The sequence below is a fragment of the Blastococcus sp. DSM 46786 genome (genome assembly GCF_900109665.1).
In the GTDB taxonomy this organism is placed as follows: Bacteria; Actinomycetota; Actinomycetes; order Mycobacteriales; family Geodermatophilaceae; genus Blastococcus; species Blastococcus carthaginiensis.
Map to the genome: position 1 here is coordinate 1 of NZ_FOAO01000017.1, position 56,129 is coordinate 56,129.

At 74.3% G+C, this 56,129-nt stretch carries 58 protein-coding genes (1 of these 58 running past the window's edge); 34 read left to right on the forward strand and 24 right to left on the reverse strand.

Translation table 11 applies throughout. The features are described 5' to 3' along the window. Positions 1-454 precede the first annotated feature (454 nt). Positions 455-1,060 carry a LysM peptidoglycan-binding domain-containing protein gene (locus BMW62_RS15550; protein ID WP_091932412.1) on the reverse strand — a complete coding sequence of 202 codons (606 nt, stop codon included), beginning with the start codon at positions 1,058-1,060 and terminating at the stop codon, positions 455-457. Positions 1,061-1,419: 359 nt separating this feature from the next. Between BMW62_RS15550 and dop the strand changes: the two genes are divergently transcribed. The 6 genes from dop (at position 1,420) to pafA (ending at position 7,674) form a co-directional block, all read left to right on the forward strand. Continuing rightward, entirely contained in the window at positions 1,420-2,925 is a 1,506-nt protein-coding gene (dop, locus tag BMW62_RS15555; protein WP_091932413.1) for a depupylase/deamidase Dop, read from the forward strand. Between the two features lie 116 nt (positions 2,926-3,041). Next, positions 3,042-3,251 (forward strand): ubiquitin-like protein Pup, encoded by a 210-nt coding sequence (locus BMW62_RS15560; RefSeq protein WP_091932414.1) that lies wholly within the window; start codon positions 3,042-3,044, stop codon positions 3,249-3,251. A gap of 908 nt (positions 3,252-4,159) precedes the next feature. After that, the gene (prcB, locus tag BMW62_RS15570; protein ID WP_170852421.1) at positions 4,160-5,017 is read left to right on the forward strand and encodes a proteasome subunit beta; all 858 of its coding nucleotides are present in this window, start codon (positions 4,160-4,162) and stop codon (positions 5,015-5,017) included. A gap of 3 nt (positions 5,018-5,020) precedes the next feature. Then, positions 5,021-5,884: a proteasome subunit alpha gene (gene prcA, locus BMW62_RS15575; RefSeq protein ID WP_091932448.1), complete on the forward strand. Its 864-nt coding sequence runs from the start codon at positions 5,021-5,023 to the stop codon at positions 5,882-5,884. A gap of 28 nt (positions 5,885-5,912) precedes the next feature. Continuing rightward, positions 5,913-6,260 carry a hypothetical protein gene (locus BMW62_RS15580; protein ID WP_091932466.1) on the forward strand — a complete coding sequence of 116 codons (348 nt, stop codon included), beginning with the start codon at positions 5,913-5,915 and terminating at the stop codon, positions 6,258-6,260. A gap of 55 nt (positions 6,261-6,315) precedes the next feature. Continuing rightward, positions 6,316-7,674: a Pup--protein ligase gene (pafA, locus tag BMW62_RS15585; RefSeq protein ID WP_091932467.1), complete on the forward strand. Its 1,359-nt coding sequence runs from the start codon at positions 6,316-6,318 to the stop codon at positions 7,672-7,674. Between the two features lie 104 nt (positions 7,675-7,778). On the opposite strand, the gene BMW62_RS15590 is transcribed toward pafA, so the two are convergent. Then, positions 7,779-8,936 (reverse strand): DUF3866 family protein, encoded by a 1,158-nt coding sequence (locus BMW62_RS15590; protein WP_091932473.1) that lies wholly within the window; start codon positions 8,934-8,936, stop codon positions 7,779-7,781. A 76-nt stretch (positions 8,937-9,012) separates the two neighbouring features. Here BMW62_RS15590 and BMW62_RS15595 point away from each other — a divergent pair, with 76 nt between their 5' ends. The 8 genes from BMW62_RS15595 to BMW62_RS15630 all read left to right on the forward strand — a co-directional run bounded on the left by BMW62_RS15595 (position 9,013) and on the right by BMW62_RS15630 (position 17,254). Next, a complete protein-coding gene (locus BMW62_RS15595) occupies positions 9,013-10,005 on the forward strand; it encodes a helix-turn-helix transcriptional regulator (RefSeq protein WP_091932483.1) in 993 nt (330 codons plus the stop codon). Beyond that, on the forward strand, positions 10,002-10,985 hold the full coding sequence (locus BMW62_RS15600) for a helix-turn-helix transcriptional regulator (RefSeq protein ID WP_170852422.1): 984 nt from the start codon (positions 10,002-10,004) through the stop codon (positions 10,983-10,985). Before BMW62_RS15595 ends, BMW62_RS15600 begins: the two co-directional genes overlap by 4 nt. A 9-nt stretch (positions 10,986-10,994) precedes the next feature. After that, positions 10,995-11,201: a hypothetical protein gene (locus BMW62_RS15605; RefSeq protein WP_091932485.1), complete on the forward strand. Its 207-nt coding sequence runs from the start codon at positions 10,995-10,997 to the stop codon at positions 11,199-11,201. Positions 11,202-11,313: 112 nt separating this feature from the next. Beyond that, positions 11,314-11,643, forward strand: a complete 330-nt coding sequence (tatA, locus tag BMW62_RS15610; RefSeq protein WP_091932486.1) for a Sec-independent protein translocase subunit TatA — start codon at positions 11,314-11,316, stop codon at positions 11,641-11,643. Positions 11,644-11,731: 88 nt separating this feature from the next. Then, positions 11,732-12,583 carry a twin-arginine translocase subunit TatC gene (gene tatC, locus BMW62_RS15615; protein ID WP_091932487.1) on the forward strand — a complete coding sequence of 284 codons (852 nt, stop codon included), beginning with the start codon at positions 11,732-11,734 and terminating at the stop codon, positions 12,581-12,583. A 5-nt stretch (positions 12,584-12,588) separates the two neighbouring features. Beyond that, complete coding sequence (locus tag BMW62_RS15620) at positions 12,589-13,491, forward strand: diacylglycerol/lipid kinase family protein (protein ID WP_091932488.1); 903 nt, start codon at positions 12,589-12,591, stop codon at positions 13,489-13,491. 109 nt (positions 13,492-13,600) lie between these two features. Further along, on the forward strand, positions 13,601-16,438 hold the full coding sequence (locus tag BMW62_RS15625) for a DEAD/DEAH box helicase (RefSeq protein WP_091932489.1): 2,838 nt from the start codon (positions 13,601-13,603) through the stop codon (positions 16,436-16,438). A gap of 273 nt (positions 16,439-16,711) precedes the next feature. Then, positions 16,712-17,254 (forward strand): DUF4333 domain-containing protein, encoded by a 543-nt coding sequence (locus BMW62_RS15630; RefSeq protein ID WP_091932490.1) that lies wholly within the window; start codon positions 16,712-16,714, stop codon positions 17,252-17,254. Between the two features lie 18 nt (positions 17,255-17,272). On the opposite strand, the gene BMW62_RS15635 is transcribed toward BMW62_RS15630, so the two are convergent. Beyond that, positions 17,273-18,190: a 5'-3' exonuclease gene (locus BMW62_RS15635; protein ID WP_091932815.1), complete on the reverse strand. Its 918-nt coding sequence runs from the start codon at positions 18,188-18,190 to the stop codon at positions 17,273-17,275. 172 nt (positions 18,191-18,362) lie between these two features. On the opposite strand from BMW62_RS15635, the gene BMW62_RS15640 reads away from it, so the two are divergent. From BMW62_RS15640 to BMW62_RS15650, 3 genes are read left to right on the forward strand one after another with little or no spacing between them, the layout of a single operon-like run. Further along, on the forward strand, positions 18,363-19,478 hold the full coding sequence (locus BMW62_RS15640; RefSeq protein WP_091932491.1) for a M24 family metallopeptidase: 1,116 nt from the start codon (positions 18,363-18,365) through the stop codon (positions 19,476-19,478). After that, entirely contained in the window at positions 19,453-19,920 is a 468-nt protein-coding gene (locus tag BMW62_RS15645) for an Lrp/AsnC family transcriptional regulator (RefSeq protein WP_091932492.1), read from the forward strand. Before BMW62_RS15640 ends, BMW62_RS15645 begins: the two co-directional genes overlap by 26 nt. Positions 19,921-19,960: 40 nt before the next feature. After that, a complete protein-coding gene (locus BMW62_RS15650) occupies positions 19,961-22,096 on the forward strand; it encodes an intein-containing Rv2578c family radical SAM protein (RefSeq protein ID WP_139206287.1) in 2,136 nt (711 codons plus the stop codon). A 10-nt stretch (positions 22,097-22,106) separates the two neighbouring features. Here the strand turns inward: BMW62_RS15650 and BMW62_RS15655 are convergent, their stop codons facing one another. Further along, positions 22,107-22,952, reverse strand: a complete 846-nt coding sequence (locus BMW62_RS15655; protein WP_091932499.1) for a hypothetical protein — start codon at positions 22,950-22,952, stop codon at positions 22,107-22,109. Positions 22,953-23,123: 171 nt separating this feature from the next. Here BMW62_RS15655 and BMW62_RS15660 point away from each other — a divergent pair, with 171 nt between their 5' ends. Beyond that, the gene (locus BMW62_RS15660; protein ID WP_244524088.1) at positions 23,124-24,293 is read left to right on the forward strand and encodes a carboxylate-amine ligase; all 1,170 of its coding nucleotides are present in this window, start codon (positions 23,124-23,126) and stop codon (positions 24,291-24,293) included. 9 nt (positions 24,294-24,302) lie between these two features. Then, positions 24,303-25,160, forward strand: coding sequence for a lysophospholipid acyltransferase family protein (locus tag BMW62_RS15665; protein ID WP_091932511.1), 858 nt, complete (start codon positions 24,303-24,305; stop codon positions 25,158-25,160). A 9-nt stretch (positions 25,161-25,169) separates the two neighbouring features. Here BMW62_RS15665 and BMW62_RS15670 read toward each other — a convergent pair whose 3' ends face one another. After that, complete coding sequence (locus BMW62_RS15670) at positions 25,170-25,697, reverse strand: GNAT family N-acetyltransferase (protein ID WP_091932519.1); 528 nt, start codon at positions 25,695-25,697, stop codon at positions 25,170-25,172. A gap of 119 nt (positions 25,698-25,816) precedes the next feature. Here BMW62_RS15670 and BMW62_RS15675 point away from each other — a divergent pair, with 119 nt between their 5' ends. The 4 genes from BMW62_RS15675 to BMW62_RS15685 all read left to right on the forward strand — a co-directional run bounded on the left by BMW62_RS15675 (position 25,817) and on the right by BMW62_RS15685 (position 30,816). Then, positions 25,817-27,328 (forward strand): amidohydrolase, encoded by a 1,512-nt coding sequence (locus tag BMW62_RS15675; RefSeq protein WP_170852423.1) that lies wholly within the window; start codon positions 25,817-25,819, stop codon positions 27,326-27,328. A 510-nt stretch (positions 27,329-27,838) separates the two neighbouring features. Further along, positions 27,839-29,476: an apolipoprotein N-acyltransferase gene (gene lnt, locus BMW62_RS22985; protein WP_244524075.1), complete on the forward strand. Its 1,638-nt coding sequence runs from the start codon at positions 27,839-27,841 to the stop codon at positions 29,474-29,476. Beyond that, positions 29,473-30,246, forward strand: coding sequence for a polyprenol monophosphomannose synthase (locus BMW62_RS22990; RefSeq protein WP_211435151.1), 774 nt, complete (start codon positions 29,473-29,475; stop codon positions 30,244-30,246). The genes lnt and BMW62_RS22990 overlap by 4 nt, the downstream gene beginning before the upstream one ends. Before the next feature lie 63 nt (positions 30,247-30,309). Further along, positions 30,310-30,816, forward strand: coding sequence for an FxsA family protein (locus tag BMW62_RS15685; protein WP_091932536.1), 507 nt, complete (start codon positions 30,310-30,312; stop codon positions 30,814-30,816). 137 nt (positions 30,817-30,953) lie between these two features. Here the strand turns inward: BMW62_RS15685 and BMW62_RS15690 are convergent, their stop codons facing one another. The 4 genes from BMW62_RS15690 to BMW62_RS15705 all read right to left on the reverse strand — a co-directional run bounded on the left by BMW62_RS15690 (position 30,954) and on the right by BMW62_RS15705 (position 34,630). Next, entirely contained in the window at positions 30,954-31,298 is a 345-nt protein-coding gene (locus BMW62_RS15690; RefSeq protein ID WP_091932539.1) for an RNA polymerase-binding protein RbpA, read from the reverse strand. Positions 31,299-31,489: 191 nt separating this feature from the next. After that, positions 31,490-32,227, reverse strand: coding sequence for a thymidine kinase (locus tag BMW62_RS15695; RefSeq protein WP_091932542.1), 738 nt, complete (start codon positions 32,225-32,227; stop codon positions 31,490-31,492). Further along, entirely contained in the window at positions 32,224-33,579 is a 1,356-nt protein-coding gene (locus BMW62_RS15700; protein ID WP_091932544.1) for an MFS transporter, read from the reverse strand. The genes BMW62_RS15695 and BMW62_RS15700 overlap by 4 nt, the downstream gene beginning before the upstream one ends. A 271-nt stretch (positions 33,580-33,850) precedes the next feature. After that, positions 33,851-34,630, reverse strand: coding sequence for a glycerophosphodiester phosphodiesterase (locus tag BMW62_RS15705; RefSeq protein ID WP_170852424.1), 780 nt, complete (start codon positions 34,628-34,630; stop codon positions 33,851-33,853). A 246-nt stretch (positions 34,631-34,876) separates the two neighbouring features. On the opposite strand from BMW62_RS15705, the gene BMW62_RS15710 reads away from it, so the two are divergent. After that, positions 34,877-35,284 (forward strand): hypothetical protein, encoded by a 408-nt coding sequence (locus BMW62_RS15710; protein ID WP_236829469.1) that lies wholly within the window; start codon positions 34,877-34,879, stop codon positions 35,282-35,284. A 9-nt stretch (positions 35,285-35,293) separates the two neighbouring features. Here the strand turns inward: BMW62_RS15710 and BMW62_RS22255 are convergent, their stop codons facing one another. Next, on the reverse strand, positions 35,294-35,521 hold the full coding sequence (locus BMW62_RS22255; RefSeq protein WP_139206288.1) for a hypothetical protein: 228 nt from the start codon (positions 35,519-35,521) through the stop codon (positions 35,294-35,296). A 563-nt stretch (positions 35,522-36,084) separates the two neighbouring features. On the opposite strand from BMW62_RS22255, the gene BMW62_RS15715 reads away from it, so the two are divergent. Both BMW62_RS15715 and BMW62_RS15720 read left to right on the forward strand, forming a co-directional pair. Beyond that, the gene (locus BMW62_RS15715) at positions 36,085-36,528 is read left to right on the forward strand and encodes a hypothetical protein (RefSeq protein WP_139206289.1); all 444 of its coding nucleotides are present in this window, start codon (positions 36,085-36,087) and stop codon (positions 36,526-36,528) included. Next, the gene (locus tag BMW62_RS15720) at positions 36,518-36,820 is read left to right on the forward strand and encodes a transcriptional regulator (protein WP_091932563.1); all 303 of its coding nucleotides are present in this window, start codon (positions 36,518-36,520) and stop codon (positions 36,818-36,820) included. The genes BMW62_RS15715 and BMW62_RS15720 overlap by 11 nt, the downstream gene beginning before the upstream one ends. Positions 36,821-36,822: 2 nt before the next feature. On the opposite strand, the gene BMW62_RS15725 is transcribed toward BMW62_RS15720, so the two are convergent. Next, complete coding sequence (locus tag BMW62_RS15725) at positions 36,823-37,911, reverse strand: DNA glycosylase AlkZ-like family protein (RefSeq protein WP_091932566.1); 1,089 nt, start codon at positions 37,909-37,911, stop codon at positions 36,823-36,825. Between the two features lie 50 nt (positions 37,912-37,961). On the opposite strand from BMW62_RS15725, the gene BMW62_RS15730 reads away from it, so the two are divergent. The 3 genes from BMW62_RS15730 (at position 37,962) to BMW62_RS15740 (ending at position 39,030) form a co-directional block, all read left to right on the forward strand. Further along, a complete protein-coding gene (locus tag BMW62_RS15730; protein WP_091932579.1) occupies positions 37,962-38,552 on the forward strand; it encodes a hypothetical protein in 591 nt (196 codons plus the stop codon). Positions 38,553-38,597: 45 nt separating this feature from the next. Further along, complete coding sequence (locus tag BMW62_RS15735; RefSeq protein WP_211435152.1) at positions 38,598-38,762, forward strand: VOC family protein; 165 nt, start codon at positions 38,598-38,600, stop codon at positions 38,760-38,762. A 73-nt stretch (positions 38,763-38,835) separates the two neighbouring features. Next, positions 38,836-39,030 carry a hypothetical protein gene (locus tag BMW62_RS15740; RefSeq protein ID WP_091932581.1) on the forward strand — a complete coding sequence of 65 codons (195 nt, stop codon included), beginning with the start codon at positions 38,836-38,838 and terminating at the stop codon, positions 39,028-39,030. A gap of 4 nt (positions 39,031-39,034) precedes the next feature. On the opposite strand, the gene BMW62_RS15745 is transcribed toward BMW62_RS15740, so the two are convergent. Next, positions 39,035-39,676, reverse strand: a complete 642-nt coding sequence (locus BMW62_RS15745) for a LysE family translocator (RefSeq protein ID WP_091932585.1) — start codon at positions 39,674-39,676, stop codon at positions 39,035-39,037. Between the two features lie 198 nt (positions 39,677-39,874). Here BMW62_RS15745 and BMW62_RS15750 point away from each other — a divergent pair, with 198 nt between their 5' ends. Continuing rightward, positions 39,875-40,591, forward strand: a complete 717-nt coding sequence (locus BMW62_RS15750; protein WP_091932587.1) for a M50 family metallopeptidase — start codon at positions 39,875-39,877, stop codon at positions 40,589-40,591. 146 nt (positions 40,592-40,737) lie between these two features. Here BMW62_RS15750 and BMW62_RS15755 read toward each other — a convergent pair whose 3' ends face one another. Both BMW62_RS15755 and BMW62_RS15760 read right to left on the reverse strand, forming a co-directional pair. Then, entirely contained in the window at positions 40,738-43,098 is a 2,361-nt protein-coding gene (locus tag BMW62_RS15755; RefSeq protein ID WP_091932590.1) for a glycoside hydrolase family 65 protein, read from the reverse strand. Beyond that, a complete protein-coding gene (locus BMW62_RS15760; protein WP_091932592.1) occupies positions 43,095-43,838 on the reverse strand; it encodes an HAD family hydrolase in 744 nt (247 codons plus the stop codon). The genes BMW62_RS15755 and BMW62_RS15760 overlap by 4 nt, the downstream gene beginning before the upstream one ends. 156 nt (positions 43,839-43,994) lie before the next feature. On the opposite strand from BMW62_RS15760, the gene BMW62_RS15765 reads away from it, so the two are divergent. Then, positions 43,995-44,540 carry a YbhB/YbcL family Raf kinase inhibitor-like protein gene (locus BMW62_RS15765; protein WP_091932595.1) on the forward strand — a complete coding sequence of 182 codons (546 nt, stop codon included), beginning with the start codon at positions 43,995-43,997 and terminating at the stop codon, positions 44,538-44,540. 156 nt (positions 44,541-44,696) lie between these two features. Further along, complete coding sequence (locus tag BMW62_RS15770) at positions 44,697-45,572, forward strand: class A beta-lactamase-related serine hydrolase (RefSeq protein ID WP_244524076.1); 876 nt, start codon at positions 44,697-44,699, stop codon at positions 45,570-45,572. Positions 45,573-45,586: 14 nt separating this feature from the next. Here the strand turns inward: BMW62_RS15770 and BMW62_RS15775 are convergent, their stop codons facing one another. Next, the gene (locus BMW62_RS15775; RefSeq protein WP_091932610.1) at positions 45,587-46,399 is read right to left on the reverse strand and encodes a GNAT family N-acetyltransferase; all 813 of its coding nucleotides are present in this window, start codon (positions 46,397-46,399) and stop codon (positions 45,587-45,589) included. A gap of 113 nt (positions 46,400-46,512) precedes the next feature. On the opposite strand from BMW62_RS15775, the gene coaA reads away from it, so the two are divergent. Beyond that, positions 46,513-47,475, forward strand: a complete 963-nt coding sequence (gene coaA, locus BMW62_RS15780; RefSeq protein ID WP_091932821.1) for a type I pantothenate kinase — start codon at positions 46,513-46,515, stop codon at positions 47,473-47,475. A 210-nt stretch (positions 47,476-47,685) separates the two neighbouring features. After that, a complete protein-coding gene (locus BMW62_RS15785; RefSeq protein ID WP_091932640.1) occupies positions 47,686-47,889 on the forward strand; it encodes a DUF5999 family protein in 204 nt (67 codons plus the stop codon). 4 nt (positions 47,890-47,893) lie between these two features. On the opposite strand, the gene BMW62_RS15790 is transcribed toward BMW62_RS15785, so the two are convergent. The 9 genes from BMW62_RS15790 to BMW62_RS15830 form a co-directional block, all read right to left on the reverse strand. Next, positions 47,894-48,475, reverse strand: coding sequence for a DinB family protein (locus BMW62_RS15790; RefSeq protein WP_211435153.1), 582 nt, complete (start codon positions 48,473-48,475; stop codon positions 47,894-47,896). Positions 48,476-48,504: 29 nt separating this feature from the next. Beyond that, a complete protein-coding gene (gene gcvP / locus BMW62_RS15795) occupies positions 48,505-51,537 on the reverse strand; it encodes an aminomethyl-transferring glycine dehydrogenase (RefSeq protein ID WP_170852425.1) in 3,033 nt (1,010 codons plus the stop codon). A gap of 120 nt (positions 51,538-51,657) precedes the next feature. Next, the gene (locus BMW62_RS15800; protein WP_244524089.1) at positions 51,658-52,200 is read right to left on the reverse strand and encodes a MerR family transcriptional regulator; all 543 of its coding nucleotides are present in this window, start codon (positions 52,198-52,200) and stop codon (positions 51,658-51,660) included. Positions 52,201-52,434: 234 nt separating this feature from the next. Beyond that, the gene (locus BMW62_RS15805) at positions 52,435-52,926 is read right to left on the reverse strand and encodes a bifunctional nuclease family protein (RefSeq protein ID WP_091932655.1); all 492 of its coding nucleotides are present in this window, start codon (positions 52,924-52,926) and stop codon (positions 52,435-52,437) included. A 117-nt stretch (positions 52,927-53,043) separates the two neighbouring features. Then, positions 53,044-53,778 (reverse strand): transcriptional regulator FtsR, encoded by a 735-nt coding sequence (locus BMW62_RS15810; RefSeq protein WP_211435154.1) that lies wholly within the window; start codon positions 53,776-53,778, stop codon positions 53,044-53,046. Positions 53,779-53,854: 76 nt separating this feature from the next. After that, positions 53,855-54,370, reverse strand: coding sequence for an oxoglutarate dehydrogenase inhibitor Odhl (locus BMW62_RS15815; protein ID WP_091932657.1), 516 nt, complete (start codon positions 54,368-54,370; stop codon positions 53,855-53,857). 262 nt (positions 54,371-54,632) lie between these two features. Continuing rightward, positions 54,633-55,037 (reverse strand): glycine cleavage system protein GcvH, encoded by a 405-nt coding sequence (gene gcvH, locus BMW62_RS15820; protein ID WP_091932658.1) that lies wholly within the window; start codon positions 55,035-55,037, stop codon positions 54,633-54,635. Positions 55,038-55,125: 88 nt separating this feature from the next. After that, positions 55,126-55,902 (reverse strand): DUF881 domain-containing protein, encoded by a 777-nt coding sequence (locus tag BMW62_RS15825; RefSeq protein WP_091932659.1) that lies wholly within the window; start codon positions 55,900-55,902, stop codon positions 55,126-55,128. Then, positions 55,899-56,129: the 3' portion of a small basic family protein gene (locus BMW62_RS15830; protein WP_091932660.1), read on the reverse strand. It continues 102 nt past the right edge of the window; the window shows 231 of its 333 coding nt (coding positions 103-333); its start codon lies beyond the right edge, outside the window; the stop codon is at positions 55,899-55,901. Before BMW62_RS15830 ends, BMW62_RS15825 begins: the two co-directional genes overlap by 4 nt.

Genomic DNA, 56,129 nt, shown 5'->3' on the forward strand with positions numbered 1-56,129 from the left:
GCCCAGCAGCCGCCCGGTGGTGTCGACCGCGGCCGCGGTGTGGGTGTCGCAATGGGTGTCCACGCCACCGGCCACCTGGACCTGGTCCGGGGCAGTCTCTGGTGCGATGGTGGTCATCGCCGTCCTCCTCGCTCGCAACCGACAGGGCGGCACGCACCGCCGGGCGAGCGGACAAGACAGTGATGGGTGCCTGCTGGCACAGGCTCCTATGAGGTCACACCGCCAGGCTTGGTGAGTGCAGCGGGCCCCGCAGCGACCGAACCGACAGATCCGGATAAAGACCCGAGGTCAGTCACCTGAAGGGTCAGGAACGGTTGCTGCGGGGCCCGCCTACATCCTCACTGTCACCTGGTCATCAAGGGTCCTGGCTCACGACCGGCGGTGAGCCAGGACCCCGTGCGCTGAGCCAGGACGGCGGTGGCGGGCCGAAACCCGGCCGCCGCTCGGCCGGCGGTCAGCCCAGGCGGATCACCTGGCCGGGGTAGATCAGGCCCGGGTCGGCGCCGATGACCTCACGGTTGGCGTCGTACACGGCGCGCCAGTCCAGCCCGGCGGACGCCGCGATCCGCGACAGCGTGTCGCCCGCCTGCACGGTGTACTGCTGCCCGGCGTCGGCCGGGGCGGGCGCGGGAGCAGGTGCCGGGGCCGCAGCAGGCGCCGGAGCCGCGGCGCTGCCCGCCTTGTCGGCCTCGGTGAGCCCCAGCTTCGCCGAGCACGCCGGCCAGGCGCCCCAGCCCTGCGTCGCGAGGGTCTTCTCGGCGATCGCGATCTGCTGCTCGCGCGTCGCGAGGTCGGCGCGCGGGGCGTACTCCAGGCCGCCGAAACCCTCCCAGGTGGGCTGGTAGAACTGCAGGCCGCCGTAGTAGCCGTTGCCGGTGTTGATCGCCCAGTTGCCGCTGCTCTCGCACTGCGCGAGGCGGTCCCAGGTCGCGCCGTCGGCGGCCGCGGCGGTGCCGGTGCCGAGGAACGGGGCGACCAGCGCGGCGCCGGCCACGGCGATGCCTGCGGCGCCGCGGCGGAAGGAGCGGGTGGACGGGCGGGGAGTGCTGCGGTTCGTCATGGTCCTCTCAGAACGGCGGGCGCCCGGACGGCCGGACCCGCGGAGGGACGGCGCGCTCCACCCACGGAGCCGGATCGACGGAGGAGGCGCGGCCGCTGGGCGGAGGAGGGCGCGCGGCGCGTCCTGGATCTGCGGCGGACCGGCTCGACGGCCGGGATCCGCGCACGTCCCCGATGACCACTCGGTGCGGCCGGGGCACGACCGAGGCTACGGAACGGTTCCGGCATGTGCCAGGGCGCCGGCTCGCTGCCGGCGCCGGTCGGGTGCCGACGGCGGCTCGATGCCGGCGCCGCTCGGGTGCCGACGGCGGCTCGATGCCTGCGCCGGTCCCGGCGACGGCCGCCGCCTAGGGTTGGGCCATGAGCGTGCGGCGGGTCATGGGCACCGAGGTCGAGTACGGCATCTCGGTGCCGCGGCAGCCGGGGGCCAACCCGACGACGCTGTCCAGCCTGGTGGTGAATGCCTGGGCGGTGGCCGAGGCGCCGACGCCCCGCCGTCCCCGGTGGGACTTCGAGGAGGAGTCCCCGCTGCGCGACGCCCGCGGGTTCGACCTGACGCCGGCGCAGGCCCTGGACCACAACGACCTGGACGAGGACTCCGGGATGGCCAACGTCATCCTGACCAACGGCGCCCGGCTCTACGTCGACCACGCGCACCCGGAATACTCGACGCCGGAGGTCACCACCCCGCGCGACATCGTCCTGTGGGACAAGGCGGGGGAGCGGGTCATGGCCGAGGCCGCCCGGCGGGCCGCGCAGATCCCGGGCACGCACCCGATCCAGCTGTACAAGAACAACACCGACGGCAAGGGCGCGTCCTACGGCGCCCACGAGAACTACCTGATGGACCGGCGGACCCCGTTCATCGACATCATCCGCGGGCTGGTGCCCTTCTTCGTCACTCGTCAGGTCTTCGCGGGGTCGGGCAAGGTCGGCCTCGGGGTGGAGAGCCGGACGCCGGGCTTCCAGCTCTCGCAGCGCGCCGACTTCTTCGAGGTCGAGGTGGGCCTGGAGACGACGCTGAAGCGCCCGATCATCAACACCCGCGACGAGCCGCACGCCAACCCGGACGAGTACCGCCGGCTGCACGTGATCATCGGGGACGCGAACCTCGCCGAGCTGTCGACCTACCTGAAGGTGGGGACGGCGTCGCTCGTGCTGGCCATGATCGAGGCGCGGGCACTCCCACCAGACCTCGCCATCGAGGAGCCGGTCGGCGAGCTGCAGGCGGTGAGCCACGATCCCTCGCTCACCCACAAGGTGCGGCTGCGCGACGGCCGGCGGCTGACCGCGATCGAGGTGCAGCGGCTCTACCTGGAGCGAGCCGAGCGCTTCGTGGAGGCCCGCGGCGAGCGCGACGAGCAGACCGCCGACGTGCTGCGCCAGTGGGCCGCGGTGCTCGACGACCTCGAGGCGGATCCGATGCGGCTGGCCGACCGGCTGGACTGGCCGGCGAAGCTGCGGTTGCTGGAGGGCTACCGGTCGCGCGACGGCCTGGAGTGGAACGACTCGCGGCTGCAGATGGTGGACCTGCAGTACTCCGACGTCCGGCCGGACAAGGGCCTGTACAACCGGCTGGTGGCGCGAGGGGCGATGAAGCGCCTGCTCACCGACGAGGAGGTGGCCCGCGCGATGCTGGCCCCGCCGTCGGACACCCGGGCGTTCTTCCGCGGCGAGTGCCTGCGCCGATTCCCCGCGCAGATCGCTGCCGCCTCGTGGGACTCGGTGGTCTTCGACCTGGGCCGGGAGAACCTGGTGCGCATCCCGACGATGGAGCCGCTGCGCGGCACGCGGGAGCACGTGGGTGCGTTGTTCGAGGCCTCGGCGACGGCGCAGGAGCTCGTGGACACGATCACCGGTCCCTGAGCCGCCGTCCACAGGGGCCGGCACCGTCCACCGCACCCGGTCGGTGGGCGCCGGATGTCGGTCGCTGCGGGTAGCTTCCTGATCAGCACCAGCCACGAGAAGGACCGGAGGGCAGCATGGCCACCAGGGACACCGGCGGGCAGCAGAAGGCGACGCGGTCGCGCGAGGAGAACGAGGAGATCGAGGCCTCGGTCGACTCCGACGTCGCCGAGCGCCACGAGAAGATGTCCGAGGACGTCGACTCGCTCCTGGACGAGATCGACGACGTTCTCGAGGAGAACAGTGAAGAGTTCGTGAGGGCCTACGTACAAAAAGGCGGTCAGTGAATAATTGCGCAGAAAACGACCTCCATGGGTCGTCGGTGTACGGACTGCCGCAGATATCTTGCAGAGGACCGCTATTACTTTGTGTCTAAGGCGAGCGGAAAGCTACGCGGTCAATGCAAAGACTGCATGCGGCAACGCAAACTCGAGCAGCGAGATCCTGCGTGGGCTCCGTCGTGCTCACGATGCGGGACGCGGCTATCTGAGCGTGCCGGCTCAGGGCGGCGCCTGCGCATTCAGTGCTTCGCGGAGACTTACGACGTCTCCGATCCTCGAACTAATGGCGCTCATCGCATCAAGCTCAAGCCTTGCAGCTTATGTGGCGGCCGGAAGGAACGGTTCGAACGCGGGAAGGTCTGTCGGCCATGCCGCCCTTGGCTTCGATACGCCGCATCCCTTCGTCAATACGGCCTGACTCCGGCGGAGTACGTAGCGATCTTCAATGCCCAAGGAGGCCGGTGCTACGTGTGCGGTGTGCCGCCGCAGACGGTTCGGTTGTGCATCGACCACGACCACTCAATCTCGGACATGCGGCAGTCCATCCGCGGCCTGTTGTGTTCGGAATGCAACTACTCTCGGCTACCACGGTTTCAGGACAACGCCGAGATGCTGGAACGAGCAGCCTCCTACCTGATCGACCCGCCGGCGCAGTCGGTCTTCGCGACCATGCCCGTCGGCATGCCGACACCACCGCCTCCGGAGGGCGTCGTGTTCTTTCCCCAAGCGTCGGTGGGCGACGATCACAGACCTGAGGACGGGGCGCCGTGGCCGGCGGGCTGGAGGGATCAGCCGACTCGTCGGGCCGCCGGTAGGGTCGCTGACGACGTCCGGGACCACGTCCGAGCAGCACGGCGGACGTCCCGGCAGAGGAGCGGTGCACGCCGGCGGGAGCAGGCGGGAGAGGCGGATGGGTGAACGAGTCGTCAGCTGGCCGGAGCGGGTTCCCGCCCGCGTACCTGGACCGGGTGGGTTCCTCGTTCACCGACTTCCTGGCCGCATCCGCGCCCGACCTGCTGCCGGGGCGCCGGCCGGTCCCGCAGCTGCCCGTGGGTGACATCGCCCCGCACGGCACCACGATCGTCGCCGCGACCTACGACGGCGGCGTCCTCATGGGCGGCGACCGCCGGGCCACGATGGGCAACCTGATCTCCAGCCGCGACATCGAGAAGGTCTACCCGGCCGACTCCTACAGCGTCATCGGCATCGCCGGCGCCGCGGGCATCGCCATCGAGATGGTGAAGCTCTACCAGGTCGAGCTCGAGCACTACGAGAAGATCGAGGGGCTCACGATGAGCCTCGACGGCAAGGCCAACCGGCTGGCCCAGATGATCCGCGGCAACCTCGGCGCGGCGCTGCAGGGCCTGGCCGTCGTCCCGCTCTTCGCCGGCTTCGACCTCGACGCGGCGCCCGGCGAGCTCCCGGGCCGCATCTTCAGCTACGACGTCACCGGCGGGAACTACGAGGAGCGCGGCTACTCGGCCGTCGGCTCCGGCTCGCTGTTCGCCCGCAACAGCCTCAAGAAGACGTGGCGCCAGGGCCTGGACGCCGCAGCGGCCACCCGCACCGTGGTCGAGGCGCTCTACGACGCCGCCGACGACGATTCGGCCACCGGCGGCCCCGACCCGGTGCGGCGGCTGTACCCGATCGTCTACCGGGTGGACGCCGAGGGCGCGATCCGGCTGACCGACGCCGAGATCGCCGCCGTCGCCGACGCCATCGTCGCCGAGCGCGCGGCCGCCGAACGCCAGAACACGACGCGGGAGGCCTGAGCCATGACGATGCCGTACTACGCCTCCGCCGAGCAGGTCATGCGCGACCGGTCGGAGTACGCCCGCAAAGGCATCTCCCGCGGTCGCAGCGTCGCCGTCGTCACCTACGCCGACGGCGTCCTCTTCATCGCCGAGAACCCCAGCTCCACGCTGCACAAGGTCGGCGAGATCTACGACCGGATCGGCTTCGCCGCCGTGGGCCGCTACAGCGAGTTCGAGAGCCTGCGGGTCGCCGGTGTCCGCCTCGCCGACGTGCGCGGCTACTCCTACAACCGGCGCGACGTCACCGGCCGGGTCATCGCCAACGCCTACGCCCAGACCCTCGGCGCGATCTTCACCGAGCAGATGAAGCCCTACGAGGTCGAGCTCTGCGTCGCCGAGGTGGGGGAGACCCCCGAGCGCGACCAGCTGTACCGGCTCACCTTCGACGGCTCCGTCGTCGATGAGCCCGACTTCGTCGTCATGGGCGGGCAGGCCGACGCCGTCACCGCCCACCTGCGCGAGAACTTCCACCCGGGCATGGGCCTGGCCGACGCGCTCCGGGTCGGTGTCGACGCGCTCTCGGCCGTCAGCCCGGCCACCACCGGGGCCGCTGACGGCGGCCCCACGCGGCTGACCGCCCAGCAGATGGAGGTCGCCGTCCTCGACCGCCGGCGGCCCAAGCGGGCCTTCCGCCGGGTCGTGGGAGCCGCGCTGCACACCCTGCTCGGCGACGGTCAGACCGGGGAGACGGAGACGCCTCCCTCGGGCCACGTGCCCAGCCACCCCGCGCCGGGCACGCCCGCCGGGCTCGGCGACCCGGCCGCGCCCGACACCGCCGGCGGCACCACCGACACCGGCGAGGGGCACCCGCAGAGCGACGGGTGAACGCCGTCGGCGGGGTAGGGGAGCGGGCATGCCGGACTACGACCTCAACGACGATGCCCTCGCCCGGGCGAAGAAGCTGATCGACGACGGCGACTTCGACGACCGGACCGAGTGGTCCGACGCCGCGCCGTCGGCCGACGAGGGCAACGCCGAGATCGACGCTCACGGCTGGGAGGGGTACGCCGCCTGGCACCTCGCCGTCGACCCGGAGGCGGGTGAGCAGACCAAGAAGCGCTACCACTTCCCGTACGGCGACTTCTCGAAGGTCAACCGGGCAGCGCTGATCCACGGCAAGCAGCGGGCGTCGCAGAACGGGCACGACCAGATCGAGCGGGCATTCGACGACCTGCTGCGACGGCTCGACGCGAAGCGGTAACGGCCCCGCGGTCCGGCGGCGGGCCGCTGTCGCCCCCGGCGCCTAGTCTCGAAGCGTGGAACGACGGATCTTCGGGATCGAGACCGAGTACGGCGTCACGTGCACCTTCAAGGGGCAGCGGCGGCTCTCGCCGGACGAGGTCGCCCGGTACCTGTTCCGGCGCGTCGTGTCGTGGGGCCGCAGCTCCAACGTGTTCCTGCGCAACGGCTCCCGGCTCTACCTCGACGTCGGCAGCCACCCCGAGTACGCCACCGCCGAGTGCGACGACCTCGGCGAGCTCGTCGTCCACGACAAGGCGGGGGAGCGGATCCTCGAAGGGCTGCTGGTCGACGCCGAGCAGCGCCTGGCCGAGGAGGGCGTCACCGGCGACATCTACCTGTTCAAGAACAACACCGACTCCGCGGGCAACAGCTACGGCTGCCACGAGAACTACCTCGTCGGCCGGCACGGTGAGTTCGGCCGCCTCGCCGACGTCCTGATCCCGTTCCTGGTGAGCCGGCAGATCGTCGTCGGCGCCGGCAAGGTGCTGCAGACCCCGCGCGGCGCCCTCTACTGCGTCAGCCAGCGCGCCGAGCACATCTGGGAGGGCGTCTCCAGCGCCACCACCCGATCCCGGCCGATCATCAACACCCGCGACGAGCCGCACGCCGACGCCGAGCGGTACCGCCGGCTGCACGTCATCGTCGGCGACTCGAACATGAGCGAGACGACGACGCTGCTCAAGGTCACCATGACCGACCTCGTGCTCCGCATGATCGAGGCCGGCACCCCGATCCGTGACATGACCCTGGAGAACCCGATCCGGGCGATCCGCGAGATCAGCCACGACATGACCGGCCGGCGCAAGGTGCGGCTGGCCGGCGGCCGCGAGATGTCGGCGCTGGAGATCCAGGCGGAGTACCACAGCCGGGCCATGGAGTTCGTCGACCGCGAGGGGTGCACGCCGGTGCACCGGCAGATGCTGGAGCTGTGGGGGCGGGTGCTCAAGGCCGTCGACAGCGAGGACCTGAGCCTGATCGACCGCGAGATCGACTGGGCGATCAAGTACAGCCTGCTCGAGCGCTACCGCGCCAAGCGCGACCTGCCGCTGTCCTCCTCGCGCATCGCCCAGATGGACCTCGCGTACCACGACATCAGCCGCACCCGCGGGCTGTACTACCTGCTCGAGCGCAACGGGCAGGTCGACCGGGTGGCCCACGAGCCGCGGATCTTCGAGGCCAAGAACGTGCCCCCGCAGACCACCCGGGCCCGGCTCCGCGGCGAGTTCATCCGCAAGGCCCAGGAGAAGCGGCGCGACTTCACCGTCGACTGGGTGCACCTCAAGCTCAACGACCAGGCCCAGCGCACCGTGCTCTGCAAGGACCCGTTCAAGGCCGTCGACGAGCGGGTCGAGAAGCTCATCGCGTCTATGTGATCTGCGGTCCTCCGGACCGCACCGCGGCCAGGTGCCGTCCCGACCTGCGTGGAGCCGCTGCTTCGCGCCTGCGCGGGACCCCCCGGGCCCCACTCGGCGCGACCTCACTCGCCGGGGGCGGTCCCTTCCGTCTCCGCGGCCGCCAGCACGGTCTCGGGGTCCACGGGGACTTGCAGAGCGGCGTAGCGGCCGGCTGCGGCGGCCGCGAGGAAGTAGGCGCGCTCCTCCGGGTAGCCGCGGCCCATCGTGCTCAGCGGCACGGGGGAGAGCCCCAGCGCCGTGTCCAGCCCGTCGGTGTCCAGCCAGACGACGGTGTTGCGCTCGGGCTGGCTCGCGAGGTCCTCGTCGACCTGCCCGCCGAGCTCGGAGGAGAGTCCCCGCGGCGCCACCAGCGTCACCCCGCCCAGCGCCACCCGCCCGAACGCGGTGAGCGAGTGGTGGGAGACACCGCGGTGCCGCGGGCGGGGATCGGCGTCGGAGATGCGCAGCGCACCGACGGGCACGCCGCCCAGCACGCTCACGGCGTTGCACGCCTCACCCGCGGCCACCCCGGAGAAGCCCCACGGCGTCCCCGTGCCGAGGTTGCCGGGCCCCTGGGTGACGATCGCCAGGTCCGCGCCCAGCACGTGCCGCGCCGCCAGCAGGCCGGTGTGCAGGGTGACCGCCTCCAGGTCGCCCCCGTAGGCCTGGCCCACGGTCACCACGCCGGCCAGCGAGCTCTTGAGCGCGCCCACTGTGCGGGAGAACGCCGCGGGCAGCGCGCCGCCGTCGGTCATCACGTAGGCGACCTTCAGGTCGGGATCGGTGGCGAGCATCCCGATCAGGACCGCCGGCAGCGCCGAGTGCAGGTCGGCCACGACGACCGGCATCCCGCCGAGGTCCTCGGCGTCGGCGATCGTCGCGTGGTGCTCGGTCTCCTGCTCGTCGACGCCCTGCACCATCACCTGCAGCGGCGTGTACCGGGCCTTCACCAGGTGCCCGGGGCCCTCCGGGTCCGGCGGCAGCCGGTCGGGGACGGCGACCACGAGCGCGTACCCGCCGGTGCCCAGCCCCTGCGCCAGCGCCGTCGTGTTGAGCAGCACGTCGTCGCCCACCTCGGGCACGCCCACCAGCGAGGGGTAGGCCAGTGCGCGCAGCTCGCCCTCGCCGGCCACCTCGGCGGTCAGCTCCAGCGCGTCGCGCCAGGAACGGCCGGTCGCGGTGACCCGCCCGCGCCGCCAGCGGATCCGGGACGCGGGCGCGGGGGGAGCAGCACTGGTCATACCCGCAGGCTATCCAGCGGGCCGGTCCGCGGCCGGGCGACGACGGGCCGGCCGCGGGCTGACTAGCCTGAGGGCCATGGCGGCCAAGCGGGCGGAACGACTGGTCAACCTGGTCATCGCGCTGCTGAGCACCCGGCAGTACGTGACGGCGGCGCGCATCCGCGCCACCGTGCCGGGCTACGAGGCCGACGACGGCACCGACCGGGCCGACGAGGCGTTCAAGCGCATGTTCGAGCGCGACAAGGCCGAGCTGCGCGAGATGGGCGTCCCGCTGGAGACCGGTCGCACCAGTGTCTTCGACACCGAGGACGGCTACCGCATCGCCCGGGCCGACTACGAGCTGCCCGAGATCCACCTGACCGGCGAGGAGGCGGCCGCCGTGGGCCTGGCCCTGCGCCTGTGGGAGTCCGCGCAGCTGGCCGGCGCCGCGCAGAGCGCCCTGGTGAAGCTCCGCGCCGCCGGGGTCGACGTCGACTCCGCCCGCTCGCTGCCGATCAAGCCCCGGCTGGACCGCGGCGAGGCCGCCTTCGAGCCGTGCTACGCCGCGGCGCGCGACCGACGCCGGCTCCAGTTCGACTACCAGCGCCCCGACGAGGACACCGCCGTCCGCCGCGACGTCCAGCCCTGGGGCGTCGTCGCCTGGCGCGGGCGCTGGTACCTGGTCGGCCAGGACCTGGACCGCCGGGCGCCACGGGTGTTCCGGCTGTCCCGCGTCGTCGGCACGCCGAAGGCCGTCGGCCCGGCCGGGGCCTTCGAGCCGCCGGCCGACCTCGACCTGACCGCGGTCGTCGCCGGGCAGCAGGGGCAGGGGGAGGAGCACCTGGTGGTGGTGCGGGCCCGCCCCGGCACCGCCGTGGGGCTGCGCCGGCACGCCACCTCGCTCGGGCCGGCCGACGACGACAGCGGCCAGGTGGAGGACCGCCTGCAGCTGCGCACCACCGAGCCCTGGGCGCTGGCCGACCAGATCGCCGCGCACGGCGCCGACGTCGTCGTGGAGGCACCCACCTCGATGCGGGACGCCGTGGTGGCCCGGCTGACCCGTCTCGCCGCGCTGGAGGTGCCCGCGTGACCGCGGGCGGCACCACCGACCGGATGACCCGGCTGCTGGCGCTGGTCCCGTACCTGACCGCCCGCCCCGAGGGCGTGCCGCTGGCCGAGGCCGCGCGCGACTTCGGCGTGCCGGAGCGGCAGCTCCAGCGCGACCTGGAGCTGCTGTGGATGTGCGGGTTGCCCGGCTACGGCCCGGGCGACCTGATCGACGTCGCCTTCGAGGGCGACCGGGTCCGGGTCACCTTCAGCGCCGGGATGGTGCGGCCGCTGCGGCTGACCACCGACGAGGCCGTCGCGCTCGTCGTGGCGCTGCGCACGCTGCTGGAGCTGCCGGGCCTGGCCGAGCGGGATGCGGTGAGCCGGGCGCTGGCCAAGGTCTCGGCGGCCACCGGGGACGCCGCGGCGCGGATGGCGCCGCTGGCCGTGAGCGTCGAGGCCCGGGAGGAGACCCTGGCGCTCGCCCGCCGCGCCCTGCAGGAGGGGCGGGCGGTGCACCTGCACTACTACGTGCCGGCCCGCGACGAGCGCACCGAGCGCACCGTCGACCCGATGCAGCTGCTCTACGTCGACGGCCGCTGGTACCTGGAGGCCTGGTGCCGCCGGGCCGAGGGAGTCCGGCTGTTCCGGCTGGACCGGGTGGACGAGGCCACGGTGCTGGACGAGCCGGCCGCCGCACCGCCCCAGGCGACGAGCCGGAGCATCGACGACGGCCTCTACCAGCCCGGACCCGACACCCCCGCGGTGCGGCTGCGGCTGGCCCGCGCCGCGCGGTGGGTCGCCGACTACTACCCGACCGAGGACGTCACCCCGGTCGACGACCCGCCCGGGGGGCTGGCCGTCACGGTCCGCACCGCGGACCTCGCGTGGGCGCGGCGGCTGGTCGCCCTGCTGGGCGGCAACGCGGTGGTGGAGGAGCCGGCCGAGATCGGGGCGCAGGTCGCCGCCGAGGCCCGGGCCGCCCTGGCCCGCTACGGGGTCGTGCCCGGCGACGCGGGCTAGGGTGCCGTCGTGCTGTTCTGGATCGTCCTCGGTGTCGTCGTCGTCCTGGCGTTCGCCGTCCTGGGGGTGCTCGTGCACGGGGTGCTCGGGGCCGCCGGCCGGCTGGCGCGGGAGCTGGCCGCGGCCGAGGCCGACGTGGCGCCGGTGCGTGACGGGCTGCAGGACTCCGCCGACCGGGCCGCGCGGCTGCGCGACGCCCGGGCGTCGGCGGGCTGAACCGCCGGCGAACAGGGCTCCGGGGCGGCCGATGTTCCGCGCGCAGCCCTCTGGGGATCGGCGGTCGGCGGCGTAGCATCGCCTCAGCAACCACACCTCTGGAGGACGCGCCATGGCCGGACTCGGCCCGCTGGAGATCGGCCTGATCATCCTGGCCATCCTGCTGCTCTTCGGTTACAAGAAGCTGCCCGATGCCTCCCGGTCGCTCGGCCGCTCGCTGCGCATCTTCAAGGGCGAGATGAAGGGCATGAAGGACGACGACGTCCGCACCAAGGACGCCGCGCGCACCACGCCGGTGCGCGGGGAGATCGTCGCCCCCGCCTCGCCCGCCCCGGACGACCACGGCGCACAGCTGCAGGAGGAGGCGCGGCAGGCCGAGCTCCGGGCCGCGGAGCTGCGGGCGCAGGCCGACCAGGCCCGCGCCGCCGACCGCACCCGCTGACCGCACCGCACCCGGGGGGACGGCGGTGAGCGAGGCGACCCGTGGCGCGCGACGGCGTCGGCGGCCACCCCGCGACGCGCAGGCCACGATGAGCCTGATTGCGCACCTGACCGAGCTGCGCAACCGCATCCTCAAGGCGGGGCTCGCCATCCTGGTGGCCACCGCCATCTCCTTCTGGTGGTACGGGCACGGCCTGGGCGAGTTCATCCGCGCCCCGTACTGCGGGCTGCCCGAGGAGCTCCGGTACGGCGGGGACGACGCCGGTGGCTGCGGGTTGCTGATCACGAACGTGTTCGGCGGCGTCTTCATCCGCCTCAAGGTCGCCTTCCTGGCCGGGGTGGTCCTCTCGGCGCCGTTCTGGCTGTACCAGCTGTGGGCGTTCATCACCCCCGGCCTCAAGCGCAAGGAGAAGCGCTACGGCGTCGCCTTCGTCGCCGTCTCGTCGACGCTGTTCGCCCTCGGCGCCGTCCTGGCCTACGTGTCGCTGTCGGCGGGCCTGGAGCTGCTGCTGAGCCTCGCCGGCGACGGCGTCGTCGTGGCGCTCACCGCGCAGGACTACATCGGCTTCGTGCTGTCGCTGCTGGTCGCGTTCGGCGTCAGCTTCGAGGTGCCGCTCATCGCCGTCGCGCTGAACCTGGCGGGGGTGCTCAGCTACGAAGTGCTGTCGAAGAGCCGCCGGTGGATCTTCTTCCTCACCATCGTCTTCGCCGCCTTCGTCACGCCCACGCAGGACCCGTTCACCATGCTGCTGATGGCCGGGCCGATGATCGTGCTGTTCGAGCTGGCCATCCAGCTCGCCCGCGTCGTCGACCGGCGCCGGGCCCGCCGCGCCGCCGCGGAGCACTTCCACGACCTGGACGACGACGTCGCCTCGCCGCTGGACGCCCGCCCGTCGGACCTGGACGAACCGGCCGAGCGCGCGCCGTCGGCCCGCGGCTGACGGCGGTGGAGGCCGCGGTCCTGGTCAGCCCGGCCGCCGGGCGGGGCCGGGCCCGCACCGTGTCCCGGGCGGTCCTCGACACGCTCCGCGAGGAGGGGGTGGCCACCCGCGTGCTGGACGCGACCACCCGGCCCGACGCCGAGCGCCAGGCTGCGGAGGCGATCGCGGACGGCGCCGGGGCAGTGGTGGTGGTCGGCGGTGACGGCGCCGCGCACGCCGGGCTGCAGGCGGTCGCGGGGACGGCGGTGCCGCTCGCCGTGATCCCGGCCGGCACCGGCAACGACCTCGCCCTGGCGCTGGACGTGCCGGCCGACCCCGTGGCCGCCGCCCGCGCCGCAGCCGGCGACCTGCTGGCCGGCCGCGTGCGGGCGCTCGACGCGGGCCGCACCGCCGGCCGCTGGTGGGCCACCGTGCTGTGCTGCGGGTTCGACTCCGCCGTCACCGACCGGGCCAACCGGTTGCGCTGGCCGCGCGGCCGCCGCCGGTACGACTTCGCCGTCCTGGCCGAGTTGGTCCGGCTGCGCCCCTACGAGGTGACGCTGTCGCTGGACGGCGTGGCCCGGACGCTGCCCGCCACCATGGTCGCCGTCGGCAACACCGCCTGGTACGGCGGCGGCCTGCGGATGTGCCCGGGCGCCGACTGCGCGGACGGTCTCTTCGACGTCACCGTGGTGGGGCCGGTGTCGCGGCGAGAGCTGGTGCGCACCCGGCCCCGGCTGGCCGACGGCACCCACGTGGAGCACCCCGCCGTGACCGTGCACCGGGCGTCCCGCGTGGAGCTGTCCTGCGCCGGGCTCAGCACCTATGCCGACGGCGAACTCCTCGCGCCGCTACCCGTCGTAGTCGACTGCGTGCCCGCCGCCGTCCGGGTGGCCGGCGCGGGGCCTCGCGACGATCAGCTGACCTGATCGTGCGGTGCCCTCCCCTCACCGCCGGACGTGAGGGAGGACGCGCGGCGGTGAGGGAGGACGACCGTGGCGGCGAGCCGTCGCCGGGGTGCGCGCCTAACGTGGAGGCATGTCCAGCCCCGCTGAGCGGTACGCCGCTGCCCGGCGGCGGACCTCCCACCCGACGCTGGCCGACTTCGCCGCCGAGCTGGGCTTCTCGCTGGACCCGTTCCAGGTGGAGGCGTGCGAGGCGCTGGAGGACGGCTCCGGCGTCCTGGTCTGCGCGCCGACCGGCGCCGGCAAGACCGTGGTGGGTGAGTTCGCCGTGCACAAGGCTCTCGCCGAGGGGCGCAAGGCCTTCTACACGACGCCGATCAAGGCGCTGTCGAACCAGAAGTACAACGACCTGGTCGAGCGCTACGGCGCCGACCGGGTCGGCCTGCTGACCGGCGACAACGCCGTGAACGGCGACGCCCCGGTGGTCGTGATGACCACCGAGGTGCTGCGCAACATGCTCTACGCGGAGTCGCCGGCGATCCACGGCCTCGGCTACGTGGTGATGGACGAGGTCCACTACCTCGCCGACCGCTTCCGCGGGGCCGTGTGGGAAGAGGTGATCATCCACCTGCCCCAGTCGGTCACCCTGGTCTCGCTCTCGGCGACGGTGAGCAACGCCGAGGAGTTCGGCGACTGGCTGGTCACCGTGCGCGGTCACACGACGGTGGTCGTCAGCGAGGTCCGGCCCATCCCGCTGTGGCAGCACATGCTGGTCGGCAACCGGGTGTTCGACCTGTTCTCGCTGCGGCCCGCGGCGCACGCGGGGGAGCAGGGGGAGGGGCCCCGGCCGCTGTCCACGCGGGAGCGCGGGGCCTCCGTCGTCGACCCCGAGCTGGTCCGCTTCGTGCGGGAACACGAGCGCCGGCTCGACACGTGGGGCGGCTCCGGCCGCCGGGAGGGCCACCACCGGCCCCGGTACCGGCCCCCGGCGCGGTCCGACGTCGTCGAGCGCCTCGACCGGGCGGGGCTGCTGCCGGCGATCACCTTCGTGTTCAGCCGCAACGGCTGCGACGCCGCGGTCCACCAGTGCCTGCTGAGCGGGCTGCGGCTCACCGACGAGGCCGAGCGCGCGGAGATCGCGGCGATCATCGACGAGCGCACCGGCTCGCTGCCCGAGGAGGACCTGCACGTCCTCGGCTTCTGGGAGTGGCGCGAGGGGCTGCTCGCCGGGCTGGCCGCCCACCACGCCGGCCTGGTCCCCGCCTTCAAGGAGACCGTCGAGGAGTGCTTCGTCCGCGGGCTGGTCAAGGCCGTGTTCGCCACCGAGACCCTCGCCCTGGGCATCAACATGCCGGCGCGCACCGTCGTCCTGGAGCGGCTGGTGAAGTGGAACGGCGAGGCGCACGTCGACGTCACGCCGGGGGAGTACACGCAGCTCACCGGCCGGGCCGGGCGGCGCGGCATCGACGTCGAGGGGCACGCCGTCGTCGTCTGGGCACCCGGCATGGACCCGAGCGTCGTCGCCGGGCTGGCCAGCACCCGCACCTACCCGCTGCGCTCGTCGTTCCGGCCGAGCTACAACATGGCGGTCAACCTGGTCGGCTCCTTCGGCCGCGCCCGGGCCCGCGAGCTCCTGGCCAGCTCGTTCGCGCAGTTCCAGGCCGATCGCTCGGTCGTCGGGCTGGCCCGGGCGGCCGCCCGCCACGAGCGGGACGCCGAGCAGTTCGCCGCGCAGATGCACTCCGACCGGGGCGACGTCGGCGCCTACGCGCAGCTGCGGCGGGAGATCTCCGAGCGGGAGAAGGAGCTCTCCCGGGACTCGCAGGCCAAGCGCCGGATGGAGGCCGCGGATGCGCTCGCCGCGCTGCGTCCCGGCGACGTGATCCGCGTGCCGACCGGCCGACGCCAGGGGCTGGCCGTCGTCCTCGACCCCGGCATCACCGACCTGGCCGAGCCGCGGCCGCTGGTGCTGACCGAGGACAAGTGGGCGGGCCGGCTGGGCTCGGTGGACTTCCCGATGCCGGTGCACGCGCTGGCGCGGGTGCGGGTGCCCAAGAACTTCAACCACCGCAGCCCGCACGCGCGCCGCGACCTCGCCTCGACCCTGCGCAACGCCCGGGTGGAGCACGACCTCGGTGCGCGCCGGGTGAAGAAGGGGCGCTCCGCGGCGGCGGACGACCCGGTGCTGGCCGATCTGCGGCAGGCGCTGCGCCACCACCCGGTCCACCAGCTGCCCGACCGCGAGGAGCGGGTGCGGGTGGCCGAGCGCTGGCTGCGCGCGGTGCACGAGGCGGAGTCGCTGCAGCGCACGATGGCCGAGCGCACCGGCTCGCTGACCCGCCAGTTCGACCGGACCTGCGACGTCCTCGAGGAGCTGGGCTACCTGGTGCCGGAGGCCGCGCCGCTGGTGCCGGCAGACACGGAGGTGGTGGGTGCCGTGGACGACGTGGCGGTGGTGACCGACGACGGACGGCGGCTCGCCCGCATCTGGTCGGAGGCCGACCTGCTCGTCGCCGAGTGCCTGCGCGCCGGCGTGTGGCGGGGCCTGGACCCGGCCGAGCTCGCGGCCGCGGTCTCCACGCTGGTCTTCGAGGCGCGGCGCGACACCCCGGGGCTGCCCGCGGTGCCGGCGGGCAAGGTGGGTGCCGCCATCGGCGCCATGCGCGGCATCCGCTCCCGGCTGCAGGACGTCGAGCTCGACCACGGCGTGCCCGCGGGCCGCGACCTGGACCTGGGGTTCGCCTGGGCCGCCTACCGCTGGGCCGACGGGCAGAGCCTGGACCGGGTGCTGGCCGGGGCCGAGCAGGCCGGCACGGAACTCTCCGGCGGCGACTTCGTCCGTTGGGCGCGGCAGCTGCTGGACCTCCTCGACCAGCTCGGCAAGGTCGCCGACGACCCGGTGGCGCGCACGGCGCGGGCCGCGGTGGACCGCGTGCGGCGCGGGGTCGTCGCCGTCGCCGTCGGGGGCTGACCGGCGGGTCGACGCCGGTCGCGCCGCCGGCCGGTGCGCCGGCGGGTGCGGCACAATCCGATCGGCCCGACGGGCCACCCCACCGAACCGGGAGCGACGATGACCCACCCGCCGCACGGCGACCGGCCGCAGGAGGGCCCCGGGTCCTCCGCTCAGCCCCCGTACGGGCGGCCGGGGTGGCCGCCGCCCTCCGCTCAGCCCCCGTACGGGCAGCCGCCGCAGCCGGGCCGGCAGACGCCCCACGGCGGCCCCGCGCCGCAGGAGACGCGTCCCGTGCCCTATCCCGCGCCCGCGCCGCACGGCGTGCCGGGCCACGGCGCCCCCGGTACCGGGGCCCACGGCCACGGCCCACCCGGTCACGGGACGCACGGCTACGGCCCGCCCGCGTACGGCCCGCCCGCGTACGGGCCGGCCGGTTACGGTCCCCAGGGGTACGGACCCCAGCAGTACGGCTCGCAGGGGTACGGCCCCCCGGCGTTCAGCCCGCCCGCCCGGCAGCCGTCGGGGGGAGCGCAGCGCACCGGGCTGGTGCTGCTGCTCGCCGCCGTCGTCCTCGCGGCGGTCGCCGGCGTGGCGGTCCTCGCGACGACGACCGGGCCGACCGTCCTCTCCCGCTCGGCCGTCGAGCGCGACGTGGCCGAGCAGTTCGAGCAGCGCGAGGGCGTCGCCGTCGACCTGGACTGCGACCAGGAGATGCACGTCGAGCCGGGCGCCACCTACGAGTGCAGCGGCGTCACTGCCGACGACGAGCTGGTCACCCTGCGGATCGAGATCACCGACGCCGACGACGCCCGCTACACCTGGAGCGAGCCCTGACCGGTCACTGACCCCCGCTCAGCCCAGCGCGTCGGCCGGCCAGCCCAGGGCCGCACCGAGCCGTCCGAGCGAGGACTGCAGCCCGTGCCGCTCGGCGAGCGCGGCCAGCGCCCCGGGGTCGGCGGGGGAGCGGGGCAGCGTCCCCTCCACGGCCGGCAGGTCGACGTCCCGCGCCACGGCGACCACCACCGGGGCGGCGTCGAGGTAGTCCGCGGCCGCGTGCAGCTTCTTCAGCACGGCCGCGGTCAGCGGCGGCGCGGGGACGACGGTGCGTGCCACGGCGGCCCGGATGCCGGCCAGGTCGCCGAACCCGCCGATCAGCGCCGCCGCGGTCTTGGCGCCCACGCCCGCCACGCCCGGCAGCCCGTCGCTCGGGTCGCCGCGCAGCACCGCGAAGTCCGCGTAGGCCCGGCCGGGGATGCCGTACTTCGCGGCGACGGCGGCCTCGTCCACGTACTCGAGGTCGGAGATCCCGCGCGCGGTGTAGAGCACGCGCACCCCGCGGGCGTCGTCCACGAGCTGGAAGAGGTCGCGGTCGCCGGTGACGACGTCGACCGGGCCGCGGGCGCGGGTGGCGAGCGTGCCAATCACGTCGTCGGCCTCGTAGCCGGGCGCGCCCACACGGGCGATCCCCGCCGCGGCCAGCACCTCGACCAGCACCGGCACCTGCGGGACCAGCTCGTCGGGGGTCTCCTCGCCGCCGTCGGGCGCCAGGCGGTGCGCCTTGTAGGAGGGCAGCGCCGCCACGCGGAACGCCGGTCGCCAGTCGTCGTCCCAGCAGGCGACCAGCCGGTCGGGGCCGTGGGCGGTCACCAGCCGCGCCGTCATGTCCAGGAAACCGCGGACGGCGTTGATCGGCCGGCCGTCCGGCGTGGTGACGCTCGTGGGCACGCCGTAGAAGGCCCGGAAGTACAGCGACGCGGCGTCCAGCAGCATCGTGGTCACGCCCGCGCACCCTCGGCGCCGGGTGCCGTCGTCCGCTCGTCCCTCGTGCGCTCGCCCACGTCCGCGGACGGTAGCGGTACGGCAACGATTCGGGAGCACCCCCGTCCCGCCTGGCTACTCTGCGGCGGTGGGAAACGCGCCAGAACCCGGATCCGGCCCGCTCGTGACGCTCGACCGGCTGCACGCCGCACGGGCGGTCGCCGGCGAGCTGGGGGTCGACCTGCTCGTGCTCACCCCGGGCGCCGACCTGCGCTACCTGTGCGGGTACGCCGCCCACGCGATGGAACGGTTGACCGCCCTCGCGGTGCCGCGACGCGGCGAGCCGTTCCTGGTGGTGCCGCGGCTGGAGGCGCCGATGGTCGACGCCGCCCCCGCGGGCGCGCTCGGGCTCGAGGTCCTCGCGTGGGACGAGACCGACGACGCGTTCGCCGTCCTGGCCGGTGCCGCCGTCGGCCGCCTGGGCGCCGCGCCCGGCCGCGTCGCGGTCGGCTCCCGCACCTGGGCCGAGCACGCCCTCGGTGTCCAGCGCGCGCTCCCGGACGCGGTGCTGGAGCTGGCGTCGCCGGTCGTCGACCAGCTGCGCATGGTGAAGACGCCGGCCGAGGTCGAGGAGCTGGCCCTGGCGGGCGCGGCGATCGACCGGGTGCACGCGCGCATGGGGGAGTGGCTGACCGTCGGCCGCACCGAGGCCGAGGTGGGCGCCGACGTCGCCGCGGCGATCCTGGCGGAGGGGCACGTCGCCGTCGACTTCACCATCGTGGGGTCCGGCCCGAACGGGGCCAGCCCGCACCACGAGCTCTCCGACCGCGTCGTCGAGGCCGGTGACCTCGTCGTCGTCGACATCGGTGGCGAGACCGCCACCGGCTACCGCTCCGACTGCACCCGCACCTACGTCGTCGGCGGCAGCCCGGACGCCGAGATGGCCGAGTGGTACGCCGTGCTGCACGCCGCGCAGCAGGCGGCGACCGCAGCGGTGCGCCCGGGGGTCCCCGCCGAGGAGATCGACGCCACCGCCCGCACGGTCATCGCCGACGCCGGCTGGGGCGGGTACTTCATCCACCGCACCGGGCACGGCATCGGGCTGGACACCCACGAGGCGCCCTACATCGTGGCCGGCAACCGGCTCCCGCTCGAGCCCGGCATGGCCTTCTCCGTGGAGCCCGGCATCTACCTGCCCGGCCGCCACGGCGCCCGCATCGAGGACATCGTCGTCTGCACCGACGACGGCGTCCGCGTCCTGAACAACGGTCCCCGTGGGCTCGTCGAACTCCCCGGCTGAGCCCGGCGCCGTCGACGTCGACCGGGCGCTCATGGCGGCGCTGGCGAGGGACGGGCGGGCGAGCTTCACCGATCTCGCCGAGCGGGTGGGGCTGTCGGTCTCGGCCGTGCACCAGCGGGTGCGCCGGCTCGAGCAGCGCGGCCTGATCACCGGCTACCGGGCGACGCTGGACGCCACCCAGATCGGGCTGCCGCTGACGGCGTTCGTGTCGATCACCCCGACCGACGCGCAGACCGACGACGCGCCCACGCTGCTGGCGCACCTCGACGCCATCGAGGAGTGCCACGCCGTGGCGGGGGTCGAGAGCTACATCCTCAAGGTGCGGGTGGCCTCGCCGGACGCGCTGGAGAACCTGCTCAAGGAGATCCGGTCCGCCGCGAACGTCACCACGCGCACGACGGTCGTGCTCTCGACGTCCTACGAGGCGCGGCCGCCGATCTGACCGGGTGGACACCCGTTCGAACGTGTGTTCGGATGGGGGCATGCGGTGGGACGCACAGCGGCTGGACCTCGACGAGCCCGGGGCGCTGCCCGGCATGCCCAGCATCCGGGGCCTGCTGCGCAGCGTGCAGGTGCCGGAGTTCCCGGGGCTGACCTTCCACGAGGTGCGGTCGAAGAGCGCCCTGAATCGCGTGCCGGGCGAGTCGGCGATGCCCTTCCCGTGGAGCATCAACCCCTACCGCGGCTGCTCGCATTCGTGCGTGTACTGCGTAGGGGGAGACACACTCGTATTGACGCCGGACAGCCGCCAGGTGCGCATCGCAGATCTCACGGTCGGCGACCGGATCGTCGGGACGGAGAAGCGCGGCCGGTACCGCTTCTACGTGGAGACCGAGGTGCTCGCGCACTGGTCGACGGTCAAACCGGCCTACCGTGTCACCCTCGCCGACGGCACCACCTTGGTGGCGAGCGGTGACCACCGGTTCCTCACCGGACACAGTTGGAAACATGTCACCGGCACGGGCTCGGGAATCGGCCAGCGTCCGCACCTCACCCCCAACGACGAGATGCTCGGCTTCGGCCTCACCGCCGCGACGCCCAAGGAGACCGCTGAGTACCGGCGCGGATACCTCACGGGGATGATCCGCGGGGATGCGATGCTCGGGACGTACGCGTATCGGCGGGCGAACGGACGACCGGGCCTCGCCCACCGGTTCCGGCTCGCGCTGATCGACCTCGACGCGCTCCTCCGCACCCAGGGGTATCTGGAGCAGGAGGGCATCGCCACTGCATTCTTCGCCTTCACGCCGGCGTCGGAGAGACGCCGGGCCATGCACGGAATACGCGCTTCGCGAGGTCAAGCCGTTGCTGACATTCGGGCTCTGGTGCAGTGGCCCACCGATCCGTCGGCCGAGTGGAGCCGCGGCTTCCTCGCCGGCATCTTCGATGCGGAGGGGAGCCGGAGCCAGCACATCATGCGCGTGAGCAATGCGGACGACGAGATGCTCACCCGGACCAGCGCGGCATTCGCCGCACACGGCTTCGACAGCATCCTGGAGGACCCAGGACGACCCAACCGGGTGCGCACCGTCCGTCTGCGCGGCGGACTGAAGGAGCACCTGCGGTTCATCCACCTGGTCGATCCCGCCATCCGCAGGAAGTGCCGACTGCAGGGCACCGCGATCAAGAGCACGGCCGACCTGCGGGTGGTCAGCGTGGAGGACATCGGCCTCGAGGTGCCGATGTACGACATCACCACGGGCACCGGTGACTTCATCGCCAACGGCGTGGTGAGCCACAACTGCTTCGCCCGCCGGACGCACGAGTGGCTGGAGCTCGACTCCGGCCGGGACTTCGACACGCAGGTCGTCGTGAAGACCAACCTGGTCGAGGTGCTGCGGCGGGAGCTGGCGCGGCCGTCGTGGCAGCGCGAGCACGTCGCCCTGGGCACCAACACCGACCCCTACCAGCGGGCGGAGGGCCGCTACCGGCTCATGCCCGGCGTCATCGACGCCCTCGCCCGGTCGGGCACCCCGTTCTCGGTCCTGACGAAAGGCACGCTGCTACGCCGCGACGTGCCGCTGCTGGCGGCCGCCGCCCGCGACGTGCCGGTGGGGCTGGGCGTCTCGATCGCCATCTGGGACGACGACCTCCACGCCGCGCTCGAGCCCGGCGTACCCACGCCCCGCGCGCGGCTGGACCTGGTCCGCGCCCTCGCCGACGCCGGGCTGCCCTGCGGCGTCTTCCTCGCGCCCGTGCTGCCCGGCCTCACCGACTCCCCGGAGCACCTCGACGCCGCGCTCGACGCCGTCGCCGCGGCCGGGGCGACCGGGGTGACGGTGATCCCGCTGCACCTGCGTCCGGGCGCGAGGGAGTGGTTCATGGCCTGGCTGGGCCGCGCCCACCCGGAGCTGGTGCCGCGGTACGAGCGGCTCTACGCCCGCCGGGCCTACGTGCCGGCGGAGTACCGCGCCTGGCTCACCCGGCAGGTGGCACCCCTGCTGGCCCGGCACGGGTTGGACCCGCGGTCCGGAGGTGCGGCGCGCCAGGTGGAGGTCACCGGTGTGCCGGGCGACGAGGAGGTGGGCTTCCCCAGCGGCAGCCTGCCGTCGCGCACGCCGGGTACGCCGGCCACGGGTGCGACCACCGCCCCGGCCGAGCAGCTGACCCTCCTGTGAGCCGGCGCCGTCAGCCGCCGGCCCGCGCCGACCGGGCGGCGACCCGGGCGGCACGGACGACGCCCCGGGCCCCGACCGGCGGGGCGCCGGCCGCCAGCGCCAGCCGGCGGTAGCTGTCGTACGAGAGCAGCCGGTACGCGGCGGCGAGCTCCTCCACCGCTTCCCTCCGGGACGGCGTGACCGTCGCCCGGAGGTAGCCCACGGTCGAGCGCACGTGCTTGGTGAAGGTGGCCTGCAGCGCCTGGTTGGACAGCCGTCCCCCGACGCGCGAGTCCAGGCCGGGGCCGCGGCGCAGCGCCGGCAGCACCCACGGGCTCGCGGCCAGCGCCGGGAACGCCGCCCGCGTCGCCTCCCAGGCGTGCCACGCCGTGACCGCGCCGGCCACGGCCCACTCGCCGTCGTCGGTCGTGATCAGCAGGCGGCGTGCGGTCGCCCGCACCTGGTCCCGCCGCAGGGAGCGGAACGTCCCCACCGGGGCAGGCCAGCCCAGGGCGAGCGAGCACCAGGCCACCGACCTCAGGTGCTCGGGGTCCTCGGCCCGGATGCGGGTGAGCGGGCGGAGGTCGAGCTGCGGCGGATCCGGCTCGGGCGTGACGGGCAGGGGCAGCGCCAGCCCTCCGTACCGGGCGACCTTGCTGTACAGCGCGACGGTGGCCGGCTTCCAGCCCCGCGCGGCGGCCAGCTCGTCGAGCCCCTCGGCCGCCAGCTCGTCGGGGCCCCGATCCAGCTCCAGCGCGGCGTCGGCCAGACGGCGCCACTGGTCCTCGTACCCCGGCGGTGGTCGCAACCGCGCCCAGGCGCGCGCCGGTGGCAGGGCGGGCATGTCGGGCAGCGGCTGCTGCCACGCACGAGGCATGGCCGAATACTACCGTTATCCCCAACAAACATGTTTGAAAACTTCATGGTCACTTGCCGAAATCGATGTACGGCACCCTCCGGGCGCCGCCGCAACAACACCAGGTCCACAACGTCGGCCGTCGACCCTGCGCCCGTCGACCGACCTCCGGATCATGGAGCTGTGCGGACGATGGGTGTCGAGGAAGAACTGCTGGTGGTCGACGCGGACGGCATCCCCGTCGCCCGGGCGCCGGAGGCCCTGGACGTAGCGGCGCGGCGCGGCGAGGGGGAGGACGTCCACCAGCACGACCTCGAGGAGCAGGGGAGCGACGTCGCCGTCCCGGAGACCGCCCACCTGGTGCCCGAGCTGAAGGCACAGCAGCTCGAGCTCGGGACGCCGGTGTGCACCACGCTCGCCGAGGTCGGCGCCCAGCTGCGGCACTGGCGGTCCCGGGCCGACGCGGCGGCCTCCGCCGTGGGTGCCCGCGTCGCCGCGCTCGCCACCTCACCGGTCGACGTGGCGCCGGTCCCCACGGAGGGGGAGCGGTACGGGCGGCTGCACCAGGCGTTCGGGCGGACCGCCGAGGAGGTCCTCACCTGCGGCTGCCACGTGCACGTGTCGGTGACCGACGACGAGGAAGGCGTCGCGGTGCTGAACCGCATCCGCGTCTGGTTGCCCGTGCTGACGGCGCTCAGCGCCAACTCGCCGTTCTGGCAGGGCCGGGACACCTCCTACGCGAGCTTCCGGTCGCAGGTCTGGCACCGGTGGCCCTCCGCGGGCCCCACCGGACCGTTCCGCGACGCGGGGGAGTACCACCGGCTCGTCGCGGCGGTGCTGGCGACGCGGACCGTCCTGGACGACGGGATGGTGTACTTCGACGCCCGCCTGTCCGCGAGCTGGCCCACCGTCGAGGTCCGCACCGCCGACGTGCTGCTGCGCGTCGAGGACGTCGTCACGCTCACCGGGCTGGTGCGCGGCTTGGTCGAGACCGCCGCCCGGGACGCGCGCGCCGGGGGAGCGGTCCCCGAGATGCCGGCCGAGGTGCTCCGCCTCGCCGGCTGGCGCGCCTCCCGCTCCGGGCTCGCCGGCGAGCTGGTGCACCCGCGCACCGGTCGGCCGGCTCCGGCGGCCGACGTCCTCGCCGACCTGCTGGACCACGTCCGCCCCGCACTGGCCGACGCGGGGGACGAACGGCTGGTCGGTGACGGGGTGGCCGCCCTCCTGACCCGAGGCACCGGGGCGGACCTGCAGCGGCAGGTGCACCGGGAGACCGGGGACCTCGCCGCCGTCGTCCGGGCGGCGGTCGAGGCCACCACGGGGGAGGCGACCCCCCGGGCGGCCGCCGTGACCAGCCGTTAGATTCCCGCCATGTACACCGCGAGCTGGCGCGACATCGTCCGTCCCGGGCTGTTCGGGCCCTCGCCCGACCCGCGGGACAGGCCCTACCGCACCATCATCCGGCTGGCGCTGGTGGTCTTCCGCCTGTTCCGCTTCCGGTTCGACGTCCGTGGTTCGGAGCACGTGCCGGCCACCGGCGGCGCGATCATCTGCAGCAACCACGTGAGCTTCTTCGACTTCACGTTCCTCGGTCTCGGGGCGCTCCCGCAGCACCGCCTGGTGCGGTTCATGGCGAAGTCGCCGGTGTTCGAGCACTGGTTCGCCGGCCGGTTCATGCGGGCCATGAAGCACATCCCGGTCGACCGGAAGGCGGGTTCGGCGGCGTTCGAGGCCGCCGTCCGCGCCCTCAAGGACGGCGAGGTCGTCGGCGTCTTCCCCGAGGCGACCATCAGCACCAGCTTCACGGTGAAGGACCTCAAGGCCGGGGCCGCCCGCATGGCGATCGACTCCGGGGTGCCGATCATCCCGGCCGCCGTCTGGGGCGGGCACCGCGTGGCCACGAAGAACCACAAGGTGGAGCTGCGCCGCGGGATCCCGGTGACGGTGGTCCTCGGCGAGCCGATCCTGGCCGAACCCGGCGAGCAGATCGCCGCGGTGCTGGGCCGCACCCGCGCCGCCATGGAGACGCTGCTCGACGAGGCGCAGCGCAGCTACCCCGACCGGCCCGCCGGGAACGACGACCGCTGGTGGCTCCCTGCCCACCTCGGGGGGACGGCGCCGACGCCGTCGGCGGCGGCCGCTGCCGACACGGTCCGCGCCGCCGGCCGTGAGATCAAGCAGAAGAAGAAGTCGCCGCTCGCCCGGCTCACCGGGCTGCTCCGCCGCTGACCGGCCGGCTCACTCCACCACCACCGGCGCCATGAGACGGAACGCCTCCAGCTCGACGTCGTACCAACGGCGCAGCCGCCCCAGCGACGTCATGCCCAGGCGCCGGCACACCGCGATCGACGGATCGTTGCCGGGCCGGACGACGGCGTACACCTCGGGGAGCCCGAGCGCGAAGGCGCGGTCGATGACCGCCCGGGCGGCCTCGGTGGCGTAGCCGTGCCCCCACGAGTCGGGGTGCAGGTGCCAGCCCACCTCCACCTCGCCCACGCCGTCGGGCAGCGGCTTGAGCAGCACCGTGCCCGCCGGGACGCCGTCGGGCCGCTCGATCGCCCAGCACAGGAACCGCTCGTCCCGCCGGTGCACCTCCGCCCAGCGCTCGACGAGCTCCGCCGGCGGGACCGACGGCGTCCCGCCCAGCCAGCGGGTGACCTCGTCCCGGCCGTAGAGGTCGCACAGCCGGGCGAGGTCCGCCGGGCCCGTGGTCCACGGGCGCAGGCGCAGCCGCCCGGCCCGCAGTTCCGCCCCCTCGCCACCCATCGCTCCTGCCTACCGCCGGCCGGCGCACCCGGCCACCCGGATCCCGCCGGACGCGGCCGTGGTCTCCTACTCGCCGGCCCGCCGTCCTGGCAGGCGGCGGGGAGACGAGGAGGACCGACGTGAGCCTGTTGCTCACCGACGTGCGGGTGGGTGACCGGCCCGGCCGTGCGGTGCACGTCGTGGACGGGCGGATCGCCTGGACCGGCGCGGCGGCGGACGCGCCGCGAGCGGACCGGGTGGTCGCGGGGGAGGGGGCGCTGCTCAGCCCCGCGTTCGTGGACGCGCACGTGCACGCGACGGCTACCGGCCTCGCCCTGACCGGTCTCGACCTCCACTCGAGCCTGAGCCTTGCGCAGGCGATGGCCGCCCTGCGCGACCACGTCGCGGCGGCCCCCGCGGGCATCGTCCTGGGCACCGGGTGGGACGAGACCGGGTGGCCCGAGGGTCGAGGGCCCACGCGCACCGACGTCGACGCCGTGGCCGCCGGCCGGCCCGTCTACCTGGCCCGCGTCGACGTGCACTCGGCCACGGTCTCCACCGCGTTGCTCGACCTGGTCCCGGGCATCGCCGCGCTGCCCGGCTTCTCGCCCGACGGGCGGCTGCGCCTGGACGCGCACCACGCCGCCCGCCAGGCCGCCTACGGGGCGGTCGGGGCTGCGCAGCGGGCCGCGGCGCAGCAGGCCACGCGCCGGACCGCCGCCGCCCTGGGGATCGGCAGCCTGCACGAGATGGCCGGCCCGGAGGTCTCCTCGGCCGACGACCTCCGCGAGCTGCTGGCCCTGGCCGCCGAGGTCCCGGGGCCCCGCGTCGTGGGGTACTGGGGCGAGCTGTCCGAGCGCGGGGGGCTGGACCTCGTGCGCGAGCTCGGCCTCGCGGGTGCCGGGGGCGACCTGTTCTGCGACGGCGCCCTCGGCTCGCACACCGCCGCGCTGAGCGCTCCCTACAGCGACCGGCCCGACACCTCCGGCGCGCTGCGGTTCGACTCGGCCGCGCTCGTCGAGCACGTGCGCGCCTGCACCGTGGCGGGGATCCAGGCCGGCTTCCACGTCATCGGTGACGCCGCCGTCGAGCAGGTCCTGGACGCCGTGGGCGTGGTCGTCACGGAGCTGGGGCTCGCCGCCGTCCGGGCCTGCCGCCACCGGCTCGAGCACCTGGAGATGCCCTCAGCGGCGGTCATCGGGCGGATGCGGGCGTGGCGGATGGTCGCCAGCGTGCAGCCGGCCTTCGACGCGGCGTGGGGCGGGGACGCGGGGATGTACGCCGAACGGCTCGGCGTCGAGCGGGCGCTGGCCACCAACCCGCTGGCCGACCTCGCCGACGCCGAGGTCGTCCTGGCCCTGGGGAGCGATGCGCCGGTCACCCCGCTGGACCCCTGGGGTGCGGTGCACGCCGCCGTCGACCACCGGAACCGGGAGTCCGGGCTGCGGCCCTTCGACGCCTTCGACGCCGCCACGCACGGCGGCTGGGTCGCCGTCCGGGCCGAGCACCCGGCCGGGCCGCTGGCCGTGGGGGCGCCGGCGGACCTCGCCCTGTGGGCCACCGACCAGGGGCTGTCCGACGTGCTGGCGGCGCGCGCCCGACCGGGGTGCGCAGGGCTGGTCGTCGACGGGCAGGTGCTGGAGGCGCCATGAGGACACGCGACGATCAGTAACGATCCGATCACACTGCGACCCGGAGGTGCTCAGGGTCTCGAAACGCGGCCCCGCACTTCTTACAGTCCCTGCAGTTCCTGACCGGGAGCACCGCACGCACGTCCCCCGGCAGGCGCGTCCGTCCTCACGGCCGGCGCTCCCTCCCGGGGCGCACCCGGGCCGCCGAGGGCGGGCGGGCCGGCCGGAGACCGCGGGCGGGTACCCCGGCGGAGCCCGCGTGGACCCGCGCCATCAGACAACGGTCGCGCCGCTCGCACCCAGCGACCGGCCGTCCGGCCCGAAGGTGCGCCGTCCGCGGGGGGCTACCGCCGGCGCGTCCGGGAAAGGGGTCCGGCGGCTCGGAGGGGTGGTGCGGCGACAGCCGCGCTCGCCTGCGCCGCCGGGATGGGATGCTGGGTCGGGACCGCGTGGACACCGCGGTCCGGACCCCGCCCGAACGGTGCGGGGAGGTCCCGCCCGCGCAGGGCGGCTGCACCGGGGAGGCGCTGGGTGCCCGCAGGCGTTGGCGGGCCGGGGACCGGGACGCTCCCGCGGACGGCCGGCCACGGTGGTGCCGGTCCGGCCGCGCCGCCGTCGACCGGACGCGGCCCCCGCTGGTCCCGTGCACCGTGGCGCACCCTCCTGGCCGCCGCCGGCGGGCTGGCCATGTTCCTCGCTTTCCCGGGGTACGACCTGGTCGCGCTGGCCGTGCTGGGCCCGGCCGCCCTGGCCGTCGCCGTCCACGGCTGCCGCGTGCGCGCGGGTCTCTGGCTCGGCCTCGTCACCGGCCTCACGTTCTTCGTGCCGCTGCTGTCCTGGACCGGCATCTACGTCGGGGCCTTCCCGTGGCTGGCGCTCGCCGTCAGCCAGGCGCTGTACCTGGCCGCCCTGGGCGGGCTCACCGCGCTCACGTCCCGGCTCCCCGCCTGGCCGCTGTGGGCGGCCGCCCTGTGGGTGGCCGTCGAGGCCGTGCGCGGGCGGTTCCCCTTCGGGGGCTTCCCGTGGGGGCGGCTCGGCTTCTCCCAGACCGAGGGGCCGCTGCTGGCGTTCGCCGCGTACGGCGGGGTCCCGCTGGTCGGGTTCGCCGTCGCCCTCACCGGCACCCTGCTGGCCGCCGCGCTGCTGGCCGCCGTCTCCGCACGCACCCGCGCCCGCAGGTTGCGCAGGACCTCGGCCGCGCTGGCCGGGGCGCTGGCCGTGCCGCTCGTCGGCGCGCTGGCCTGGCTACCGCTGCCGGGGGAGTCCCTCACCGCGGGCGGTCCGACCACCACCGTCGCCGTCATCCAGGGCGACGTGCCGCGCGCCGGCCTGGACTTCAACGCCCAGCGCCGGGCGGTGCTGGACAACCACGTCCAGCAGACGCTGGAGCTCGCCGACGAGGTGGCGGCGGGCCGGCAGCCGCGCCCGGACGTCGTCCTGTGGCCGGAGAACAGCTCGGACATCGATCCCTACCGCAACGCCGACGCCGCGGCGCAGATCCAGCGGGCGGCCGAGGCAGTCGGCGCGCCGGTGCTGGTCGGCGCGGTCGTCGGCGGACCGGGCGAGTTCATCAGCAACACCGCGATCGTCTGGTCCCCGGAGGAAGGGCCCGGGCAGACCTACGTGAAGCGCCACCCGGTGCCCTTCGCCGAGTACGTGCCCGCCCGCGACTTCTTCCGGCTCTTCAGCGAGAAGGTCGACCTCGTGCGCCGCGACTTCGCCGCGGGCGACGAGGTCGGGGTGCTCGACGTGGCCGGGATCCGCCTCGGGGACCTGATCTGCTTCGAGGTGGTCTACGACGGCCTCGTGCGCGACGTGGTCGACGGCGGCGCCGGCATGCTCGTCGTCCAGACCAACAACGCCACCTTCGGCCACACCCACGAGAGCGCCCAGCAGCTGGCGATGAGCCGGGTGCGCGCGGTCGAGTTCGGGCGCACCGTCGCCGTGGCCGCCACCAGCGGCATCTCGGCCGTGGTGGCCCCGGACGGCACCGTCGTCCGCTCCTCCGAGCTCTTCGAGCCGGCGGTGTTCGTGGAGGAGATCGCCCAGCGCGACGACCGCACGATCGCCCAGCGCCTCGGCGTGGTGCCGGAGGCGCTGCTCACCGCCCTCGGCCTCGGTGCGGTGCTGCAGGCGGTCCTCCGGCGGCGCAGGGCGACCCGGGCGTGACCGGGCGCGTCCTGGTGGTCATCCCCACCTACAACGAGGCCGAGAACCTGGCCCGGGTCCTGGACCGCCTGCACGCCAGCGTCCCAGCGGCGCACGCCCTGGTGGTCGACGACGGCTCGCCCGACGGCACCGGCGCGATCGCCGACGAGCGGGCTGCCGCGGACCCGCGCGTCCACGTGCTGCACCGCAGCGCGAAGGCCGGGCTCGGCCGCGCCTACGTGGCCGGCTTCCGCTGGGCCCGCGAACACGGCTACGACGTGCTGGTCGAGATGGACGCCGACGGATCGCACCCCCCCGAGCAGCTGCCCGACCTGCTCGCCGCCCTGGCCGACGCCGACCTGGTCCTGGGCTCGCGCTACGTCGACGGCGGCCGGGTCGAGGACTGGCCGGCGCACCGGCTGCTGCTGTCGCGCGTGGGCAACCGCTACACGCGCTGGGTGCTGCGGCTGCCGCTGCGCGACGCGACCAGCGGTTTTCGGGCCGCCCGGGCCGAGCTGATCGACCGGCTGCCCTTCGACGAGGTGGCCAGCGAGGGGTACTGCTTCCAGGTCGACTGGGCCTGGCGGGCGCTCCGGGCGGGGGCCCGCGTCACCGAGGTGCCCATCACGTTCACCGAACGCGCGTTCGGCCGGAGCAAGATGAGCGGCTCGATCGTTGGAGAGGCGTGGGCCCGCGTGACCGTGTGGGGCGTGCAGGACCGGCTGGCCGACTGGCTGCCGGGCCGAGCGCGCCCGCCGGTGACCCGCCCGGCCGACCCGGCCGGGCGGTAGCGCCCCGCCCGGCCCCGGCCGGCGGGGGAGCGGCGAAGCGACGACCGAGAGGAAGGAGGCGACGTGGCTGACGTGGTGCGTCGGAGACTGCGCACGGTGGTGGGGCTGACCGCGCTGGCGGAGCTGGTGGTCTTCGTCCTGGTCGCCGCCTGGATCGGCCTCGGGTGGACGATCGTCGCCACCCTGGTCACCAGCGTGCTGGGCTGGGTGCTGCTGGCCAGCCAGGGGCGGCGCACGCTGGCCGACCTGCGGCAGCGGGCGCGCTCGCGCGAGGCCGCAGGCCGCGAGCTCGGGAACGCCGGGCTCGTCGCCGTCGGCGGGCTGCTCATGGTCCTGCCGGGATTCCTCGGCGACCTCATCGGGCTGCTGTGCCTGCTGCCGGGCACGCGCGGCCTGGTGCGCGGCGCGCTCCGGCGGGTGGTCCTCGCCCGGCTGCCCGAGCACCTGCGCGGACCGGTGCGGGTCGGCAGCACCCGCACCGCGCCGGTGGACGCGACCGATGCCTACCGGCCCGCCGAGCCGCTCGTCATCGAGGGCGAGGTGCTCCGGGACCCCGACCGGCGGCCCTGAGCGAACCACCGCCCCGGGGAGTACCGCAGGCCGGTGCGCCGGGCCCCGCACCCACGGACGAGCGACGGCCCCGGTGGATCTCTCCACCGGGGCCGTCCGGAAGACGGTGGTACCCGCCTTGGGAGGCGGGTCCGACGTCAGCTGGCGCGCGTCCGCCGACCGCGGAGCACCTCGAGGCGCTCGGCGAGGACCTCCTCGAGGTCCTCGACGCTGCGCCGCTCGAGCAGCATGTCCCAGTGCGTGCGCGGGGGCTTCACCTTCTTGGGCGCCGGCTCGCTGCCACCGACCAGCTTCGCCGCGGAGCCGTCGAACTTGCACTCCCAGGTGTCGGGGAGCTCCGCGTCGTCGGCGAAGGGCACCGTGAACAGGTGGCCCGAGGGACACCGGTACTCGGCGTACTGCCGCTCGATGGGCGCGGTGTTCCGCTCGGTCTCGTAGCTGACGCTGCCCAGTCGGCTGCCGCGCAGGGAACGCTCACCCATGGCACACCGTCCTCTCGTGCTCGTGTCGGTCGGGACTCGACGTCCGATGGCCAAGGCAGTACCCAGGCAACCGGGGAGTCAGAGAGATGAACGACGGAAAAGGCGGAGAGATTCCGCCGAATCGGCTGCTCATCATCGCATGGGGTGGGATCTGCGCCGTGGCCGCCCCCCGCACGGGTGAGGAGCGCCGCTCAGGGCAGGGCCAGCTGCCCCGGCCCGGCCGCGGTGGGGCCCAGTTCGCCGCGCACGAAGTGCCGCCGGCAGAGCACTTGGTACCGGACGCCGAGGGCGCCGGCACCCTCGCCGGGGAGCGCCGCGGGGGCGGTGTCGGCCACGACGACGGTCGCACCGGAGCGGACCACGACCCCGCCGACGACACGTGCGTTGAGCTGCCCGGGCAGGCCGCACCAGCAGAGCACCTCCACCTGGATGCGCTGCACGTCGTCGGCGAGCTCCAGCAGCCGCTGGGTGCCGGGGAACAGCCGGGTGCGGAAGTCGGTCGTCAGCCCGAAGGCGTAGACGTCGACGTGCGACTCGTCGACGAGCTCGGCCAGCTGGTCCACCTGTGCGGGGGAGAGGAACTGCGCCTCGTCCACGATGAGGTAGTCGACGCGGTGGCCGTCGGCCCAGCGGTCGCGCACCAGCAGCCGCAGGTCGGTGGCGGCGTCGATCTCGACCGCCGCCCTGCCGAGCCCCACGCGGGAGGTGATCCGCGGCGACGCGGAGCGGTCCCCCTGGGTGACCAGCAGCCCGTGCCGGCCCTGCCGGCTGTGGTTGTGGTCCACCTGCAGCGCGAGGGTGGACTTCCCGCAGTCCATCGGCCCGTGGAAGAACCGCAGGTGCGCCGGTGCCGGGTGCCGGCGCCGGTCGCCGGAGGCGGGGACCGCGCTCGGCAGCGGGGGAGCGGCGCCCGTGGGGGAGGAGGTCACAGCTTCTCCGGCGGGGTGTTGCCTGCGGCGAGGACGGCGCGGCGCATCGGTAGTGCCGCGAGCGCGACGAAGCCGCCCACGAAGAAGACCACCAGGCTGACGATCGCCAGCCGGTAGGACCCGGTGAGCTGGTAGGTGAGCCCGAAGGCGAGCGGGCCCAGCCAGCTGGTGCCGCGGTCGCTGATCTCGTAGAAGCCGTAGTACTCGGCCTCCTTGCCCGCCGGGATCAGCTGGCTGAACAGCGAGCGGGAGAGCGCCTGGGTGCCGCCCTGGACCAGGCCGATGACGGCGGCCAGCGCGTAGAACTGCGCGACCGCGCCCGACTGCAGGGAGAAGGCGGCCAGCAGGACGCCGATCCAGGCCACCAGCGCGCCCAGGACGACCCGCTTGGCCCCGTAGCGGCCCGCCATCCGCCCGAGCCCCAGCGCGCCGAAGATCGCGACGACCTGCACCATCAGGATCGCGCCGGTGAGCACGTCCTGGGCCAGGTCGAGCTCCTCGGTGGCGTACGTGGCCGACAGCGAGATCACCGTCTGCACGCCGTCGTTGAAGAGCAGGTAGGCGCCGAGGAACCACAGCGTCAGCGGGAAGGCGCGCATCTCGCGGAAGGTGGTGGCCAGCTGCCGGAAGCTGCTGCCCGACCGCACCGCGGAGGCGGCCACCGGCCGGTTGCGCAACCGGGACACCGAGAACAGGGTGAAGGCGCCCCACCACAGGCCGGCGGTGGCCAAGGCGATGCGTACCGCCTCGCCGGTCGTCAGCCCGAGGTCCTCGGCCGCCACGACCAGCCCCAGGTGGACGGCGAGCAGCAGTGCCCCGCCGACGTACCCGAACGCCCAGCCCCGGCTGGAGACCTTGTCGCGCTCGTCCGGTCCGGCCAGGTCCGGCAACCACGAGTAGTAGACGACGGTGGCCGCCCCGAAGCTGATGTTGGCCAGGACGAACAGGAGTGCGCCCATCAGCCACCGGCCGTCGCCGGCGAAGAACAGGGCGGTCGTGGCCAGCGCGCCGAGGATCGCGAAGCCGGCGAGCATCTCCCGCTTGCGACCGGTGCGGTCGGCGACGGCACCGGTCAGCGGCAGCACCAGCACCTGCAGCACGACCGAGGCGGACAGGACGTAGGAGAACCAGCTTCCGGCCGCGATCGACAGGCCGAGGAACGACAGCCGCTCGTCCGGACCGGCGGCGTCGCGCGCGATCGCGGTCAGGTAGGGGCCGAGGAAGACGGTCGTCACCGAGGTGTTGAAGACCGACATCGCCCAGTCGTAGGAGTACCAGCCGAAGCGCTCGCGCGAGAGCGCGCGGTCGGCCGGCGGCACCGACGGGTCGGCGGCGGGGACGGCGGTGGTCACCGCGGCAGGCTCCCAGGCAGGTGGGCCCCGGTCCAGCACCGGCCCTGAGCGGCCACGGGGTGTCCGCCGGGACGACGCCTTCCGGGCACGCGCCGGCTGTGGCTCCGCTGCCGGAGGCACCGGCCCGCAGGGGCGGGCACCTGGTCGGCGCGCAGTCGCTCTCTGCCCCGCTGAGCGGGGCAGAGAGCGACTGCCTTCGAAGGGGAACCCCTCGAAGAGAGATCAGCGGCCGGCGCCCCCGGCGCGCGCAGCCACCGGTCGCGGAGCCGGCTCACGCCGGGGGCGCCCACTGGCCGCGCTTCTCGAGCAGCCCGCGCAGCATCGCCGGCCGGTCGGTCATGATGCCGTCCACCCCGAGGTCCAGCATCGCCTCGGCCTCGACCGGGTCGTCGACGGTCCACACGTGCACCTGCAGCCCGCGCGCGTGCGCCGCCGCGAGGAAGCGCTCGTCGACCAGCGCGCGCCCGCCGAGCTGCAGGGGCACCTGCGCGCAGCCGGCCGAGATCCGCACCAGCCCTGCGGCGCGGGGCGAGTAGGACGACAACCGCAGCGCCGCGACACCGCGGGGACCCAGTGAGGTGCAGACCGCCGGGCCGAACAGCCGCCGGGCGGCCGCGATGCGGGCGTCGGAGAACGAGCCCAGGCAGATGCGGTCGAGGACCTGCATGCGCCGCACGAGCCGCACGAGCGGGGCCAGCACCCCGGCGGCCTTGATGTCGAGGTTGAACCGGACGTCGGGCCACGCCCCGAGCAGGTCCTCCAGGCGGACGATGGGCTCGCGGCCGCCGATCCGGGCCTCGGAGACCTGCGCCCACGTGAGGGCGTCGAGTCGGCCGCTCTGGCCGGTGACCCGTTCCAGGGTGGGGTCGTGGAAGGCGACGAGGACGCCGTCGGCCGTGACCTGCACGTCGGTCTCGAGGTAGCGGTACCCCAGCTCCACGCAGGCCTCGAAGGCCGGCATGGTGTTCTCCAGGTGCTCGATCGCCCCGCCGCGGTGGGTCATGGCCAACGGTGTCGGCGCATCCAGGAATGCGAAGCGCGCGGCGGGCACGCGTCCACGCTAGTGGGAGCCTCCCGGCGCCCCGCGAGGCCCTGCCGGCGCCCCCGCGCCCGACCGGGTGCCCCCGACGCCCCCCGCCCTGTGCGGAAACTCATGTCGGCAGAGATGTGGGACCTCCGCTCGCCGGCCGGTGACGGGGCTCGCGTTGCCGCACTGTGCCCACGACCGGCGGCCTTCCGCTCGGTGTCCTGGCGTGTCATCCGGGACTGTCGGCGGGGACGTCTACCGTGCGCAGGCGTGGCACAGCAACACGCGTCCGGCAGCACGGCGTCCCTCCCCGTCGCGCCGCTCCCCAGCCGGGGGAGCGGTGAGGAGCGGCGGTGCGGCTGGTGCCGCCGGGTGCTCCCTCAGCAGGGTTCGGTCGGCCGGCCGCGGCTGTACTGCGGCCAGGCCTGCCGCCAGCGCGCCTACGAGCAGCGCTCCGCGACGGCGAAGGCCGGGCTGCCGGGCGACGTGGTGCTCGTCTCCCGGGCCGAGCTGGACGGCCTGCAGGACCGGCTCTACCAGTTGCGCTGCGCCCTCGAGGACGTGCAGACGCTGTTGCAGGAACGACCGACCAAGGCCGAGCTGGAGCGTTCGCTGGCTGACCTCGTCCGCTCGACGGGTCGGCTGGACCGGCTCTGGGTCACCGAACGCTCCAGCTGACCGGCCGGCTCAGTCCGGGTCCTGGGTGTCCTCGTCGGTGTTCTGGTCGACCTCCGGGTTGCTGTTGTCCGGCAGGTTCTCCCGGTCCGCGTCCTCCGGGTCCACCGTCTCGACGACCTCGTCGGTGCTGCCGTCGTTCTGATCGTCCCCGGCCGCCTGGCAGCCGGTCATCGTGGCGCCTCCGCCGAACAGCGCCAGCGAGGTCAGCAGAGCGGCGAGCGGTCGTCGGGTTCTCATGGAACGAGCCTACGAAGGCACCCAGGTAGCCGCCCGTCGAACGACCCCACACCACCGTCGTTCCGTCACTGTGACGCAACAACGGTGGTGTGGGCGAATGGGGGGAGCGGCGACCGGAACGGCTCCCAGGGCCTGGTGCACGCCGCGATGAGGGGCGCGAGCCGTCACGGGCGATCCGGCGAGGCTCGGCATCAAGATCAACTCATGGGGGAGTCGGCGACCGATCGAGACCGATCGACGTCCCGTGGATCCACACCGGCCCGGCGGCTACCGGTGTAACTGATCAGGGATCGGCGAACCGCCGCGACGAAGCCCGGCGCCGCATGACGGCACCGGACGCGGACGGGACCCGCGGCAACGTGCGACCAGTACGCGCGCCGACCGGGGGGCGGTCCGGGCCAGCCGTGAACCCCTTCCGGCCGGCCCGTCCATAACGCCGATAATCGACGTTATGTCAACTAGTGACTGTCGAGTACCTCCTACCCGAGCACCGCCCGGGCGCGCGGCCACACCGGCACTCGCGAGCGTTGCCTCCCAGGAAACTCTGCCCTACTGTTTCCAGTATGGAAACGTCAAGCGATCGAACGCCGTCTCCCCAGGAGGCCCGGGACGCTCTCGCCCAGCTCGCGAGGGACGAGGACGCCGTCCGGTACCCGCCGATCCCGCGGTGGTTCTTCCTCGTGGGAGCCGCCGTCGTCGCGGGGGTCACCCTCGCGCAACTGCTGCCTCCGAGGACCGCCGGCATCGTGGTGCTCCCCCTGGTGGTGCTCATGGCCCTGCTCGCCCACCGCTACTGGTTCAACACCGACGGCGTCTCCGGCGCCTCGGTGAAGGTGGGCGACATGGCCGCGTACCTGACCGTCTTCCTGGGGACCTTCGGGATCGGCTGGCTGGTCGAGGCCACCACCGACGCCTGGTGGATCTGGTTCCCGTGCGCGGCGGTCACCGCGACCACCGTGCTCGTCACCGGCGAACGCTACGTTCGCGAGTTCGGGCATGCCCGCTGACGCCCCCGCCTTCGACGAGATCGTCCACGCCCCTCACCGGCTGCGCATCTGCGCCATGCTCAGCGCCGCCCAGAAGGTCGAGTTCGGTGCACTGCAGGAGAAGCTCGGCCTCTCGAAGTCAGCGCTCAGCAAGCAGCTGTCCCAGCTCGTCGACGCCGGTTACGTCACACAGGAAAAGGGCGTCCGCGATGCCCGCAGCCGGCTCTGGCTCGCCCTGACCGCCGAGGGGAAGCATGCCTACCGTGGCCACGTGCGCGCGCTGCAGGAGATCGTCGCCGCCGACGGTGCCTGACCTCAGGAGGCACGGTCGCTCACGGCCAACCCGAGCCAGCCGGCGAGGGCCTCGATCTCGGCACAGACCTCGTCCCTGGCCGAAGCGGTGAGCGGGACGTCCTCGTGGAGCTCGTTCACCACGAGCCGCCCGGCCGACCGGTCAGCGACCGCGTCCATCTTCCCGACGAGCTTGTCGTGGTGCAGCACCGGGAGGGCGAAGTAGCCCCAGCGTCGGCGGGCCTTCGGCTTGTACATCTCCAGCACGTACTCGAAGCCGAAGATCTCCTGTGTGCGCACGCGGTCGTGCACGAGGCGGTCGAACGGGGAGAGCAACGCGGTTCTGCCCAGGAACGGGCGGCCGAGGGCGTTGGGGTCGACCCGCCACGTGCCCGGGACCCCCTCGACCACCGCCGGCTCCCCCGTGTCCCCCACGTCCACCGGCTCGCCCGGCACCGAGGCGCCCTTCTCGCGCGCGATGCCCAGTGCCCGCAGGCGCCGTTCGGCGCGGATGCGCCGGGCCTCGTCCTCCGGGACGACCGGCATCCCGGGCGGGTAGACCCGGTCGGCGACGTCCCACAGGCGCTGCCGACCGCGCCGCCCCGCGATCGCGACCTCGCCGCGCATCATGAGGAACTCGAGCATCTGAGTGACATTGCGGTCGTGGGTCCAGCCCGTGGAGGCCCACGGCACCGAGCTCGTGTCGGGGATCTCGCGGGAGAGCAGCGGTCCCGACGAGCGCAGTCGCTCGACGACGTCGCGCCGGAACGACTCGTTGGCCCGGAGCCACTCACGCGGCGCCTCCCGACTGGGCCAGCGGGCCATGCCCGCCAGCAACAGCGCGATGTCCTCCATCGGCCGGACCAGCGCGTTGTGCTCCACCAGGCTGCGGTCCTCGAGTGCCCGGGTCAGCTGCTCCGGGTGGTGGCTGCTCCCGAGTCGGCTCCAGGCCACCAGATCGGCGCTGGGTGCGACGGCCGCTGTGGGGTCGACCTGGAGGAGCGTCAGTTGCCGGACGGTCGCCAGCAGGTTCTCCGGGCGGTGGCGGCCCAGCCATTGGGCGCGCACGGCGATCGCCCGCGCCTCGTCCCGGTCCAGCCTGTGCGCCGACATCTGCCGAACCGTAGCGGCGGCGGCATGCGCACGGGGGCGATGATCGGACCATGCACCGCACCTGGACCCACGTCGGCCGCTGCTGGACCAACGGCGAACCGTTCCTCGCCCTGGACGGCGATCTGCTCCCGGCCTGGCGGGGCATGAGCGAGCAGGCGTACGAGGCCCTGGTCCCCCAGCTGGGCTACCAGCTGACCGGCATCCCGCTGGACGGTGGCACCGCGGCGCTGGTGCTCACCGACCCCGAGGTCGGCGACGAGGGCTGGCTGGAGGTCTTCCGCGCCGACGACGGCAGCATCGCCGTCGTCCAGGCGGCCGCCGACGACTACCGGACCGCGCTCGACACCGCGCTCGCGTTCCCCGCGACCGACGACCAGACCGGCGACGTCGTCGCCGTGCCCAGCGGCCGGTTCGCGTTCATCAGCGCGGCGCTCGACGGCACCGGGGAGGACGGCGCCTTCCTGCTGCCCGAGTCGCCCGGCCCGACGCCGCACTCCGCCGCACTCGAGGACGACACGGCCACCGACGCGAGCCCGCTGCTCGTCGTCGCCCCCGGGACCTTCCGCCTGTCGGTGCTGTGGCGCACGGAGCTGCACGAGGAGGCGGCGTTCGCCCGCTGGCTGTTCACCCCCGAGGGGTGATCGCTCAGTTCCCCGGGCACGGGCCGTCCACCCTGCACCGGCCGGGTGCTGCCGAGCATCGAGGTGCCCGACGTCGACGTGGTCCTCCTCCGTGTCGCCACGCTCGTCGGTGCGGCCCCGCACGGGTCGAACGACATGCCGTGGGGCCAGCGCGTCGCGCACGTCACCGGTCCCGACGGCAACGCCGTGAACCTGACGCAGCAGCTGTGACGCAGCGGGTTCCCCAGCGACCGGCACGGGGTAGGCGTCCGCGGACCGTGCACCCGAGCCGCTGGAGGACTCCGTGACCGAGGCCCGTCCCGACACCGACGAGCAGCGCGAACCAGGTGGCACCCCCTCCCCCGGCCCCGCGAACCTCACCGACCGGCCGCTCACGCCGGGCACGGACGACGACGGCGCCGCGCAGGCGATCCCCGGCGCCTACGAGGCCGACGACGCGGAGCAGGAGCGGGGCAAGGCGGTCAAGCCGGGGAACTGACAGCTCAGCGGCTGGAGACGGCGACCCGCAGCCCCAGTGCCACCAGCACCGTGCCGCTGGCCGCCTCCAACCGCCGCCGGACCCGGGGACGGCGGAACCACGTGCCCGCCCTGGCCACCGCGGCGGCCAGGCCGAGGTAGAGCCCGGTCTCCACCGTGACCTGCAGCAGCGCGAGCAGGGCCGTCGTCGCGAACACCGGGCCGTCGGCGGGCACGAACTGCGGGTAGAACGCCAGCATGAAGACGGCGGCCTTCGGGTTCGCCAGCTGCACGAGCAAGCCCTCGCCGAAGGCGGTCCACCAGCCCCGGCGGCCGGCCGCGCGCGCCGGCACCTCGGGTGGGAGCGCGGTCCTGTCCCGCCACGCCGCCCGCAGCGCCCGCCCACCCAGGTACAGCAGGACGGCGGCACCCACCACGCGCAGGACGAGGTAGGCCACCTCCGACGCCGCCACCAACGCCGCCAGACCGGCACCGGCGGCCAGCGCCCAGACGTAGATCCCGAGCTCGAGCCCGAGGACGGTCGGCACGGAGGCGCGCCACCCGCGCAGAGCGGCTCGCCGGAAGACGAGCGCCATGGCGGGGCCGGGCGTGGCCGAGATCAGCAGCACCGCGAGCAGGAAGGCAGGCAGCGACACCAGCAGGTCCACGCCGCGATGGTGGCAGCGCGCCGGTCAGGACGTCGATGTGATTCCGCCGGGCACCCGGGTGGTGCGGTGGGTCAGCGGTCCCGCCGGCGCCGGCCCTGCAGCCACCACTGCCGCCTGCTTCCACGGTGTGAGCCCTGCCTCGGCCGACACCCCGGCCGCTCCCCGTCACTGCCAGGTCCGTGCGGTTGACTGCCGGGCGTGGAGGTCCTCGGCCGCTTCTGGGCCCGCGTGACGGCGACGGTGCCGGACCTCCCGCCGGCGGCGCTGCTCGGCACCGCCGCCGTCGCCGCGCTGGTGGTCCTCTCCCCCGCGCTGTGGCGGCCGGCCCGCAACGTGGTGACGATCGCCCACGAGGGCGCGCACGGGCTCGTGGCGCTGGCGGCCGGGCGGCGGCTCTCCGGCATCCGGCTGCACTCGGACACCTCGGGCCTGACCGTCTCCGCCGGACGCCCGACGGGGCTCGGCATGGTGCTCACGTGCGCCGCGGGCTACACCGGTCCCGCGCTCTTCGGGCTCGGCGCGGCTGCCCTGCTCGCCGCCGGGCACGCCGTCGGGCTGCTCTGGGTGCTGCTGCTGCTCCTCGCGCTGCTGCTGGTGCAGATCCGCAACTGGTACGGGCTGTGGTCGGTGCTCGTCACCGGCGCCGTCGTCTTCGCCGCGACCTGGTGGTTCCCGCCGATCGGCCAGGCTGTCTTCGCCGCGGTCGCCACCTGGTTCCTGCTCCTGGCCGCGCCGCGCGCCGTGCTCGAGCTGCAGCGCGCCCGCCGGCGGCGGGGTGCCCGGGACTCCGACGCCGACCAGCTGGCCCGGCTCACCCCGTTCCCCGCCCTGTTCTGGGTGGGTGTCTTCCTGGTCGTCGACGTCGGTGCTTTGGTCCTGGGGGCGACGTTTTTGTTCGACGCCACCACCAATTGAGTTGCCTCAATGTTAGGGATAACGGTAGTACAGAAGGGCCGGTGCGCCGGGCGCGACGCGGCCCGGACCCGGTGGGCAGGATCCCGACCGCACAGGGGCCGGGTCGCGGGGCTCGCCCACCGGCCGGCGGGGAGTGGGCGTGGCGTTCAGCCGCGGGAGCGCCGCCGCGGCTCCCGCCCGTGCGGCTGGTGCACCGGGGCGACGTCGGGGGGCGGCGGCAGCTCGAGCACCACGTCGTCGTGGTCGATGCGCACCTGCCGGCCGTGGTGCCGGATGTCCAGCGGATCGCCGTCCACCAGGCGGTAGGTTGCCCGGTCCCGCTCCACGGTGACGGTGAGCTTGCGGCCGCGGTACACCACCCGGAAGCGCAGCCGGCTGATCCGTCGGGGCAGGCGCGGCGCGAAGGTGAGTTCGCCGCCGTGGTCGCGCAGCCCCCCGAAGCCGGCGACGGCGACGGTCCACCCACCGGCCAGCGAGGCGATGTGCAGGCCGTGGCCGGAGTTGTGGTGCAGGTTCTGGATGTCCGTGAGCGCCGCCTCGGCCCAGTACTGGTGGGCGAGCTCGAGGTGACCGGTCTCGGCGGCGACGACCGCCTGCTGGATCGCCGAGAGCGAGGAGTCGCGGGTGGTGCGCTGCTCGTAGTAGGCGAAGTCGGCGATCTTCTCCTCGAGGGTGAACGCGTCACCCCGCAGGTGCAGGGCCATCACCAGGTCCGCCTGCTTGACCACCTGCTTCCGGTACAGGTCGAAGTAGGGGTAGTGCAGCAGCAGCGGGTAGCGCTCGTCGGGTGTCGCCGCGAAGTCCCAGTCCTCGTGGTGGGTGAAACCGTCGGACTGCATGTGCACCCCGTGCCGGGTGTCGTAGGGCACCGCCATCAGCGACGCCGCCCGCAGCCACTCCTCCACCTCCTCGTCGGTCACCGCGAGCCGCCCGGCCACCAGGGGCTGCCGGGCCACCGCGGCGGCGGCCTCGCGGAGGTTCCGCTGCGCCATGAGGTTCGTGTACACGTTGTTGTCCACCACGGCCGTGTACTCGTCCGGCCCGGTCACGCCGTCGATCCGGAAACCGTGCTCGGCGTCGAAGTGCCCCAGCGACGCCCACAACCGGGCGGTCTCGATCAGCAGCTCGGCCCCGTAGTCGCGGTCGAAGGCGTCGTCCAGGGTGGCGTCGAAGTAGCGGACGACGGCGTCGGCGATGTCGGCGTTGATGTGGAAGGCCGCGGTGCCCGCCGGCCAGTAGCCCGAGGTCTCCTCCCCCCGGATCGTCCGCCAGGGGAACGCGGCCCCGCGCAGGCCGAGCACGTGGGCCCGCTCCCGGGCCAGCCCGAGCGTGGTGTGCCGCCAGATGAGCGCGTCCCGCGCGGCGTGCGGCGCGGTGTAGGTGAGCACCGGCAGCACGTAGGTCTCGGTGTCCCAGAAGGTGTGCCCGTCGTAGCCCGGGCCGGTCAGCCCCTTGGCCGGGATGGCCTGCCGCTCGGCGCGGAGCCCGGCCTGCAGGACGTGGAACATGCCGACCCGGACGGCCTGCTGCAGCTCGTCGTCCCCCTGGATCTCGACGTCGGCCTCGTCCCAGTGCTGGGCCAGCAGCTCCCGCTGCTCGCGCAGCAGGCGCTCGAAGCCGGCGAGCTTGGCCGTCGCCAGCGCCGCCTCCACCTGGTCGCGGAGCGCCGGGCTGGAGCGCCGCGACGACCAGCCGTAGGCGAGGAACTTGATGATCTTCAGCGACCCGCCGGGCGGGATGCGCGCTGCCAGGGTGTACCGGGCCAGGTCACCCGCGGCTTCGATGTCCTCGGTGGAGCTGTCGGGGATGTCGATGACGTGGTCCATGCCGGCCGCCAGGCGCAGCCGGCTGCGCTTCGTGCGGTGCACCAGCACCGCGCGCCGACCGCGACCGGCGGCGAGCTCGCACTCCAGCGGACGGGCCAGCGCGGCGGCGCCGCGCGGGTCGCGGTCGCCGTCGGGGGCGCCGTCCTCGTTGGCCAGCAGGTCGGACTGGAGGGCGACGTAGAGGTCGCCGAGGTCGTCGGTGACCTCCACCTGGTACTCGATCGCGGCGATCGACCGCCGCGCCAGCGACACCAGGCGCGTGCTGGTCACCCGCACGGTCCGGCCGCTGGGCGAACGCCACTCGGTCGACCGGCGGAGGACGCCGGCGCGCAGGTCCAGGGAGCGCCGGTGGTCGATGATCTCGCCGTAGTTGAGGTCCAGCGGCGAATCCCGCACCAGGAGCCGGATCAGCTTGCCGTCGGTCACGTTGACGACGGTCTGCCCCATCTCGGGGAACCCGTAGCCGGCCTCGGCGTAGGGCAGCGGCCGCTCCTCGAAGAAGCCGTTGAGGTACGTGCCGGGGATGACGACCGGTTCGCCCTCCTCCAGCGAGCCGCGCATGCCCAGGTGCCCGTTGGCAAGGGCGAACACCGACTCGTGCACGCCGAGGCTGTCGTGGTCCAGCCCGACCTCGGTGAGCGCCCAGGGCTCGACCGGGAAGATCGCCCGCCCCTCCGTCACGGCCGGTCCAGCAGCTCGGCCAGGTCGGTGACGACCACGTCGGCCCCGGCCTCCCGCAGGCCGTCGGCGTGGCCGACCCGGTCCACGCCGACGACGAAGGCGAAGCCGCCTGCCCGGCCGGCGGACACCCCGGCCAGGGCGTCCTCGAATACCACGGCCTCCTGCGGCGTCACCCCGAGGGCGTGGGCCCCGGCGAGGAAGGTGTCGGGCGACGGCTTGCCGGCCAGCCCCTGCTGCCGGGCGACGACGCCGTCGACCCGCGTGTCGATCAGGTCGGCGAACCCGCCTGCGGCCACCACCTGCTCGCCGTTGGCCGAGGCGGTCACCACCGCGGTGGCGAACCCCGCCTCCTTCACCGCCCGCAGGTAGCGCACCGAACCCTCGTACACCTCGACGCCGTGCTCGTCGAGCTCACGCTGGACCAGGTCGTTCTTGCGGGTGGCCACCCCCTGCACGGTCGCCGCGTCCGGCGGGTCGCCGTGCTCGCCCTCGGGCAGCACGATCCCCCGGCTGGCGAGGAAATCGCGTACGCCGTCGGCCCGCGGTTTGCCGTCGACGTGCCGGTTGTAGTCGTCCTGAGTGAACTCCGGGGCCGCGGGATCGCGTGCCCGCAGGAATGCGTCGAAGGTCCGCTTCCAGGCCGCCATGTGCACCGTGGCGGTGCGCGTGAGGACGCCGTCGAGGTCGAACAGGCAGGCCCGGACGCCATCGGGGAGGCCGACCGATCGGGAGGTGGACACGCCGCGACGCTACCGGCGCCGGGCATCCGGCACGCCTCGGGAGTGGGCCGGTACCGGGTTCCGACGGGCGCCGCGCCGCCGCGCTGCCTAGGGTCCGACGGGGACGCTCCGGCGGCCCCGACCAGCCACGCCACGCCATCGAGGGAGAGGACCACCATGGCCGACCGGCCCACCCCGCCCAACCCCTACGACTTCCTGCCGCAGGTGCCGGGCTTCACCGTGACCAGCAGCGACGTCTCCGACGGGCAGCCGATGCCGATGCCGCACGTGAGCGGTGTCATGGGCGCGGGCGGCGAGGACCGCTCGCCGCAGCTGTCCTGGTCCGGCTTCCCCGAGGGCACCGGCAGCTTCGCCGTGACCGTCTACGACCCGGACGCCCCGACCGCCAGCGGCTTCTGGCACTGGGCGGTGGCGAACATCCCGGCGTCGGTGACCGAGCTGCCCGGCGGTGCGGGTGACAAGGACGCCCCGCAGCTGCCCGAGGGCGCGGTGCAGCTGCGCAACGACGGCGGTTTCGCCGGGTTCGTCGGCGCCGCTCCCCCGCCGGGCCACGGCCCGCACCGCTACTTCGTGGTGGTGCACGCCGTCGACACCGACCGGCTCGACGTCGACGCCTCCACCACCCCCGCGGTGCTGGGCTTCAACCTGTTCTCGCACACCCTCGCCCGGGCCACGCTGGTGGCCACCTACGAGCAGCGGTAGCCGGCACCACCGCTGCGCGGCCGTCCGGTTGCGCAGCGGTACGGCCACCCCGGTGGGCCGCGAAGACTCAGCGGCCGCGGTGAATAGTCGCCCGGACGGGGAATGAGTCGGGGTGTGTCCCATCCGGTTGCCCGACACCGATCCGGTGCTCTGGCCGTGTCGCTGATCACGGCCGTGCTCACGGTCGTCCAGCTGCTCGCCCTGGAGGCCTTCCGCCCCGGGCGTGCCGCGGCCGGCGGTTCACCGCCGGCCGTGCTCGTGGCCGACGCGGTGCAGGCGTACGGGTCGGCCGGCACGCTCGCGGTCGTCGTCGACCGCCGGCAGAGCCGCATCACCGAGGGCAGCGTCCGCGCCGCCGAGGCGCGTCTGCTGCGCAGGCTCGCGTACGGCTCCGACAACGGCCCGGTGGCCGACCGATCCTTCCCGACCGCCTCCATGGTCAAGCTGTTCATGGCCGAGGACATCCTCACCCGGGCCCGCGCCGGCTCCATCGCCCTCACGGAGGGCGACCGCGACCTGCTGCGCGAGATGATCCGCCGCTCCGACGACCCGGCCGCGTCCACGCTGTGGGTGCGGTACGGCGGCGGGCAGATGGTGCGGGACGTGGCCGAGCGCTACGACCTGGCGGGCACCGGTCCCCCGCCGGCGCGCATCCCCGGGCAGTGGGGTCAGGCTGTCACGACGGCCCACGACCTGGCCCGGTTCCTGGCCTGGCTACCCGTCGTCGCTCACCCGGAGGACGCGGCGACCCTGCTCGGCTGGATGCGTGAAGCGACCCCCGTGGCCGCCGACGGCTTCGTCCAGCAGTTCGGGCTCTTCGGCACGCTGCCGGCGGAGGCCGCGGTCAAGCAGGGGTGGATGTGCTGCGTCGACGGGCAGCGGCACCTGCACTCGGTCGCGGTGATCGGCGCCTCGGTGGTCGTGCTGTTCAGCGAGGTCCCGCGGTCGGTGGGCTACGACGCGGCCCGCGCGGCCCTCACGGCGGCGGGCGCCGCCGTGGCCGCCGGGAAGACGGTTCCCCGCGACAGGTGAGGCGGCGGCCGGGTTCAGCCCTCCGGCAGCTCGGCGACGGCGGTGGTCGCGACCCAGGCGAAGCCGATGCGCTCGTACACCCGGGCCACGTCGTCGTCGCCCGCGGCCAGGAACACCAGGTCCGCGCTCTCCCGGGCGTGCGCGGTCAGCGCGGAGGCGAGGCCGGCTCCCAGCCCGCGACCGCGCAGCCGCGGCAGCGTCGCCACCCCCACGACCTCGCTGACCTCGGTGCCCTCGACGTCGACGGGCTGGTGCGAGCCGACCGCCACCGGCTTGCCGTGCTCCATCGCGACCATCATGACCGTGCGCCCCTCGGCGATCCGCTCCCGCAGGACCGCCGTGCGCCGCAGCGCCTCGGCCGACTGCTCCGGCGGCACCTCGAGCACGTCGTCGGCCCCGCCGGGATGGGCGAAGGCCAGCGCGGCCACGTGCTGGTAGTGCGGCAGCTCCGGGTCGTCGGCGCCGACGAGGAAGAGCCGGACCCCGGCCGGGAGGACGACGTCGACGGGATCGTCGTCGGCCACCAGCAGCGGCAGCTCCTCGACCGTCAGGCCGGCGGCGCGGACGGCGACCGCCACCTCGGGTGAGCACTCGGGGATCCACTCCAGCGCCGCCGGCAGACCGGCCGCCCGCTGCAGCGCGATCGCCGCGCGGACGTCGTCGGCGGTCACCCGCTCGCCGCCGCGCCGGGGCCGGGCCGGGTAGGGCCAGGCGGGATCGGCGATCGGGACGTCCAGCGCCCCGGCGGCCTGGATCCGCGCATCCGGCTGCGGTGCGACGGCGAAGTAGCGCTCGATGCACTCGAGCAGCCCCGGGCGGGAAGGCACGGGAGAACACTAGACCGGCTGCGCCCCGGCGGGCCGCCGCCCGCCCGCGGCGTCCCCGCCGGACACCCGCCCGGGTGACCCGCGCGCAGCCCTCCCCCGGGGTGGACGGCACCATGGGGCCCGTGACGGCTGGGACACGTGGCTCCATCTCGCCCTACGCGGTGTTCGACCGCGACTCGTGGCGGGCGCTCGCGGCCGGCACGAGCCTGCCCCTCGATGCGGCGGAGCTGGAGGAGCTGGCCTCCCTCGGCGACCGCATCGACCTCGACGAGGTCGCCACCGTCTACCTGCCGCTGGCCCGCCTGCTGAGCCTGCACGTGACGGCCAGCCGCCGGCTGTGGGCCGCGCAGAGCGAGTTCCTCGGGGACACGACCGCCAAGGTGCCGTTCGTCATCGCCGTCGCCGGCAGCGTCGCCGTCGGCAAGAGCACCACGGCACGCCTGCTGCAGACGCTGCTCGCGGCCACCCCCGGGGTCCCGCGCGTCGACCTGGTGACCACCGACGGCTTCCTGCTGCCCAACGCCGTGCTGGAGGAGCGCGGCCTGCTGGGCCGCAAGGGCTTCCCGGAGAGCTACGACCGGCGGGCGCTGCTGCGCTTCCTGGCGGACGTGAAGTCCGGTCGCGAGGAGGTGTTCGCGCCGGTGTACGACCACCAGTCCTACGACATCGTGCCCAGCCGGGTGCAGGCGGTGGACCGGCCGGACATCCTGGTGCTGGAGGGGCTCAACGTGCTGCAGGCGGGCCGGCGCAGCGACGGCGCGGCCCCGGACATCTTCCTGTCGGACTTCTTCGACTTCTCGGTCTACGTCGACGCGGCGGAGGCCGACATCCAGCGCTGGTACGTCGAGCGGTTCCTGGCGCTGCGCCGCACGGCGTTCCAGGACACCACGGCGTACTTCCACCGTTTCGCCGCGCTGACCGACGACCAGGCCGGGGAGACGGCGCTGGGCATCTGGTCGGCGGTGAACGGCCCGAACCTGCGGGACAACATCGCCCCCACCCGGTCGCGGGCCCGGCTGGTGCTGCAGAAATCCGCCGACCACTCGGTGCGCAGGGTCCTGCTCCGCAAGCTGTAGCCGGGCCGGACACGCCGGGGCCGACCTGCGCCGATACCTGGCACCCCCGGCCGGCATGGCAGGACCTGCCGACTCCTCCGGGTGACTTGGTGACCCAGCTCACTCCCTGACGCTTCAGTCGGCGCGCACACTTGCCGAATCCAGTAGTCAGACGAGCACGGTACGTAACCCGAACCGGCCGTCGTGGATGACGAACGAAGAGGAACCGCCATGTGCCACCACGTATCGCCCTGCCCCGACGCCACCAGCGAGGCGCGTGACCTCGCCGCCGTCGTCAGCAGCCACCCCGAGCAGGGCTGGCGCCTCCTCTGCAACGGCGTCGTCCTCTTCGACGACGACGGCGAACTGCTCCCCGACGGCCAGGCCGTCCCCGACCACCACGTCTGGCTGGCCCCCGAGCTCGTCGAGGCCTAGCGGCTCAGCGGCCGGCGGCATCCCGGGCCACCTGCTCGAGCCGGTCCCGGTAGCCCGACCACCAGGCCGCGTCCACCTCCGGCAGGTTGCCGCCGCCCGACCGGAGGCCGGCCGCCCCGTCGACCATCTCCCGCACGACGTCGGCGTGGCCCGCGTGCCGGTGCGTCTCGGCGACGACGTGCACGAGGACCTGGTGCAGGGTCACCGCCCGCCGGTCGGGGTGCCACCAGGACACCTCCCCCGGCGCGTCGAGCGGGAGCTCGGCGACCGTCGCGTCGGTGACCGCCCACGCCCGGCGGTACAGCGCCAGCACGTCGGCCCGGGACTCCCCGGCCGTGGCCCACATGTCGGCGTTGGGCTCGAGGTCGTCGGCCAGCCACGGCTCCACCTCGGGGACCGAGCGGCCGAACGTCGGGCCGAAGTAACCCATCTCGACGTAGGACAGGTGCTTCACCAGCCCCAGCAGATTGGTCCCGGTCGGCGTCATCGGCCGCCGGACGTCGTACCCGGTCAGGCCCTCGAGCTTCCAGAGCAGGGCCTCGCGGCCGGTCTGCAGGGCGTGCCGCAGCGAGGTCTTCGCATCCACGACCGTCACCCTGCCACCGGGGGCCTCGGCTACGCCCGGGCGCCGACGACGTCGGCCGCGGTCCCGAGGTCGTCGGGGTGGCCCTGGCCGCGGCCGGGCACCGACCCGTCCCCCGCCGGCGGGTGCGCGCTGAAGTCGTGCTCCTCGAACGCCTCCGGCGAGGGGCACGAGCAGACGAGGTTCCGGTCGCCGTAGGCCTGGTCGATGCGCCGCACCGGGCTGAGGTAGCTGCGCCCCTGCAGGGCCCGCACCGGGTAGACCGCCTCGGTCCGCGGGTATGGCCGGCCCCACTCCCCCGCCAGCATGGCGAGGGTGTGCGGCGCGTTGCGCAGCGGGTTGTCGGTGCGGTCGTACTCCCCCGTCGCGACCTTCTCGATCTCGGCGCGGATGGTCACCATCGCCTCGACGAACCGGTCCAGCTCGGCCTTGTCCTCGCTCTCGGTCGGCTCGACCATGAGCGTCCCCGCCACCGGGAAGCTCATCGTCGGGGCGTGGAAGCCGAAGTCGATGAGCCGCTTGGCGATGTCGTCGTTGGTGATGCCGGTGGCCCTGGTCAGCGGGCGGACGTCGAGGATGCACTCGTGGGCGACCAGGCCGGTCGCGCCGGTGTAGAGCACCGGGTAGTGGTCCTTCAGCCGGGCCGCCACGTAGTTGGCCGCGAGGATGGCGTGCTCGGTCGCCCGGAGCAGGCCGTCGGGACCCATGAGCCGCAGGTACGCCCAGCTGATCGGGAGGATCCCGGCCGAGCCGAAGGGCGCCGCCGACACGGCCGGTCCCTGCCCGCCGGTCTCGACCAGCGGGTGGCCGGGCAGGAACGGCACCAGGTGCTCGCGGACGCCGATCGGGCCCACGCCCGGGCCGCCGCCGCCGTGCGGGATGCAGAAGGTCTTGTGCAGGTTCAGGTGGCTGACGTCCGAGCCGAACCGGCCCGGCTTGGCCAGCCCCACCAGCGCGTTGAGGTTGGCGCCGTCGACGTACACCTGGCCGCCGGCGTCGTGGACCGCGGCGCAGATCTCCTGGATGTCGCTCTCGAACACCCCGTGCGTCGACGGGTAGGTGATCATGATCGCGGCGAGCCGCTCGGCGTGCTGCTCGACCTTCACGTGCAGGTCGGCGACGTCGACGTTCCCCGCGTCGTCGCAGGCGACGACGACCACCCGCATGCCGGCCATCACGGCGCTGGCGGCGTTGGTGCCGTGCGCCGAGGACGGGATGAGGCAGACGTCGCGCCCGGTCTCACCGCGGCTGTGGTGGTAGCCGCGGATCGCCAGCAGACCGGCGAACTCGCCCTGCGAACCCGCGTTGGGCTGCACGCTCACCGCGGCGTAGCCGGTGACCTCGGCCAGCCCCGCGCACAGCTCGTCGATCAGCCGCCGGTAACCCCGGGCCTGCTCGGCCGGGGCGAAGGGGTGCAGGTGCGCGAACTCGGGCCAGGTGATCGCCGCCATCTCGGCGGCCGCGTTGAGCTTCATCGTGCAGGAGCCCAGCGGGATCATCGTGCGGTCCAGCGCCAGGTCCTTGTCGCTGAGCGAGCGCAGGTAGCGCAGCATCGCCGTCTCCGAGCGGTGCGCGGAGAAGACCGGGTGGGTGAGGAACGGCGTCCGGCGGCGGAGCCCGTCCGGGAGCGCGTCCGCGCCGGCGTCGTCGAGGGCCGCGTCGTCGACGGCCACCCCGAAGGACCCCGCGACCGCCCGCAGGACCGTCGGCGTCGTCGTCTCGTCGCAGGCGACGCCGACGGTGTCGGCGTCGACCAGGCGCAGGTTGATCCGCCGCTGCGCCGCCGCGGCCACGACCTCGCCGGCCCGCCCGGGCACCGACACGTGGAGGGTGTCGAAGAAGTGCTCGTGCACGATCTCCAGCCCGCCGGCGCGGAGCCAGCCGGCCAGCACCGTCGCACCGCGGTGTACGCGGGCCGCGATGGCGGTCAGCCCCTCCGGGCCGTGGTAGACGGCGTAGGCGCCGGCGATGACGGCGAGCAGCACCTGCGCGGTGCAGATGTTGCTGGTCGCCTTCTCGCGGCGGATGTGCTGCTCGCGGGTCTGCAGCGCCAGCCGGTAGGCGACGTCGCCGTCGGCGTCCACCGACACCCCGACCAGCCGGCCGGGGAGCTGGCGGGCCAGCCCCTCCCGCACCGACAGGTAGCCGGCATGCGGGCCGCCGTAGCCCATGGGGACGCCGAAGCGCTGGGTGGTGCCGCAGGCGACGTCCGCGCCCCACTCCCCCGGCGCCTCCAGCAGGGTGAGCGCGAGCAGGTCGGCCGCGACGACCACGGCGGCACCGGCCTCGTGCGCGGCGGCGGCGAGCGCGCGGTGGTCGCGGACCGCGCCGCTGGCGCCCGGGTAGGACAGCAGCACGCCGAACGCGCCGGCCTCCGGGAGGTCGGTGGGCCAGCCCGCCTGCAGGTCGGCGACGTGCAGGCGGATGCCCAGGGGCTCGGCGCGGGTCTGCAGCACGCCCAGGGTCTGCGGCAGCGTGTCGGCGTCGACGACGAACACCGCGTCCGCCTTCGCGCGCCCGGCCCGCCGCACCAGCGTCATCGCCTCGGCGGCCGCGGTCGCCTCGTCCAGCATCGAGGCGCCGGCCACCGGGAGGCCGGTGAGGTCGGCGACCGTCGTCTGGAAGTTGATCAGGGCCTCGAGCCGGCCCTGGCTGATCTCGGGCTGGTACGGCGTGTAGGCGGTGTACCAGGCGGGGTTCTCCAGGACCGTGCGCTGGATGACCGGCGGGGTCACCGTGCCGGAGTAGCCCAGACCGATCATCGAGGTGAACACCTCGTTGGCCGCGGCGCGCTCGCGCAGCAGCGCCAGGACGGCGGCCTCGCTCTCCGCGGGCGGCAGGTCCAGCGGCGCCCGGTCGCGCACCCCCTCGGGGACGCAGGCGTCGACGAGCGACTCCAGCGACGGGTGCCCGACGACGGCGAGCATCGCCGCGGTGTCGTCCGGCCGGGGACCGATGTGCCGGCCGGCGAAGGAGCCGGCGGGGTCGAGGGCGCTCAGCGAGGGCAACGGCCCGGCGAACGGGGCGGTGGTCTTCCCGGTGGACGCGGCAGCGCGGTCGGTCACTGCTGCGACGCTACCAGCGGCCGGCCGCCCTCCCGACCGGACGCCCGGCCCGCGAGCGTGTGCACCGGCGCGGGGTTCGGGGCCGGCGGAACTGCGCGCCGGCGCACACGCTCCGGCGGTCTAGGCGGTCTGCGCGCGCCGACGGCGACGCATCGACAGCTCGTCGTCGGACGGGACGACCTGCCCGCCGTCGATCCGCTCCGCGGGCAGCTCCGCCAGCTCGCCGGACAGCTCCCGCAGCGCGCCGGAGACGGCGATGCCGAAGACGCCCTGGCCACCGGCGAGCAGGTCGACGACCTCCTCGGCGGAGGTGCACTCGTACACGGTCGCGCCGTCGGAGAAGAGCGTGACGTTTGCCAGCTCCTTCACGCCGCGCTGGCGGAGGTGGTCGACGGCCTTGCGGATGTTCTGCAGCGAGACGCCGGTGTCCAGGAGCCGCTTGACGACCTTGAGCACGAGGATGTCGCGGAAGGAGTACAGCCGCTGGGTGCCCGAACCGGTGGCGCTGCGCACGGACGGCGAGACCAGGCCGGTGCGCGCCCAGTAGTCCAGCTGGCGGTAGGTGATGCCGGCAGCGGCGCAGGCGGTGGGGCCGCGGTAGCCGACGAGGTCGGTGTCCACCTCGTCGTACTGCGGCGCCCCGACGGCGGCGTCGCTGAACAGCTGACCTTGCGAGCCGTTGCCCTGGTCGCTCACGTCCAGCGTCCTCCTCAGTCCCGCCTCGGTTGCGGCAGGTAGACGGATCGGCACCCGTGGCCTCAGGTGTCACACCGTTGTCGTTCGCCGACGGTAAGCCGGGCCCGGAGGCCGGTCAACTGAGCGGGGCGGCGTGTCGCCACACCAGCCCCATTTCGAGTGACGGATGCGACGCGGCTGCCGATAGGTACCCGATGGGGCTCAGGTAGGGCCGCCCCCGGAGCCGGAACCGGCCCCGAAGTCCTCCGGCGAGATCTGGTCGAGGAACTCGCGGAACTTCTCCACCTCGTCCTCCTGCTCGTCGGGGATCTCGATGCCCACCTCGTCGAGCAGGTCGTCGGCGCCGAAGATCGGCGCCCCGGTGCGCACGGCCAGCGCCACCGCGTCCGAGGGCCGGGCGCTGACGATGCGGTCGTCGCCGAACACGAGCTCGGCGATGTAGATGCCGTCGCGCATCTCGGTGATGTTGACCGCCTCCAGCTCGGCGCCCAGGGTGCGCACCACCTCGCGGAGCAGGTCGTGGGTCATCGGACGGGCCGGGCGCACACCCTGCTGCTCAAACGCGATGGCGGCCGCCTCGACGGCGCCGATCCAGATCGGCAGGTAACGCTCCCCCTGCGTCTCCTTGAGCAGCAGGATCGGCTGGTTTCCGGGCAGTTCGACGCGGACGCCGACGACTCGAAGCTCCTGCACGGTGCGGCTCCCTCGGCTGCGGCCCGGGATCCGGGCGGGACGGTGTGATCAGGCGGCCGGTGACTCGTCGACCCGCCGGGCGGGGCCGGACGGCGACGCGTCCACGGTACGCCCCGGTCAGGGACGGAGGAGGTCCCGCAGGCGCGTCTCGAGCAGGGCGGTGTGCAGCTGCGCGGAGAGCGCCGCCAGCTCCTGCAGCTTCTCGGTGGCCCGCGTGCGCGCCTCCTCCGAGCGTGCCCGCAGCACCGGGGCGACGAGCTGCTCGACGAGCCCCGCCTCCCGCTCCACGGCGCTGCGGTAGACCCGCAGGTGCCGGGGCTCGATGCCGTGCCGGGCCAGCCCGGCGGCCGCCCGCGCGATGGGCAGGTCGGCCGCCGGGTGCCGGCCCTCGGCGTCGGTGGTCAGCAGCCCGAACTGCACGCAGTCGGCCAGCTGCCCGGGCTCCAGCCCGGCGGCCCGCGCGAACTGCTCCGCGGTCAGCGGGGCCGTCGCCCCCTCCTCGGTGGAGGCGGGGGGCAGCGGCGCGGAGCCGCTGCCGGTGCCGGGCAACGGCTCCCCGCGGTCGAGCGCGTCCAGGTGGTCCTTGATCACCCGCAGCGGCAGGTAGTGGTCCCGCTGGGCGGTGAGCACGTACCGCAGCCGGCTGACGTCGGCCCGCGAGAACTTCCGGTACCCCGACGGCGTGCGCTGCGGGTGCACCAGGTCCTCGGACTCGAGGTAGCGGATCTTGCTGATCGTCACGTCGGGGAAGTCGTCGCGCAGCACCGCCAGCACCTCGCCGATGGTCAGGCGCGGCGCGTGCTGGTCGCCGGCGTCCCCGAGCGCACGCTCGCGCTCGGGCACGGCGGTCACGCCCCTCTCTCCCCGGGACCCCGTCCCGGGCTCCCGCTCCGCGGTCCCCACCTGCGGACGATCGCCGGTCGGTGCACTAGCGAGCGGCCGGCTCGCCCGTGCGCGGTCCGGTCAGGTACACCAGGCGGAACTTCCCGATCTGCACCTCGTCGCCACCGGCGAGGGTGGCGACGTCGACCGGCTCCCGGTTGACGTAGGTGCCGTTGAGGCTGCCCACGTCGTGCACCGAGAAGCCACCGCCCTCGCGGTGGAACTCGACGTGCCGGCGGCTGACCGTCACGTCGTCGAGGAAGATGTCGCTGTCGGGGTGCCGGCCGGCCGTCGTGACGTCCTGGTCGAGCAGGAACCGGCTCCCGGCGTTGGGGCCGCGCTTGACCACCAGCAGCGCCGAGCCGGCCGGCAGGGACTCCACTGCGCCGGCGTGCGCATCGGCGGCCTCCACGGCTTCCGGCTGGTCGCCGGTGTCCTCGCCGCCGACCTTCGGGATCACGCTCGTGGCCTCGCCCACGCGCTCCGGGGAGAGCGCCGCACCGCACTGCGCGCAGAAGCGACTGCCCTCGGGGTTCTCGTGGCCACATCGAGTGCAGTGCACGTTGCGTCTCCTCCGGTACGAGGGGCCCGCCGCGGACCTGTATCTGGCCGCGGGCGGCCGGCGGACGGTGGGCCGGACGGCCCTCCGTGGGTCGGCCGCCGCGGGTGGGCGGCGGACCGTGGGTCATGGAACCAGCCGGTCGGCCCGAGGGTCAACCGGACGTGCAGGGCTGGGGGGCGGCTGCGCCGCAGGTCCCCCGCTGTTCTGCGCCCCGCGACGATCATAGTGAGCGATGGCCGGAATCAGCCTCCCGGCGGGCCGGTCACGAGCCCTCGACCACGGCCTGGTAGGCGTCGGCGTCCAGCAGCTGCCCGATCGGGTCGCCGCCCTCCCCCGGCACGGCGATGTCGACCAGCCAGCCCTCCCCGTACGGGTCGGCGTTGATCGTCTCCGGCGCGTCGGCCAGGCGCGCGTTGACCGCCGCCACGACGCCGGTGACGGGCGCGTAGACGTCGGAGACGCTCTTCGTGGACTCCACCTCGCCGATCGGCGTGCCCGGGGCCACCTCGGCCCCCACGTCGGGCAGCTGCACGAAGACGATGTCCCCGAGCGCGTCCTGGGCGTGGTCGGTGATGCCGACCCGGACGACGGTCGACGTGCCGTCCGTGCCCTGCACCAGCGCCCACTCGTGCTGCTCGGTGTAGCGGCGGTCGTCGGGTGTGCTCATGCGGCGGTCGTCTCCCGGTGAGGTGATGGAACGGCCTCGGTGCAGGGCCCACCTCGAGCGAAGCGAGAGGTGGGGGGCACCGAGGTCCTTAGTCGGTCTCGGGCGAAGCGTATTGAGGGCGGTCCAGCGGCCGCAACGCGTCCACGACGAGCTCGGGCGACCGGACGATCTCGACCGACCCGCCGCGCCGCTCGATCCGCTGCACCACCCCACCCGGGATGTTCATCGCCGTCTCCATGCCCTGCGGGTCGCCGAGCACCACGAACTCGTACGGCGAGCGCAGCGGCGTGCCGTCGACCACGAGGTCGCCGGCGGTGCCGGTGACGGCGGTGGAGAGCCCGATCCGGACGTCGTCGACCTGCATGGTCTCCGCGCCGGCCCCGCGCAGCTCCTGGACCACGTCGAGCAGGTCGGACACCTGCACGGCCCCGGCAGGGTCGCGGACGGTGAGGGTGAGCCCCGGGCCCCGGGCCGCGAGCGTGCCGCCCAGGATGCCGAGGGACTCGGCGCGTTCGCGAGCCTCCTCCAGGGCCGCACCGGTCCGGCTGCCGGAGCCGTTGAGCTCCCGCAGCGCCGCCCGCTGCTCGTTCAGCTGCGACCTCAGCCGCTCCTCGCGGCTGTCGAGCTCGTCGAGGATGCGCACCAGGTCCTCCTCGCGCGCCCCGGCCAGCACCTGGGCCTCGTCGGCGTTGCGCACCTGGACGGCGAGCGCGAACCCGAGCAGGAGGGTCAGGACGCCGATGAGGGCGGCCGCGAGGGGGTCCCGCCGCCGGCGCCGCGCCGGGGTGGGCGCCCCAGCCGGGGTGGGCGCCCCCGCCGGGTCGGCGCCGGCGCCCGGCGGGTCGGGCCGTCCCGCACCGGTCATGCGCGGAAGACGTGCCGGCGGATGGCGGCGGCGTTGCCGAAGATGCGGATGCCGAGGACGACGACGACCGCCGTCGACAGCTGCGCCCCGACGCCGAGCTGGTCGCCCAGGAAGACGATGAGCGCGGCGACCACGACGTTGGACACGAAGGAGATGACGAACACCTTCGCGTCGAAGATGCCGTCGAGCCGGGCGCGGAACCCGCCGAAGACGGCGTCGAGGGCCGC

Bases quoted from the DNA above. Each gene is read 5' to 3' on its own strand.
- BMW62_RS15825 (WP_091932659.1), bottom strand. From the start codon at position 55,902: ATGACCGGTGCGGGACGGCCCGACCCGCCGGGCGCCGGCGCCGACCCG.
- BMW62_RS15660 (WP_244524088.1), top strand. From the start codon at position 23,124: ATGGGTGTCGAGGAAGAACTGCTGGTGGTCGACGCGGACGGCATCCCC.
- tatA (WP_091932486.1), top strand. From the start codon at position 11,314: ATGGCCGGACTCGGCCCGCTGGAGATCGGCCTGATCATCCTGGCCATC.
- BMW62_RS15730 (WP_091932579.1), top strand. From the start codon at position 37,962: ATGCACCGCACCTGGACCCACGTCGGCCGCTGCTGGACCAACGGCGAA.
- BMW62_RS15590 (WP_091932473.1), bottom strand. From the start codon at position 8,936: ATGACCAGTGCTGCTCCCCCCGCGCCCGCGTCCCGGATCCGCTGGCGG.
- BMW62_RS15625 (WP_091932489.1), top strand. From the start codon at position 13,601: ATGTCCAGCCCCGCTGAGCGGTACGCCGCTGCCCGGCGGCGGACCTCC.
- BMW62_RS15650 (WP_139206287.1), top strand. From the start codon at position 19,961: ATGCGGTGGGACGCACAGCGGCTGGACCTCGACGAGCCCGGGGCGCTG.
- prcA (WP_091932448.1), top strand. From the start codon at position 5,021: ATGACGATGCCGTACTACGCCTCCGCCGAGCAGGTCATGCGCGACCGG.
- BMW62_RS15725 (WP_091932566.1), bottom strand. From the start codon at position 37,911: ATGTCGGCGCACAGGCTGGACCGGGACGAGGCGCGGGCGATCGCCGTG.
- coaA (WP_091932821.1), top strand. From the start codon at position 46,513: ATGGGGCCCGTGACGGCTGGGACACGTGGCTCCATCTCGCCCTACGCG.
- BMW62_RS15595 (WP_091932483.1), top strand. From the start codon at position 9,013: ATGGCGGCCAAGCGGGCGGAACGACTGGTCAACCTGGTCATCGCGCTG.
- BMW62_RS15720 (WP_091932563.1), top strand. From the start codon at position 36,518: ATGCCCGCTGACGCCCCCGCCTTCGACGAGATCGTCCACGCCCCTCAC.
- BMW62_RS15560 (WP_091932414.1), top strand. From the start codon at position 3,042: ATGGCCACCAGGGACACCGGCGGGCAGCAGAAGGCGACGCGGTCGCGC.
- BMW62_RS15550 (WP_091932412.1), bottom strand. From the start codon at position 1,060: ATGACGAACCGCAGCACTCCCCGCCCGTCCACCCGCTCCTTCCGCCGC.
- BMW62_RS15580 (WP_091932466.1), top strand. From the start codon at position 5,913: ATGCCGGACTACGACCTCAACGACGATGCCCTCGCCCGGGCGAAGAAG.
- dop (WP_091932413.1), top strand. From the start codon at position 1,420: ATGAGCGTGCGGCGGGTCATGGGCACCGAGGTCGAGTACGGCATCTCG.
- BMW62_RS22255 (WP_139206288.1), bottom strand. From the start codon at position 35,521: ATGAGAACCCGACGACCGCTCGCCGCTCTGCTGACCTCGCTGGCGCTG.
- BMW62_RS15785 (WP_091932640.1), top strand. From the start codon at position 47,686: ATGTGCCACCACGTATCGCCCTGCCCCGACGCCACCAGCGAGGCGCGT.
- BMW62_RS15690 (WP_091932539.1), bottom strand. From the start codon at position 31,298: ATGGGTGAGCGTTCCCTGCGCGGCAGCCGACTGGGCAGCGTCAGCTAC.
- BMW62_RS15635 (WP_091932815.1), bottom strand. From the start codon at position 18,190: ATGCTGCTGGACGCCGCGTCGCTGTACTTCCGGGCCTTCTACGGCGTG.
- gcvH (WP_091932658.1), bottom strand. From the start codon at position 55,037: ATGAGCACACCCGACGACCGCCGCTACACCGAGCAGCACGAGTGGGCG.
- BMW62_RS15655 (WP_091932499.1), bottom strand. From the start codon at position 22,952: ATGCCTCGTGCGTGGCAGCAGCCGCTGCCCGACATGCCCGCCCTGCCA.
- tatC (WP_091932487.1), top strand. From the start codon at position 11,732: ATGAGCCTGATTGCGCACCTGACCGAGCTGCGCAACCGCATCCTCAAG.
- BMW62_RS15765 (WP_091932595.1), top strand. From the start codon at position 43,995: ATGGCCGACCGGCCCACCCCGCCCAACCCCTACGACTTCCTGCCGCAG.
- BMW62_RS15665 (WP_091932511.1), top strand. From the start codon at position 24,303: ATGTACACCGCGAGCTGGCGCGACATCGTCCGTCCCGGGCTGTTCGGG.
- BMW62_RS15715 (WP_139206289.1), top strand. From the start codon at position 36,085: ATGGAAACGTCAAGCGATCGAACGCCGTCTCCCCAGGAGGCCCGGGAC.
- BMW62_RS15670 (WP_091932519.1), bottom strand. From the start codon at position 25,697: ATGGGTGGCGAGGGGGCGGAACTGCGGGCCGGGCGGCTGCGCCTGCGC.